The organism is Ruegeria sp. YTSA064, from assembly GCF_059610325.1.
The window spans coordinates 1-55,287 of sequence record NZ_JBXWNK010000019.1 but is presented as its reverse complement, the minus strand read 5'-3'; the positions used below and the strand labels follow the sequence as shown (position 1 = coordinate 55,287).

Below are 55,287 nucleotides of genomic sequence, written 5' to 3'. Positions count from 1 at the left end.
CCAAGAGCACACTCATCAGGGCAAAATGTGTTGCTGAAGAATACCCTTCCAGACCATGATCGAGAGCAAAGAGATCAGGAAGCAAAAAATCCGGAACCAAACTTAATCTGGCATACACCACAGGAAAAACGGCCAACTGTCAGATCACATCGGAACCACTACATGTCAGTACATCAGCGACGCCGAGCAAACCCAGGGCTTTCCGATACGCCATTTCGCCACACGTTCAACCCCTTGCAGCGTCGACAAATCCGCTCTCCGAACCCTTCGCTCCAGAATGGAGTTCTGCAACGAAGACACGGGCGTTCTTGCGGCACGTCATTGTGGGCGCGAGCCATGATCATATCTGCTTCGTTGTCGGAGTCTTCCATCAGTTCTTAGCCTCGATTTCTGTTTTGGTTCATACAGCGACTGGAAAAGAAAGTTCCGAGCCCTAAGCCTTGAGATTGAAGGAGCTGCCTGGTTCAGACTGTCCGATGGGACGGCCTGTAATCCGAGGGGTTTTATTAGGACGAACCGGCATTCCTTCGTTCTCAGCAGCTTGGACAGCGAAAGTATACCGAGAACCGTTTCCGCATGCTCGCCGTAGAGCACGTTGATCTGATGATGTGACCTCTGCCTCAGAGATGAGCGACTCGGAGTAGAGGTGCCGAAGTTGAGTCTCTGAAACGCCATCCGCTTCCATTATCAATTGCACCATGGGATCCGCCAAAAGCTGGTCGAGCAAGAACTGCGACAACTGCTTTGAAGACAATTTATCCTTTGCGCGGGCTCTCTCCAAATCAGTAAGAGAAACGGTCAAGGTACGCGCCAGACCGGGGTGAGATTTCCGTGGATGCAGACAGATTAGCACTGATGCTTTCCAGGCTTCTTGATCCGAATAATCTGGTGGTGCGGAAAGCTCAGTTTCTATGTCGTATTCGCCCGCCGGGAGTAATTCGTCGAAGCCAGGGAAAGTAAACGGCCTGGAAAAGACTGCGATTGTCTTGCTGATTATTTGGTTCATTTGGTCAATTCTCCTTTGCTGATACCGCTCGCTCGGAGATGCAGACAAGAACAAGCCACCCACTCCCGGCAGGGTATTATCAGTTTTGGGGTTTAGGCTTTGGTTTTTCGGGGACGGTGTCCTGCCCTTTCGACGTCACTTCTTTTTTTGACGCGTCCGCATCGTTTTCCTTCAGTGCGGCAGCCGCTCTGGTCGTCAGGTCTTTGAAAGACATCATTTTGATCCTTTGATTGTCCGCACCACCCACGAGCCCAGATAGGGTGTGAAAAGTGAATGCGGCTACATCCAATATAGGGATTGGGTGCCTCATTTACTACGTAAAGCCGTAGAATAAGACGGGTGGCTGAAGCAGAACCGAGGCGGCGGCAACCCTGGCGCGCTACTTTCGCTTCGAATATCGGCGATCAGTGTTCGCTGCGGTGCAGTCAACCAATGCGCCATCACCATGGAAGACTTTTGCTACATCGGGTGCAGCCATGCCGCGCGAGAGCGCACTATAGTTCAATTTCAGCTTCACCTCGCCACCAGGGCGAAGCAGACAATCGGTGTTTTCAACAACGATATGATCACTGGTGGCTCCGACGAACGTGACGCCAGCAGGGAATATTAGACCCGCCGCATCAGTGTCCTGGAGTCCAATCGCAAGGATCGACCGAGTATTCGAAGGACTGTCTAAAGTCACACACTGCATTGAAGGTATAGGATAAATCATTTGCAAGGGATTTGGATTTGATTTGGTCTTCGTTTCGATCACTTCCGCCCAAAGCGTAAAAACATCTGTGTAAAGCCCGTCGATCGCGTACCCCGAAACGGGATCGGTACCCAGCAGGATGGCCTCACCCAGACGCAGGTTGTTGATCTTTCCGGTCGCCCCCTTGCCAAGCGCCCATGGCAAACTGGCAGAGCCGCCGCCTGACACTGTTTCCAGAGCGGGTCCACTTGCAAGTTCGGTGTCGGCGGCAAGCGACGAAAGCAATTCCATTGCTCCTGCAGAGGGTGCCACATGACCCAGACAGGCAAAATTTGCGCCAATCCACTTCAGAGAAATCTCTTCCATTCTAAGAATTTGAGACACAGTGCTTTCAAGGTGTTCAGGCAAGATGCCATCCCGCATATCCCCCATTTCCACCATCAAGATAATATTGTGAGTAATGTTCTTCCCCAGCGCCTCGATGGCCAGGCTGGCGATAATGTCCATCTCAGTGTTGAAGCTGACATCGCAGTTATCAAGGACTTGCGCGACCTGGCTCAGCATGGGCGTTCGGATCAAGGATATAGAGCACGAGATTCCAGCATCGCGCATACGCATGATATTGCTGATCCGCGCGTCCGCCAGCCCTGTCGCGCCACCATCAAGCATAGCATTCGCAATCTCAGGATGACCGCAAACGGCTTTTGTCACACCTGTCACCGTAATTCCGCGGGGTCTAAGGTGGTCGACCAGGAACCGTGTGTTGTACCGAATTTTGTCCAGATCAACGTCGATACGCAGCTTGCTCATTCAATGGTCGTAGCACGTACGGGTTGCAAGCGCGGAAAGGCAGATAGAACCATATTCACCAAGTTTTTTGGAGGACGGTTCAATGCGTCAGTGACCGGGAGATACAATTTGCAGTTGTAGTCTGTGATGGCCTTTGAAATCTCAACATCATTCATTCCTTCATGGTTGATCGTCATGCCAATTACCTCTGTGTTCGCAAAAGCCTCGATCAGGGTGATTTCATCGCAAGGGTCGGGCATAGTCATGCTGGGGAAGTCGCATCGACGTTTTCGTTTAGGCGCGTGTTGAAGAATAACTGCATGTGGCTGACTGCCTCGCAGAATGAAGGCTGATGTGCAAAAAGCCGGATGGCTTAGCGCGCCCTGGCCCTCGATCACTATTACATCCGGGTGCTCACCCTCTGATGCCGCAACGACAGCGCGCTCAAGTTCGCCACAACAAAATTGCGGCGGCACCGAATCCATCGCGACACCATACTTGGTGCCCTGCATCAAACAAGTTTGGCCGGTGCCGACCAAAACTGTTTTGATCCCATGCGCGTTAAGTGCGCCTGTCAGGATTGTCGCGGTTGTACGCTTTCCAATTGCACAATCGGTGCCGAACACCGCGATGCGGATCGCCTGGACGTCTCCAATACTGCCATCTAACAGGCGCAGGTCGGGATTTGGCCGCGGCTTGCGAATGTCGCGTATCGTGACATCGTGAATTTTGGCAAATCCTGCGAGCTCCTTGTCATCGCTAAGAAATTCATGCAGCCCACTGACGATGTTCATTCCGAGCGTTATCGCATCCACAACAACTTCGCGATCCTCAAGGGACATTCTGCCGCTGGCCGGCGCCATTCCGTAAATAAAAGTGTCGGGGATCGTAGCTTCATTAGCGACGGCAGCATCAAGATCATCGAAGATGGGAACCTGATTTGCGATATTATCAAGCACTTTGCCACTGTCACAACCGCCATACGTGCTGTCGATCACCGAAAGAACGCGATAGGCCTGTGAATGTCGAACGAGACCATTAGCCGTCTTGCCATCGATCTTTGCGAAGTTTCCTTCGCAATACACAATTGCAGTCGGTGTATCTGTCACGAGTGTCTTGCGGTGAAGCTCTGGAAAAACTGCTTGTTCAGGCGCCAGCTTTTGCGCATCGCTGGCAATGAACTGCTTGGCATCCGACGCAATGGGTTCGGGTTTCATATTTGTTCCTTTTTAGAGTGTGAAACGCGCGTCCTTGGTAAGGACGGGCAAAAACTGTGAAGTTTGGGAAAGTGGGCTTTCTGTCTGAATTCTCACTGGTTCAGAACACACAGCCCTTCTGATCGATGATAGTTTTTGTGGCATTGCCACCCATTGCCGGATCGGTCGATATGGGCATTTGCCGGTAGCTCGATTGCATTGCAGCGATCACCGGACGCCTCGTAGCCACGTTCGCATTTCCATCCAACTCCATGGATCGCGTCATCGTAGAAAGCATTTTCAGGCACAAACACGGCATCGCACCGTCCGTCGCGCTCAAAATACCCACGCTCGCACGTCCAGGGACGCCCGCTGGTTGATGCGTTCAGAAAAGCGTTTTCCGGCACCGCTACTGCCACGCATGCTTCTCCGTCTTTTTCGTAGCCACGGTTGCAACGCCATGCAGATCCATAAGTGCTATTCGTCAGGTAAGCATTATCCGGCACCACGATTTTCTGGCAGCTATCGTCTACTCTTGTGTATCCACGCAGGCACCGCCACCTCTCACCTGATGGATCGAGATATCCACCCTCAGGCACAATCACTTCAGTGCATGAGGTGCCGCCAACTTCAACAAAGCCATGCATACATGCCCACCCTGAGCCATAGGTTCTGTTTGTGGGGTAGGCATTTCCCGGCACGACAATGGCCACGCATTCTTCGCCTTTCAACTGATAGGACAAATCGCATTCCCAACCGTCGCCATACTTTTTGGGATGCGCGTTATCCGGGATCGAATTTGTTTCGGCCGATGCGGGACTTGATGAGATAAAGGAGCCCGCCAAACTGCTGAAGACGACAACAAACAACGCAGCCATTAAGTGAGCGCAAAACCGGTACTGATTTTTTCGATTTGCCCTGATGCAAACGGCGTTGTCCGAATGTTGAGTGATTGAGTTACGATCCATCCAGGTTCAGCCCCTCGATACAGGCCTGCGCCAGGTCTTTGTTAGGAGTTTGGGATCCCGGCACCGTTGCCCAGCCAGCCGCCATGACGGCATCCTTCTGCTTGAAAGAAGAAGCCTCTTTGATCGTCGTTATTTTTTCGGCGCGTTGGGCGTCAGTTCTCGCCATGTCGACGCAGACCGGAACCAACGCAGCGATTACATTGTCGCGGGACATGGCGTTGGCCATCTTGTCCGCGCTACCGCCGGTCATCCATCCACCCCATGAAAATCCAACGACGCCTACGAAAACCCCGCCGATCAGAGCACCGTAGATTCCGGGTTTAAGCCATTCGGGCGTGTTCATAATCTATTCCTCCTGCGGGGAAAGCGCCGCATCGCTGTCATTGTTAGATGTGGCCAAGGTCTGGTCGTGCTTAAGCGCCAGTTCAAAATCTTCTGGGTCAATTGGGCGCATTTCCGTGCGGCCTGGCTTGCTGCCTTTGCCCCGAACTGTCAGGTAGGTTCCGGTTCTGCGATATGCTTCGAAACTCAGGCCCTGCAGTAGCTCTTCTTCGACAACTACTTCATACTCGCCTGCAGGAAGTACATCCGGGTAGCCGGACAAAGAGAACGGATTTGAAAACGTCACCAAAGAACTGGACGATCTTGTGCTCACCTTTGTCCTCCATTTAGTTTGTTGGATCTTCCCCGCGCAGTCTGCCGCGGTACACGCTCGTAAGCGCCGCGGTAGTACTGGCGTTGTAATTTAGAATAATGTGCAAATGGCAGGCGCGCGCTGATCGATGTTAGTCGGCGGCCAATGACCTGAGATTTTATTGGAATCTCAAATGCATTTGGTGCCCGAGGATCAGGCACACTGCCAAAAATTGACTAACCTGCGTCAGTGCAACGATGTTTGGATTCCGGCAACGTGATGTGTGTTGGCGGGATATTTGCTGGCGTGTTCTTAACGAGTAATTGAGAAGCGCAGGAAATCCAGTACCGCAATCGGACTGTATTTATCTTGCGCTTCTTTTTCAGTGAAATCCCAAATCTGCCGAAGCGAATTCCGTCTCTAACAGGCAACGATCATCAAAATCCCGGCATCGCTGTAGGGGTGAACTTATTGCTTCAACAGTGGCCCGGCCTGATCCAGATAAGTGGGGTCAAAACCGGCCAACGTCACCAGTCCTTCATAATCATCAAATACCACTTGCCCGGATTGAAAAGTAACCAGCCCCTTCTCCCGCAGTTGCCGTAGGACACGATTAACATGTACGGCACTCAGTCCCAGTGCATCGGCAAGGTGGTATTGTGTCAGTGGGCAGGCGTATCCCGTCTTGCTTGCCATCCCGACCTGAGTCAGCCTCACACCAAGTTCCAATAGAAAATGCGCCATGCGCTCACCCGCATCTCGCCGTCCTACGTTGACCAGGTGCTCAACCACCATCGCTTCATCTCGAGAGACCGCCCAAAGAATTGCTGTCGCCAGCCGGGGCGTTTGCGCAAATGCTTCCAGGAGATCATCCACTACTACTTCAATGGCTTGGATTTCCATGATTGGTTCTATGCTGTGATCCGAGGTGTGCAGCAGAACGCTTCGCAAGCCCAGAAAGTCACCCGGTATTTGGAAATCGACGATCTGACGCGACCCGTCAGTCTGGGTTTTGTAGGAACAAACCCAGCCCGAGGCCAGAATGTAGGCAGCCTGCTCTGATTGCCCTTGATGCACAAGGTCACGTCCGGCTTCAAAGGTTCTGCGACGCTTGTGCAGGCGTGCCAATGCCGCAAGTTCAACCTCAGTCAGAGCGACGAAGTTTGAAAGCTTTCGGGTGAGTGGACTGTTTTTGATAGTGCGCAAGTGTTCTTCCTTCATCGATGAGCAGCCCGCGAAACTATCCGACGCCAAGACTGCTTTCGATCAGTTAAGTATACAGCAATCTATGCCAGTATGATGCAATTCATTGTGGCGCTTCCTTGCTTGGACGCCTGTTAAAAAAGGACGTCTACCATGGCTGACCGGCAAGACTACTCAGGAATGGCCGCACTCTCAATTTGTGAAGCGCTTTTGCTTGCAATCAAAGATCGTGAGCTCCTGCCCGAACATGAAATTGTGGGAGTTCTGCGTGACGCAGCTGCTGCCCACGAAACAGCGGTCGGCAATAACGATGAAAAGGATATGCACCAGGCCGTCGCCTTTCTCATTAGCCGGATCATTGCTTCCGGCTATCGGGTTCGGCAGTAGCGTAAAGTCCCGTATCGGAAAAACAAGATTATGCTCGTCAAAAAAGCTTAACAGCAAGAAGACACAAAATTGGCGTCTCGTTTCTAATCAGTTCAAACACGAAGCAAAAACCAATGTTTCAATACTTGCCATAGCCACCGGTCAGCGGCGTACCACCAAGCGCAACTGCGGCAATTGCGTCGAGCTCAATCATCAGACCCGCCTGTGGCGTCGCCGCCCCTGCCCTTGCCAGGTTGACGCAAGCCGCCAAGCCGGGAGCACGATTTGGAGTTTATGACATTCTACAGCGCGAAGGTGGTGACGTCGTTTATCCGACACCTTGGGCTATGGACCCTTCGATCAGTTATCTCGCGACTCCGAAAGAAATGGCCAGTTTGTTGCAAAATGCAGGTTTTGCGATATTGGACGAAGAAGACTCGACGACTGAAAGCCATGAGTGGCTTAAGGCGAGAATTTCGATGCCCAAGTCTGATCGTACCATGCCGGTTACGACACAGATTCTCTTTGGGAACGTCGCCAGTGACATGGTTCAGAACCAACTTCTGGCTTTGGACGAACGCCGTTTGTTAACGTACCGCTTCATTTGCGTGGCCTGACGATGGGGTTGCGCCGGCGCTCGACCCGATCTTTCTGCTGGACCTATAAGCTCGGGCATGACCGAGGCTAACTTGCCTGAATAGCGTCGGCAGGCATCAGGCCCACGAAACGAAATTGCCGCGTTTCCCTGTTGAACAACCACCATTGTTCAATTCAGGGCGTTCATTTTCTCCGAGTTCTCAGCCACCTTGGCAAAACTCTTTTTGACGACGCGGCCAACTCATTATTCGTTGGCCGGTCGAAGTATATATCGAGTACTTCCGCTGCTTTGATGAAAAGGTCTTCACTGCTTTTTTTGTGCAAAAGAGTTTGTCCGCGTGTCAAAAAGCAAAGTCTCAGTCTATTTTCACTTGATCACGACTTGTAGATCGCAGCGTAACGCGGTGCGAAGAACTTAACGAAGGCTCTAACCTCTGGCCGACGATAGGCTTCCGGCGAAATGAGCATTAGGTGCGGCACCGCAAGTTCGGGGATTTCGTCGAAACATCGGATAAAAGACATATCTGTTTCCACCAGCTTGACGTTGCTGATTCCAAGGCCTTGCCCTGACCTGATCGCCGCATGCATTAGCTCGAGTTCAGTGAAAGACATGACGATCTGGTCCGGCTCCACGTGATTGGTCAACCATTCGTGGAATACATTTGGTACATCGTCCCGCTGAAAGGTAACAAACTGATGCCCGGCCAGATCATTCGTTGACCCCGGTAAGCCAAATTTGTCCGCGTAATTTCTGCTGCCGAACAAAGACCAGCGGGCCGTGCTGATCTTCCGGCAAATCAGGTCAGGATCGGGATCGGTTCTTGCAAGGCGCAAAGCAATGTCGGCCTCGCCCGCCATCAGGTCCAGCGCCCGAACGCTGGATAAAAACTCGAATGCGACATCCTGATTGTCGGCGGAAAACTCGTTTACGATTTCGATCATGCGTGAGGAGAAGTTTGCCGAATAAGCGGTGATACGGATGGGTTGTGTCGACGTCAATTCTTTCGCGCAATCGGTAAATTCAAGTACTGAAGCCTCGATTGCTTCGGCGAGGGGAACGAGGCGAAGGGCTTCTGGGGTCGGTTTGAACCCGTGCGTACCGCGCTCAAACAGCGTCAACCCTGTTTCTCTTTCGAGAACTTCAATGCGTCGGGCGACCGTTGGTTGGGAGACCTTTAACTTTCTAGAGGCCGCAAGCGTCGACCCTTCTCTGAAGACAGAGAGGAACACACGAATATCCGACCAGTTTCGGAACCCGTTCTGCATTTTTGTAGAACAGCACAATTTTGCGCCGGATACCAGACGAACGGGTGAACAGTTACTGTTGTTGCGACAGCGCAAGTAACTCGGAAAGGACCATGAGATGGCTTCCCATACAATGTCACCCAGCATCTGGACCGTATTTGGTGGACTGTTCGGTTGGACCAAAAGAGCCTTCCCCGAAGCCCGGAAGCCGCGGCCTACAGCTGACGATCTTCACGCTGAACGCGACTATATTAATGACGTGATCTGGAGTAATCCCGCTGCGTTTTCGAGTGAACTGGACGTGCAGAACATGATGAGTCTGTATCCAGGAAGGTTCTGACGACACTTGGTGACAATCGGCCGAATAAGGCAATGAGATCACATCCAAGGCAGTTGCGAGCTGTAAGTGACAGCTAAGTAACCGCGTAGTGGCCTTCTCAGCTATGCGTCGTCGGCAATGATTGCATCGACTTCGATCTCGACCAACCATTCAGGGTTCACAAACCGATTGATCGCCATAATTGTATCGACGGGCCGTGCATCGACGCAATACTTCTTCCTTGCCTCGATGGCTTCTTTCCCATTGTCGATATCTGTCAGTATGACTCGCGTCCGAACAATGTTTTGAATTCCAGAACCTGCCTGTTCAAGAGCCGCCTTTATGATTTCAAAGCACTGGGTTGTTTGGGCAAATACATCTCCCACCCCGACGGTCTTGCCTTCAGCATCGACAGGTGCGGTGCCGCCAACAGATATGTAGGGACCAACCCGAACTGCTCGGCTGAACCCAACGATTTTTTCCATCGGATTTCCATTTGAAACGAGCTGACGCATGGCATGAATCTCCTGTTTGTCCCAAGTATACTCATTTTGGCACGGCTTGTTCTTGGTTCAGGTGATGCTAGGGTTTTTGGTAGAAAATACTGAGCGTTAATGGAGGGTGGTTGGGATGGCTGATCCGTTTCAAGATGTAGATGCTGCGGGTGCGGAGTTCATTTCCGCATTTGCCGACTCGATGGACGCGCGTCAGGCCGACCCCACAATGGAAAAGATCGTTTCAAACTATCTGGCCAAACTTGAGTTTGCCAAAGATAGCCTGACGGTTGAAGTCGGGTGCGGTGCGGGAGCTGTCACGCGCCGCATTGCGGAGAAGGCCAAACCCGCGCGTGTCATTGGTTTCGAGCCGTCTAAAGGCTTTGTGACCGAAGCAAGAGCGCGGGTTGGGGGCCACGACAATGTGGCGTTTGAGGTCGCCGATGGAGCGTCGCTGCCCCTGGATGATGGCTCGGTTGATAACTTGTTAATGCACACGGTGCTTACCCATGTGGAAGATCCGGCACCTCTTCTGACCGAGGCAAGGCGCGTTCTAACGTCGGGAGGGCGTCTCGTGGTGTGTGACGCTGACTTTTCGAAAGCGTCACTGGGAAACCTGCCAAACGATCCTCTGGACGCCTGCGCCAAGATATTTGTGAACGAGTTTGTCACCGACCCATTTGTTGTCGCCAAGCTGCGCGGACTGGCCTCAAATGCCGGATTCACAGTCGAAGACTTCAGTCTTCAAAGCAGAAGTGTTCTGGACAATGACCAAATGCTCCCCTGGGTCGAAGAGACTGGCAAAGTGCTGATGAAACGCGGTGACATTGGCGAGGATCTGCACAATGGATTGGTCGCCGAGTATCGCCGTCGAGCAAGAGAGCGCACACTTTTTGGCTATCAGGTCTTTGCGACGCTGATTGCCAGGCGGCCATAAACTCTTGGCATTCGAGTCGCGACAGTAAACAGTTGCCAGCCAGAAGCTTTGCTCCATAACGATGGTTTAGAGAGCGCGGCCGAGATCAAGTGGCGCATTGTAGAACGATCAACCCTTTTTGCGCGCCACGACAATAAATTGGGTCATCGAAAAGAAGAAGCGTCCAACTTTTGCAAGGCTATGCTGTTCGTCAAACCATGCTTGGGCAACAGCGGGATCAACATGGTCATTTGCGACAGCGTATTGCTTCATGAGGTGCATCATCATGATTGCGAGGCCATCAGGCTTTAGCTGGTGATCTGTCATTGTGAACGACAAGACACCTTCCACATGGTCGCCACGCGCTTTGATCAGTGCGGGCAGTCTTTCCGGGAGGGAACCACTCACAAAGTGCTGGTTCCAGGATGTCAGCATCTTTTGCATTCTGTCGGGCTCTTCGCTGAACCAAATCAAGCTGCCAAAGTGTAGATCGCTGATGACAAGGCGCCCGCCAGGTTTGATGCACCGCAGCGTGTCAGCCAATGCACCGTCTACGTCTTCGATGTACTCAAAGACCTGCACCGAGACGGCCTTGTCAGCACTCTGATCCTCAATGGGCAAGCTATTTGCGGCACCAGCACGAAACTCCACGTTTGCGTAGTCGCTGCATCGTTCTTTAGCGGCTGCTGTCATGTCAGTGCTTGGGTCGATCCCGATGACACAGCCATCCGAGCCAACTGCGCGAGCCAACTCCGCTGTTAACATCCCGTTGCCACAACCAACATCCAAAATAGTCTCACCGGGAGCCGGGCACAGCGCATCAAATGAAGCCTGTCTTCGCCGCGTCAGTTCAGCTCCCTGATAGGCGATTTCAAGTAATTTCGTTGTCTCCGCGTCAAACTTAAGCAAGTCATTACCCCCCCCAAATTACCAGCTTTCTATTCGCACGACCTTACCAGACATACAGAACTCCTCGAATGACCATTTTGTTGGCAAGGCGACAGACCTTGATGGTTTACAACAAGCGAAACTCGGTGCTTCAGTTCGGAAGGGCTGATCCATATGTCCAGCTTTACTGAAGAGAGTGAAAAGGCGCGTAAGCAGTGTCGTTTAAGGCCAGCAGAAGTTGATTATTTGCAATGCAAGAGGAACCCTTCAATGCGACCCACGCGGGCGACGGTTCTTTTAAGAGTTCACCGACTTCGACGAAGAAAACTCTTGGGACAACTTAACAAGCTGTGTTTTCGGCACCACTAAGCGTTCCGCTAGTTCGACGTCGTCATTCAACAAGGCGCGACAAATTTCGTTCTCCAATTGATTTGCCAAACTAAGTAACGCGCTCGCGGTTTTGACGGAAGTTGAGGTCTCTCTAACGAGCGCAGCGCGGTTCAGGTTATTCGATGAGATCTGCGGCATGGTCTGTCTTCCCCACTGGCTTCATACGCAAGCTTATCCGCATCAATTCGCCGAAACCGTTGACATATCGTTGCTGCATAGTTGAATTTTGTAGATAGCGTTGGAGGTATGCATGCGGCAGTGGGTTTTAGATCGGAGAGACGGCACATTGTCTTCCGGTCAAGATCATTCGACTTTGTCGCCAAAAGCTACCGAAGTATTGGAGTGCCTGATCGCTGCGAACGGGGAGGTCCTGTCGCGGGAAGACATACTTCAGTCCGCATGGCAGGGCTTGCACGTCAACCCCGATCTGGTGCGAGAGTACATTTTTGAAATTCGCAAGGCGTTGGGCGATGACGCGAAAGATCCAGACTACATAGAAACCGTTGGTCGGCGTGGGTTTCGCTTAATTGGGGCGATTTCAATTAACCCTGCGGCAAAAGTCGTCTCAAACTCTAACTCCCTGTGTGGTCAACCCAATCCTCTGCCGCCTGTAAAATTTTGCCACTCCAGGGACGGGACTTCTATTGCTCATACCGTATCCGGCACGGGTTACCCTTTGCTGATTTCCGGCAGTTGGATGACCCATCTGGAGCAAGACTGGCAGAACCCATCCTATGGCGATTACATCCGGCACCTGTCGGCAAAGTTCTCTGTCATTCGATACGATCAGCGCGGAAATGGGCTGTCCCAGTGGTCTGACGTCGACATCAGCTTTGAGGGCATGGTCGATGATATGGAAGTCGTGATCAATGCCTATGGTCATGACAAAGTGGCGATACTTGGTCTGTCACAAGGTGCATCCGTGTCTGTGGCCTACGCTCTGCGGCGGCCTGAACGAATTTCTCATTTATTGCTCAGCGGTGGATACTCGCGCGGGCGCAAGCAACGCGGCAATGTCGCGGAGTTTGAGGAAAGCAAAGCTCTGGTCAAGCTGATCCGCAACAGCTGGGGTAACGAAAACCCTGCTATCCGGCAGATTTTGACGACCATGTTCATGCCCGACGCAACCAAGGAAGAGATGGATTGGTTCAACGAGTTTCAAAAGCTTTGCGGACCAGCTGAGAACATCGCCCAGTTTCGCGCCTTGTTTGACGATATTGATGTGAGCGAACTGTTGGCAAAGGTCTCTGTTCCAACAATGGTCCTTCACAGCGATAGGGACGCTGTTGCGCCGCTCTCGGAGGGGAAACTGCTGGCGTCTGAAATTCCGAACGCATCGTTTGTTCAGTTGAACAGCCCGAACCACCTACTATTTGCGTCCGAACCGGATTTCCCAAGAATGATTGAGAGTATTGAGAGCTTTACTCGAACATAAGGACGCGGGCATGTCGGTCGTGCCGCCTGTTTTGGTCACCGAAATTGGGAGCTACCGATACACTGGGGCTGACTATACCAGCAATCGGCGGTAGAAATGCTGGAAGTCCTGTTTGTTTGCTTGGCAACCAAGCTTGGAACTTTAAGAACTTTGGGAGCCTGAAAACCAAGCAGCCGCCCTTACCGCGCTGGCAAAGTACATCAAGATTGAAATGCCTGGAACGTCTTCAATTCAAGGTATATCGAGGCCATTCTCCCGTCCAAAATCGGTGTAGAAGCTGTCACTGCGGCATCGGTTCAAAGTGGCTTCGTCTGCTTGTCTTGGATCGTTGCCAGGGCTTTGGACACCTGTTCCTTCTATGAAGCGGTTCACGAGATTAAAGACACCGCACACTTGGATAGCATCGAACAACGCGCTCTCTGACCAGCCTGCCGCGTAGACCCCTTTTGCGTCGGCTTCCGTCATTCTTGATGGCGAGACGGTGAGCTTTTCAATGTATGCCAGTAACGGTTTGAGATGGTCCTCGACTGGTGCCGTATCGCGGTCTTCCATCAGTGCCTCGATTGTCTCGACCTCAATGCCGTAGGCTTTGGCGAAAACGATGTGTGCGCCATGGCAATACGCACAAGCATTCAAGCCAGAGACATAGGCTGCAATCAATTCTCGTTCAGCAACCGAGAGGTCGCTCTCGCCCCTCATCACAAGGCTTTCATACGCACACAATGGAGTAAGCTTGTCTGGAAAGGCTTGATAGACACTTCCAAGCGTTGCGTTCTCAGGCAGAGATGGAAATAGGCGTTTCATTCAGTTCTCTTTCAGTCTTGTTTTGGATAACTTCGTCTCACATGAGGAACCAACGGTGTTTACACAACCTTAAAGCAAATCCGGATTCCGCACAGAGATTCTGTTGGAAACCTGCAAACGGCAGGTTTGCCTGACGACACCCCCAACATGTTGGTTGTTTGGTTAAAGGTAATTTCATTTGAGCCGTTCTCGTAAGTCTACAATGTCCGGGTTAGCCCCCAAACCGGAGCTTCAAATCCAAGCGTGGTGACTTCCGTGTTGCGGACTCATCAGACCTTTGCAGGACGACCCTCAATCCATTGCCCAAGCCTATCGACGAGGTGGCTCAAGACACCCAGTATCTTGGTGCGCTCAGCTCGTTTGAACTCTCGTTTCACTGCAATGGCCATGCGCTCATGGTCGGTGACAGGCCGATGCGTTTCGGGAATGTGCTTCAGAAGGTCGATGTTTGTATCGGGCATCATTTTGGATCTCCTCATCAAGTGTTCCCAACGTGCCCTACTCAAGGGCAGCTCGCTTGACGAAATCCCTGCGATATCCTTGCAATTCCCCTTAGATTTCCTTGTGAAAAGAAGGGAAGATATGGGTTAATCTGTAGATCATGGAGTATCGCTTCGACGACTGCGCGCTAGATGATGCGCGACGTACCCTCACACGTTCCGGCGAACCAGTTGCCGTCGAACCGCAGGTTTTTGATCTAATCCTGCTGTTAGCCGATAATGCCGAACGCGTGGTCACGCGCGACGAGATTATTGAGGTAGTTTGGGGCGGCCGGATCGTATCGGAAAGCGCTATCAGTGCGAGGATCGCGGCGGCGCGGAAGGCGGTTGGGGACGACGGCAAGCGCCAGGCCGTCATCCGTACGGTGGCGCGGCGCGGGTTGCAGATGGTGGCGACGGTTCAGGTCAATGGGTCGTCAAATGAGAATGCCGTTAGTTCCCGACAATCCGATGTTCAGCGTATTCGATTCACCCGCAATCCAGACGGACATTCCATCGCCTATGCCAGTTATGGCAGCGGCCCTGCCCTCATTGAGGTCGAAAGCGGGATTTCACATCTCGAATTGAGTTGGGCCATCCCATGTGAGCGCAACTTCTTCGACCCGCTCATCGCGCAAAACAACTTCGTTCGCTACGATCCGGCAGGCCAAGGGCTTTCTTCAAAGGATGGTGTTGATGGCGCTCGCGATTTCATTAAGGCCGGCGAGGATGTGATCGCCGTGGCGGACGCCGCAGGGCTCAAGAAATTCGCACTGATGTCGCGTTCCGGAGCCTGCCTTCGTGCCATCCAGATTGCAGCCCAATATCCAGATCGGGTCACAAAACTCGCAATTGTCGGCGGATATGTGACAGGGCGCACCGCCCGAGCACCTGGACCTGACCCGATGCGGCAGTTGATCGCGTCGGGCTGGGATGCCAATGCCATCGGTTTCGCTGCTGGCCTAATGACAAGTTACTTTCCGGACGGTCCGGCCGAGCATGTGATGGATTATGCACGCTACTTCACCCGGGCATCTGGACAGTCCAGGGCTTTAGCTGAACGCGACCAGATCAACGCTGCGAATGTAGAGGAGCTGTTGCCGTTAGTTTCTTGTCCAACTTTGGTCCTTCATGGTCGAATGGATGCAATTCATCCTCTATCTGAAGCTCAGAAACTCGTAGCTGGAATTCGCGGAGCCGAGTTGGTCGTACTTGAAACCGCTAACCATTTTCCACTACCTGGTGGGCCGGTATGGGAGACCTATATGGAGACACTTCTGGCGTTTCTCGCTGATTGAACCGAATTTGGGCAAGCGATGATCCACAAGGCTTTTTTATTCTGGCGCATTAATTTCACGCTCAAATAAAACTGCTAGAGGCTGAGAAGCGGTTTCATGGTCGTTGTGTATGATTTAGCGGGGCTTGTTTCCATGCCAGGTACCGATATGCCGTAAGAAGAGACGCGGAAGGTTCATTGTGGGTTCAAAGCACTCGTTCGATGCAACTCTCACCAACAACCGCTACGCGGACAAAACGGACGTTTGGATCTTCGCACGCAATGGCAGCAACACCCCTCAAACCGGACATCGATCAGGAACGCGAATTGGCGAGCGCGTCCGGCCTTTGGTTGCATTCTAGTAGAGCTAGCGGCCAGACACTGCCGAAACCAAGGTTGTCTTATAGACCTCCAACCGAGCATTGGCGTTGCTGTCGATCAGCATGATGAGGCCTAGAAAGACGATTGACGTGACAAAGGCCCCCCGCAAGCCGGGGCAGTGCACAAAAACGAATAACATAGCGGCAGCAGCGATCATTAGTGGCATAACCTTGAAAACCGCAGTGCCATATTGCGCCATTGTCCTGTCAACGCGTTCGATCTAGGAAGCAACAAAACCCGCCCCGTCCTCAGCGATGGCAGGCGCGAAGCCTGTTAAGCTTTTCCACGTTCCGTAGAACAGCCCGCCGCCGAGGATCAGCATCAGCACTCCGGCCACGAACATCGGGAGCACGAACGCCTTTGCCATGTCGGTCTCTCCCCTCGACCAGAAAAGAAGGCTGGCCACGAGAAACACCACCCCAAACAGAGCGAAAAAGCCGTTTGACCACAGTTCCGCCTTAGCCCAGTCGGTCGATGCCTTGAGGATATCCATTGTAAAGCTTCCTTGCGCGGCGCTCCTTGCTGAAGCGCTGTATCTTTAGTGCGGAGGTGTGCCTAGTTCAGTCGTTCTGATACCTGCGTTGTGTTGCTCCATTGCCGGGGCGACTGGCCGTACATCCGCCTAAACTCGCGACTGAATTGAGAGGAGCTTTGATAGCCGACGTCCCACGCCGCCTCCGATACGGTCTTTCCTTCGGCAATCTTCATCGCGGCGTTGTTCAGCCGCATCGATTTCACGAACTGGATCGGGGACAGTGTCGTGGCTTCCTTGAACCGCCGATGGAATACCGCGCGACTCATACCGACGTGTTCAGCCATATCGTCGATGGTGACCTGCTCGTTAAGGTGGGTTGAGAGGTACTCGATGGTGCGCGCAATTTCGTTGCCGACGCCAAAAGCTCGTCTTGCAGCGGCCCCGGCCTCGCCCGTGAGCACCGAGTAACTTAACTCGCGTAGTCGCCCCTGTCCGAGCACTTCCAGATCAACCGGATGATCGAGCAGCTCAAGAAGACGCAGCAATGCTTGCGTGAAACCATCATCCCAAGCCGCCAATGCCAAAGCCGATTGCGCGCCAGCCCGCGCTTGTCTGATGACACCAGCCGCGGTCTCAATTTCCAATGTGAGCTCGCGCATCATTCGTGGATTCAAGGTGATCACGACGCCGAGCAGTGGGTCCGCTTTAGACGCCCGTGGAGTACCTGCCTCTACCGGCAAGGTCATTGGGCAGAGCAGGTATTTGTCGCTGTCATACATGTGGTGCTCACCGTCCAGAACAGCTTCCTTGGTGCCACTGAGAATAGCCACCACCGTGGGCTCGTAGACAGCTGGGACGCAAGGTACGGCATCGGTCACCCGGAAAAGCTGGACGCCTTTCAACGCGGTGTCGACAAGGCCTGCCTCTGGCAGATGGCGCTCGATAAGGTCTTTGATCTGTTCTTTGCTCATGCACTCTAGCTGGCAGAGGGCTTTCATCTTTGCAATGGGGTTGAGACGATTGGGCAAGTAATCGAGAGAATACCGCCTGTTTCTGGGCCCGGCCAAGTTCTATTTGTGCCTTCAAGCAATAACACCTCAAACCGCCAGTTTGGGCTGGCAGGAGACACAAATGGTAGATACGACATTCGGACCCAAAGGCTGGACACCCGAGCGCCTCGGCGACCAGACAGGCAAGACCTACATCATTACTGGCGCCAACGCTGGCGCAGGCTTTCAAGCAGCGCGCATTCTTCTCAAGAAGAACGCTAAGGTGGTGATGCTGAACCGCTCAGCCGAGAAATCCGAGGCGGCCATCACGGGCTTGAAACAGGAATTCGGCGCGAAAGCCGACGTGAGCTTCATACGCATGGACCTGTCAATCCTGGACAGTGTGCGCGAGGCGGCAGAAGAAGTCTTGAAGACCGTGCCCCGCATCGACGCACTGATCAATAACGCGGCTATCGCGCAGGTGCCGACCCGCAAGCTGACCGTCGACGGGTTCGAAAGCCAGCTTGGCACCAATCACTACGGGCACTTTCTGCTCAATGGTCTGCTTTTTGATCGCATCGCCGAAAGCAAAGGCCGGATCGTGGTCGTCGCCAGCCTCGGCTACAACATGGGTCTCAAGACCATCAAGTTTGGCGACATGAACTGGGATGAGGGCTACGGCGCAAACATTGCATATTCGCAGAGCAAACTGGCGCAGATGATGTTTGCCTACGAATTTCAAGACCGACTGGCTGCTGCGGGGTGCGCGGATATCGAGGTTTTCGTCTGTCATCCGGGCTCGTCAGCCACATCGCTGATCACCACCAGCGGTAGCCGTACAATGCGTTTCATCTGGTGGCTGATGACCAAGACACCAATGGTCCAGACTGCGGAACAAGGCTCATATCCTGAGGTCATGTGCGCGACCGAAGAGGCGCTGACCGAACAACGCGCCCTCTATGGTCCGACGGGCCGTCTGGAAGCAGTGGGCCCGGTCGGCAAAGGGACACTGAATACCCACGCCCATGACAAGGCTGTAATGTCGCGTCTTTGGGAAGTGTCCGAAAATGCCGTTGGGTTCGAGTGGAAACTCTGACCAGTTGATAGAAGCCAGCTGATAACGCAACGTCCGGAGAGCGGACCTTGGTGCGCTGTTCAGCATCCGGGAGGTTTGGGCTCGCCCCGGTCATTCGGCCAAATTCAGTGAACGACTGCTATGCGGACTTTTGCGGACATCCGCATTTTTACTCCAAAGGACCGCAGTCAGCCCGAAGCAGACATTCACAGTTAAGCTTTTCAGTTTTGCGCCAAACCATTCACTAGGAAATGCGGGACGTTCAGGAGATCATGTTGTCTTTTCCAAGCAACGTAATTTGCGTTACCAATAGACATGAATGGAGACCGCAGACTTTCCGCAGTACTCTCGGCCGATGTAGTAAACTACTCAGGCCAGATTAAGGCAGATGAAAATAGGACTCTCAGCGAACTTCGTGTTCTACGTCGAGAGTTATTTGATCCTTTGGTTAGCGATCATCGCGGTAATGTCGTTAAGAGGATGGGCGATGGATGGATAGTCGAGTTCAACTCGGTATCTGATGCAGTACGATGCGCCCTTGATCTTCAAAGCCAGGTGTCAACTCGGTCCTCACTGAAACTACGAGTGGGCGTGCATCTTGGAGATGTCGTATTCGACGAAGATGACATTTTCGGCGATGGCATCAATCTATCCGCACGTCTACAAGAGGCTTCCAACGAAGGGGCTGTGTTAATTTCAGATGTCGTCCATCGCAGCCTTGACGAGCGCCTCGCTGAGCAATTTTATCGCGCAGGAGAGCGACAGTTCAAGAACGCGCCGTCACCAATGGAAGTTTTCCAATGGTCGCCGCCAGGTTCTGCCCCACCGCGAGTAACTCCGGCTAGCCATACAAAGTCTCTGCTAATCGGTGTCCTACCTTTTGATAATCTTTCTTCTGACCCCGATCAGGAGTTTTTTGCTGATGGCATTACCGAAGAGATCATCACCACTTTATCAAAACTCCCGAATTTAATGGTCGTCGCGCGTAATTCTACATTCGTCTACAAAGGTCGCTCCGTTGACGTGAAACAGGTCGGCCTGGAGCAGGGTGTCGATCTTGTTCTTGAGGGAAGTGTCCGTCAAAGCGGGAACCGGGTGAGGATCACAGCACAGCTAATCGATGCAAAGTCCGGTATGCACATTTGGGCTGACCGCTATGATCGCCTCATTGAAGATGTATTCGAAGTTCAGGATGAACTCGCACTTAGGATTGCAACCGAGCTACAAGTCGAACTGTTGGCGGGAGAAATGGCTCGTTTCAGAGGATCCGGCACGAAAAACCTCAGCGCGTGGACCGCTCAACTAAAGGCCGTGGAGGCTTCGCGCAGAATTACTAGGGAAGCTCAGGCCAACGCTCGCCGATTTGCACAACAGGCAATTGCACTCGACCCGGGTTACTCGGCTCCGTATTGTACTTTGGGATTCATTTGCACTGTCGAAGCACGACATGGATTTGTTGCTGACCGGCGTGCCGCGCTAGCGGAGGCTCGTGACTGCGCACAGAGGGCTCTGGAAATAGACAGCTACAACCCAGAGGCTCACGCCATTGCGGGTTTTGCGGATGCAATCGATGGCAAGCTGGTTTCGGCTATCGAGAAGTTCAACAAGGCACTAGCGCTAAATCCAAACCACGCTGACGTGGCTGCCAGACTGTCAATCACCCTAGCTTTCAATGGCCAGGCTAATGAAGCGATCCAAGTCGCACAGCAAGCCATCACCCTGAACCCTCACTATCCAGGTTGGTATGCAGGCGTTCTGGGTTTAGCCCTTCGACTTGACGGTCAATACGAGGAAGCTACGAAAGCATTCATCGAATATGGTCAAAGGGTTGAAGGCTTTGGGCACCTCGACCTCGTAATCATCTATGTAGAGACGGAGAACCTTGAGGCCGCTCGCGATGAAGCACGGAATGTGATTAGATACCGCCCTCGGTTTTCCATATCGGATTGGGCGAAAACCCAACTTTTCTCTGACAGAGAGAGGCTGGAAAAAGACTGTGCATCCTTACGTTTGGCCGGTTTACCTGAATGAGCACAACGTTTCGTGGCGACAGCTTAGGATGTGGTGGAAATCGACTTCAGGTGTGTTCGACTTGGGCCCACGAGGGCCTTTCGCGTCTTCTTCACTCTAGCGGCGGGTCGTAACGTGAGGTGAACATTGATTTATTTGGTCAGTCGCCAAACACCGCGTTCAACCTTGTCCAGGCGTCTTCGGGCCAAACCTCTTTGAATTTGTAGAAGTTCTCAAAGCTCAGGATATCAGGGTTAAGTGGAACCCAAGACTGTTTGCTAGAAGTGAATATCTGAGCGTCCGGTGGACAAAGGTCAGGGTTATCCAGTGTGCCAACACGAATGTACCTAAGTTTACCCAGCCTTACTAAGTATTCGCTGAATACAGCCGTACCACATATCGCGCATCTTGTGATTTTCTGGCCCTTACCACTCGGAGTTGCCAACGTGTGGCTAGTAGTCTTTCCACTCCATGTAACGCGCTCCGTTTCAATGATGGCATTTAGTACGTAGGCGGACCCAGTTTGCTTCTGACACTCCTTGCAATGACAACAATGAACAAACATTGGTGGTGAAGACATTTGATAGGTCAATTGTCCGCACCCGCAAGAACCGGTGAATTCGGTTGCTTTTTCCGAAACCATGGATCAATCCACCAGCTCGTAGTGTTTGATCAATCTGCTCTCGACCAACTCAGCTTCAGCAGGGTCGATATGGGGAGAATTATAGTCCTCGCCAACGAACGCTTTGAGTGACGCCAAGTCTTTCCAGACCATTACAAAACTAAAATCTCTTCGGTTGTCACTGTGTGGTGCACCAGGCAAAACCTGAACGATCCATTCGATTCCTTTCATCATTGGAATCGCGGTTTTGTAGAAGAATTCTGCAAATTCTTCTTCCTTGCCGTCTCTGACTCGCACCTGAAATATACGCATAATCATGCAGTGTCCTCCCAAGAAAAATAGGCGCCTGCAAAATTGCCTCTCATCAGATCATATCATCACATCGAATATTTGTCCTGACTGGGCTCAAACCAGACATTTGCGTTTTGACTGCTTACTGCACAATAACAAAAGACAAACTGAACCAACGCATTTTTCTGCTGGTCAGAGAATATGGAACAAGGCCCCAACATCGGCCCGGACGGGCCAAACTTCATTGCGCGAAGCGTCGCCGGGATCGCCCTTTCGGTGCGAGTCAAATTGCTTGTCGCGTTTTTAGGTATTACCTGCCTGCTTGTCGGATTGACGCTTTTTGGACTGTATTCTCTGCATCACGCTAATGTCAGGACCGAAGCCATGATTCGCGATCAGGAGCGCATCGCGTTTCTGACCGACACCTACGCAACCATTTCCAACTTGCAAGCTTACCGGTGCTGTCAGACAAATTCGAACAAGTCTCAGCTAGGCCAGTATAGCTGCCATTTATGCCGCACCAAGTTCGCGCCACTCAGCGAGAGCGGCGGTGCGTGCCAGCTTGAAGGTATCTCTGCTGGTTAGCGATCTTTCCTGGTTGAAGTGGTTGTAGATGGAGAAATGGATGGAGGCGAATTTCTGTAAACTTCGCATGCGCCTGAAACGTTGCATGGCGCGTTCGCGTCGTCGGAAAGGAAGGTGTGAATTCTCGACGCGGTTGTTGAGCCACCTGCCCGTCTGCTGTTTTTCGGTTGCACCAAGCTCTCTGAGAGCGGCCCTGTATGACGCGAAGCGATCCGTTACAACTCTATCCGCTGTACCGTGTCGTTTCATCAATTTCTTGAGGAATTTCAATGCTGCCTGCTTGTTTCGACGTTTGGTGACAACGGCTTCCAGCACCTCGCCTTCGTGATCAACAGCCCGCCAAAGATAATGCCGCTTGCCATTCACCTTCACGAAAACCTCGTCCACGTGCCACTTCCATTTGGAGAACGCGCGCAGCTGCTGAACTCGCCTCCGTCTGATCTCAGCAGCAAACATCGGACCGAACCTGTTCCACCAATATCGGACGGCTTCGTGGCTCACTTCAATTCCCCGTTCATTCAATAGATCTTCCACGTTTCGAAGCGACAATGGGAACCGAACGTACAGCATTACAGCCAAACGAATGACGTCTGGACTGGTCTTGAAGTACTTGAATGGTGACTGTTTAATCATGCACGAAGGCTACGAGAGCACCCTACCCGCCTCAACCCAAGCTCTTCTGACAAAACCGTATTGATTTCGCCTCGACCAGACACAGTCCAAGGTCTTCCTCGGACGCATCAACCGACCGGCGTTCCAGGGTGCAAATCTCGTGTGATCGCTTCTCGCCCCAACCAAACTCAGTCTCTAAACTGATCTTGAATTTCATCGCTATGCTTCCTGCAAAAACAACGAGACATTAGATCAGAATCTGCAGGTATCCCCACATTCTTTCCACTCCCGCCGCGGACCGGGCCGGGATCTGTTGCGAAGTTTTGACTGGCGACAGCGATAGTGTTGTACCGGCGGGCTAAGCGGCCAGCTCTGCAAACTGCCGAAACGGACAGACTCCGGGCGTGATTTGACCTTTGCGGATCATGTGTGCCACTTCGATTCCGTCGAGGGTTGCCGCCGCTGAAGCGAACGCCTTGAACCCTAGCATTGGCCGGATGCGTCTTTTGATGAAACGATGGTCCTGTTCCACGATGTTGTTCAAGTATTTCCGTCTCACCATCTCAATCGGGATCGGGCAGCCAAAGCCTTTCAGCATTTTGTTGATCGCCTTGATACCAGCTGTGTTGGCGCCACTTTTGTCGATGACAATCTTGCGTGGAAGGCCGTTGACCTCCAGCATTCGAGCAAAGAATTTAGTGGCGGCAGGCTTGTTCCGACGGTGTGAAAGCATGAAATCGAGAGTTTTGCCGTGTTTGTCGACCGCTCGGTAGAGGTAAGCCCATGATCCCTTTACTTTAATATACGTTTCGTCCATTCGCCAGGAGCGGTCGCATGGGCCTTTGCGGCGGCGTGCTGTTTCAGCGATTGCGCAAGAGTACCGTGTCACCCAGCGGTTCAGCGTGGTGTGATCGACCGAAACACCGCGCTCTGCCATGATCTCTTCCAGATCGCGGTAGGAAACGCCGTATCGAACGTAGAAGAATACTGCGAATAAGATCACATCTTTCGGATACTGTGCACCTTTGAAGGAAATCATGAGCTGGCTTTCGACTTGATACGACCGACGAGTCATTCACTCGTTAATTCCGAAAGCGTCAATGGCCGAAAGTTTGCAACGGAACCCGCTGACGGTTCCCATCAGGTTGACGTTGATCACCCTCGCGAAAGCTTCCATATCAACTGGACCGTCCCGTCCGACAAGTCGCATACCGCCGGGGATGCCCGCACAGTTGACAACTATGCGAATTGGTCCGCTCCGGTCTTCGGCCAGATCCAAAGCGGCCTCGACCGCAGAACTGTTGATAACATCACAACCTATGCCAAGCGCGCCGATTTCCGCTGCCGCGTTTTTTACCCGAACTTCATCGAGGTCCAGCAAGGTAACTCGTGCTCCGGCTTTGCTGAGCGCCTGTGCAGTAGCAAGCCCCAGTCCTGATCCTGCCCCGGTCACGATCGCAGATAGTCCTTCAATATCCATGCGTGATAATCTCCGTTTGTTCAAAACTTCTTAACCCAGAACCAGAAGTTAAACATCGAAGTTCTATTTACCCTTTGGCCAACCAAAAATCATTTTGCCTCCGCGTGCAGTGCAATATGTCGGGACGGACGGGTCACAAACCTGCGCTGTTGTTTGGAACAATTGCTCCGCGATAAGCGACTTCAGGCGGGTTGAGTCACACCCGCGACATGCCTTGTTGACAACTTCGGCAGGATATCCCGACAGACGTAAATGCCGCGCTGAGAAGAAGTTCAGTTTAGGTGATCGAAACTGGATGATCGAAGAGTGGGTCGGATCACTCTAAAAGATTCGGCCCAGGTCAAGGACTGCAAAGCGGCCAATCCGTGCCTTCCCCGCTGACACCTAGCTCGGCAACTGCAAACCCGTCAAATGACAGAAAGGCAGACGTCTCGAAGCGTTGTGGCCAGCTCTCCCATATAGGTGTCATCGTAACCCGAGTCATTCTCCAGCACACTTAAGAATGCACAGCTGGTGCCGGTGACCATATCCACCATGAGGAACTGCCCTCCATAGCCAGCATGACCGATTAATCGACCGTCGGTCATGGTCTGGTTTGAGTACTTGAGCCAATTCTTGGGTGGTGTCATCGCTGGCGCGCGGCGGATCAGAGTTTTTTGCAGGAAACCGGTGTTGGCCATAGGTCGACCGTGCAGGTCGCGGCCTTCCCGCGCCAGTAGCAACCCGAACCGCGCGAGGTCGCGCACGCTTAGGCAACCGCCACCGGAAAACGCTGGGTGCCCGTCCTTGCTGAGGCTGATGTGAAACGCGCCCTCGTATCCTGCGGCATCAGCAATCTCTTCGATTTGCTCAGCCATTGGAATGGGCGAAACCTTGGCCGCTATCAGGGTCAGGACATCCGTGTTCGCGGATTTATAATCGGCTTGTCGCACCCCCGAGTTTGCCCTGAAACCAGTAATCGAGGCCGCAAATTCCGCAAGCGTGATTTCCTTTTCACCCACGCCGGGCAAGCGCCAACCCAAGGCGACCTCTTCAGTATAGCAGTCGGCATCGGGGTCAGCATAATCCTCGGTGAAGTCGTTATCGACGTTCATATCGAGCAGAGATTGAATGCTGGCCTCGGCATACCCGCTGCCGATACCCGGCAGATAGTCGCGGACCTGCGCGTCCAATGACAACAGCCCCTGTGCAAGCAGACGACCTATGATTAAGTGGATGTGTAGCTTTGTCACTGACTGGATGGAATGCGGCGCTGAGGTCGAAAAATCATCTGCGGCTTTTTCCAGAATGATCTGGTCATTCTTTAAACAGCAGAACGCAGAGAAAGCCGGATGGGCAAGCATTTGTGCCAGTTCAGGCACTCGGGCGCACAGATTCTGCTCGGCGGCTTCCAGCTGCAAAACCTCTCTGGAACGCACCATGAGACATCGGCGGAACAGCCGATATGCATTGTGGAACCCATGCCGGCGAAATTCCGGCTGGTTCCACCGCTGCTTGTTGTCGTCTCCAACAGCCAGATCGGGATTGGGTATGATCCTATTCCTGCTCATGACCGGGGCACCTGGATCAGGGCATCAACGGCGACGATGTGATCTGGGTAGACAAACATAGGGTTGATCTCGATTTCTGCGACCTCGCCGCGCGCCTTTAGGAATTCAGTGCACAACCGGTGTAGCGCATCCGCAATTCGTGGAATGTCCGCCTGTCGACTGCCCCGGTACCCCTCTAACAAGCGAGCTACACGGAGCGAACACAATGCGCGCTCGATCTCGTCTTTTGAGGCAGGCAACAACACAGTGCGCGCATCTCGGACCAATTCGGTCAAAACACCGCCGCTACCGATGACCAAACTGGGACCAAATTGCGGATCAGCACGCAGCGTGACGATCAGCTCTGCAAGCGGCTTGGGCGACATGGCTTCGATCAGGAAGCGATCCGTCACCGCCGCGCGGTCATACGCCGCAACCGATGCCGTCATTGCCTTGATCGCCGAAGACAGCCCCTCTGCATCCTTGATCCCCAAAGCGACCGCGCCCGCTTCGGTCTTGTGAGGCAAGCTTGGTGACATCATTTTCAGTGCGACCGGATAGCCGATATCCTGCGCAACGCCAGCTGCCTCGGCCGCATTGCAGACATGTCCGTTTGGCACAGCAACAGCCATTTGCCTGAGCCAGGATTTACCTTTGTCTTCGGTCAATACCATTGGGTTCTGTATAGTTGCACCGGGTCGCAAGGCAGCAGGCCGGTCAATCCTTGTCCGCGCCCTTGCTTCGGACCACCAAATAGCATCACGCATGGCATTCAACGTCTCGTGAATACCCTGCATAGGCGCAACCCCCAGTTCAATGAGATGTCTGCGGGTCCCACGATCAAGATTTTCAGGTAGGGTCGCGCAGATCGCTGCCGGGACGGAGTGTTCCTGAGCGGCCTGCGCAAAAGCTGCAGCATCGTTCTGGTAGTAGATCTTGGACGCGTCCAACCCTTCTGCCGGGTAGTCCTGCACCAGAACAGCCAGATCCGCGTTGAGGGCCGATAGCGCCGTGGCAAAAACCGGGTAAGTCTTATCGCCCTGTCCCCAGATCGGGGTCGTATAATCCAGCGGGTTGGAAACCGTCGCGATCTCAGGCAGCAAACTGGTCAGGCTTTCCTGCCCTGCAGAGCCCACTTTGGGAAAGCACACACCAATCCTTTCCGAGTGATCTGCGAGCATCGTCGCCCCGCCCCCAGAACAGGTAAAGCCAGCGACACGCCTGCCTTGCGGCGCGCCTGCTACGCAGAGGTACTTCAGCGTTTCCAGAAACTGCGAAGGGCTGGTGACGTCGATCACCCCGGTGCGATCAAACAGTGCCTGATAAAGCTCGCTCGAACCGGACAGAGAGCCGGTGTGACTGACCGTCAGAGTCGCCCCAATGGCGGAATTGCCGGTCTTCAGTGCGACAACCGGAACCCCCCGATCCAGGGCTTTCAGCGCGGCGCGTTCAAAAGCAGCAATGTCACGCAACCCTTCGATGTGCAATCCAATGGCGCGCACAGCCGGGTCTTCAGCAAAGGCATCCAGGAATTCCTCAATCCCCAAGACCGCCTGATTGCCTGCAGAAACCATGTAGGCCATTGGCAATGAACGCGCGCTCATGGTGATGTCGGATGAGAACATACCGGACTGGGTAATGATCGCCGCACCGTATCCCGGCGACCAGCCGCCATGTTCAAATGACCAAAGAGCGGCATTGTCGATATAGTTGATCATGCCATAGCAGTTTGGGCCGATCAGAGCCATATCTCCGGCGACTTCGATCAGATCTCGTTCCGATTGTATGTCGCCAGTTTCCTTGAAGCCCGCGGAAAAACAAACGACGCCACCTGCACCCATCTGCTCCAATTCTCTCAGGGCATCAGTCACCCCGGCCGCAGGGATAGCGAGATAGACGGCATCAGGTGGCTCCGGCAGGTCCGAGATGCTGGGAACACAGCCCACGCCATCCAGATCGGCGCGTTTGGGATTAACGGCCCACATTTGCCCTTGAAATCCACGCCGGCGGGCTTCGCGCACGGCAATGGTCGCATCACGTCCACCAATAAACGCGATGTGGCGCGGCTTTAAGAGACGCTCAAGATTTTCGCGCCGCGCCGGCGTCATGCGCCAAGTGGCCTCAGGATGGACCTGGTGATGATGTGGCGTTGGATTTCGCTGGTGCCGTCCCATATCCGCTCCAATCGGCTATCGCGCCAGAACCGTTGGATCGGCATTTCCTCCATCAATCCCATGCCACCAAAAATCTGAACGGCATCATCGGCGATCTTGTTTAGCATCTCTGAGCAATAAACCTTGACCATTGCTGCATCTGCATCACCCATGACACCCGCTTCGGCACGTGCAACGGCGTCTTGCACCATCAAATCGGCCGCGCGCAACGTCATCGCACCGTCCGCCAAACGGAAGCCGGTGGCCTGAAACGTACCGATCGGTTTACCGAATTGCTTGCGCGTTGCGGCCCACTCGGTCGCCAGGTCAAGGATGCGTTCGGCCTTACCGCAGCAGGTCGCGCCGACCCAGATACGCCCCATGCCGAGCCACTTTCCCGACAGCTCAAGCCCGTGACCCTCTTCGCCCAGGATCTGGTCCGGACCAAGACGCACATTTTCGAAACTCAATTCAAAAGTCTTATAACCGCGATAGCTCACGCAATGCGTCCCTTCGCGGCAGTCGAACCCCGGAAGGCCCACATCGACCAGAAAAGCCGTCACCCGTTTGCGTGGGCCGCGTGGTGTTTCATCTGTACCAGTTGCAGCAAATACAATCGCGAAATCCGGCATGCAGGGACCGGAGATAAAGTGCTTGGATCCATTCAGGATCCAGTCATCCCCGTCGCGTATCGCATTGGTCTTCATCCCCATTACATCCGAACCTGCGTCAGGCTCTGTCAAGGCAAAGAGCTCACGCTTTTCACCGCGCACGGCAGGAAGCAAATATCGCTCACGCTGGTCTCCTTCGCAGGCCATCAGCAATTCCGTCGGGCGCGCCGCCCAGCTTTGCAGCGCATGGCTTGTACGGCCGTATTCCCTCTCGATCAGGGACATGGGCCCATATCCCAGCCCTCCGCCACCGACCTCTTCGGGCAGGTTGCAGGCGAAGAGGCCCAATTCATGCGACCTCGCCTCAATCTGGCGGCCGATCTCCTCGGGCACATAGCCTAAGCGGTCCACCTCTTCTTCATGCGGATACATCTCTGTTTCGACAAATCGGCGAACAGTGCTAACCAGAAGCTCTGTTTCGTGACTGGTTTCCAGATTCATGGCAACCTCATTCATTCTGCCTGAGCCCGCGCGTTTCGCCGCGACAGAACGGCAGAAACGGCAAAGGCAATCAGGGTGATGGCAATCAGGATCACGGCAGCGGCAGCCACTGTCGGATCGGTGTTTTCACGGATGCCGTTCCACATGCGGCGCGGCAGCGTGTAGACGCTGTATTTCGAGATGAACAAGGTCACCACGATTTCATCCCAGCTGAGGATAAAGGCAAAGAGCGCCCCGGCAAAAACCCCCGGCCTGATCGAAGGCAGGATCACCCGGCGCATGGTGGTCCAGTTGGAGGCCCCGAGATTCTTGGAGGCTTGTTCAAGCTTGGGATCAAACGTTGCCAAAGACGCGCTGACCGTGATCAGCACCATTGGGGCTGCCAGGATTGTATGCGCAAGGATCAAACCGGCGTAGCTGTCCAATAGACCCAGAGGGATCCACAACCGATAGAACGCCATGGCGGAAATAATCTGCGGTATGATCAAAGGCAGCAGCAGAAAGGCGCGAACCAATTCGCTGTACCGCGATGACACCCGCCATAGACCGATCGCACAAAGCGTGCCTAAAAGCGTCGCTAATGCGGAGCAGGACAGGGCAATCACGCCACTTTGGAAAAAACTCGACAGCCATTCCTCACTGGTGAACAGCTTTTGGAAATGACGCAAAGAATACTCGCGCTGCGGCATGGACAAAAAGCGTTTCGGCGTCAGTGAGACAGGGATGGCAATCAGGGCCGGGGTCACCAGAAACAACAGCAGCACCCAGGCCCCCACGCGGTTGAAAAATGAGAACAGGCCCGGCTTCATCGCGCTGCCCCCCCGAACACCGTGCTCAGCTTCATGAACCGCGACATGATCCAAAGCATCGCCAGAACGCCAAACAGCATGATGGCCGCCAGCATCGCCGCCGTGCCCCACTTCAAGGTTACCAGTAACTGAACCGAGATGTATTCCGCCACCATCAGCACCTTGCCGCCGCCCAATACGGCCGGTGTGACATAAAACCCGAGGCTGAGGATGAAGACCAACAGGGTCGAAGCCACAAGCCCCGGCATGGTCATCGGCAGGTAGACCCGCCAGAAGGTCTGGCTTCCGCTGGCCCCCAGGTTGCGCGAGGCGTCCATCACCCTCTGATCAATGGATTGCATTGAGACCAGCAATGGCAACACCGCATAGGGGATCATGTAGTGCACCATTCCAATCAGAACGCCCAACTCGTTGCGCATGAAGGCGATGGGTTCAGCAACCAGGCCGATGTCTTCCAATGTGACATTGACCAGCCCCTTGCGTCCCAGCAACATGAGCCAGGCGAAAGTGCGTACGAGAATGGAGATCCAGAACGACACCAATAGCAGGGTCAGCATGTAAGTCTTCTGGCGTTGATGGCAGTGTACCATCGCATAGGCGATGGAGTAGCCGAAAATGACGCTGAAGACCGTCGTGATGATGCAGATGCGTACCGTGGTCCAGACAATGCGGATCAGGGCGTCACCTTCCGTCAGCTTGGCATAGTTGCCGAACCCGGGCTCGGGGTCTGTCACGCTTAGCCAAAGGATATTCAGGATCGGCCCCAGATAGAGCGCGACCACCATCAGCAGCAAAGGCGCGATAATCAGCCATCCTGGGTGGATATGACGGTTTAAGGCTTGCATTCAGAGCTTTCGGAAAGGGTTTGGCAACCCGACCCTTAGGATCGGGTGACCATAAGCTAAAGCGATCAGCTGATCGCTTCGAGGAAGGCATTCACCGCGTCGCCGCCGTTGTTGCCCCACCATTCCGGATCGTTGTAGACGATCTTGTCGATGTTCATGGCCGAGGTTATCGCATAAGGCTGTTGGTCCTCGGGAATCTGGTCAAAGGCCTCGGGATTTGACGGGGTCATGCCAAGGCAATCCAATAGCGCCAACTGCGCTGGTATGTCCTGCGCCGTGGCGATGAAATCCATGACTGCGGCACCAGCCGGGTTGCCCTTGGGCACAATATAGGCCCCCGGCATCGCCATCGCCTGATTGTTCACCAACTTGTACTGGCCATCAGTGTCGTTTTCGATGTTGCGACCTCGGTTCTGCCAGATGATCGCCATCGAGACCTCGTTGTTGACCACCATCGAGTGAACTTCCGATCCCGAGCCCCAGTAAAGGCTGTCATCTTTGATCGACTGGATTTTGTTCAAAGCGCGGTCCATATCAAGCGGGTAGAGATCGCTGCCAGCGACGCCATCGGCCATCAATGCGGCCTCGAGCGACCCATTTGCCCATTTGTAAAGCGCACGGGTCCCGGGGAATTTCTCGGTATCAAAGAAATCGGCCCAGTTTTGCGGTGGATTATCGCCATAGGCTTCAGTGTCATACACAAAGGCATACCCGTAGAGGATGATCGACACCCCATATTCCAGCGCATAGCCGGGCAGCGTTTTATCCTTGGACACCACGGAATAGTCAATCGGCTCCAGATGCCCGGTTGGTCCAAGTGACACGGCGTTGAATAAGTCCGCATCCGCCACATCGGCAGTCACATTGCCACTGTCGACCATTTCCTTGATCTTGCCTTCCAGCGGACCAGAGGTATCAAACTTCAAACCTTTGCCGGTTTTAGCGGTAAAGGCCTCACCGATGGCCGAGCCATGGCATTCTTCGGATTGGCCGCCCCAGTTCCACATCACGACATGGTCTGCCGCCGCTTCGGCGTCGCCCGCCAGTACCGCATTCATTGCAACACCCGAGGCACCGCAAAGCGCAAGAAACGTGCGCCGGTCCATACGGCCAGCCCTAAACGCCTGGGCACTTTCGGCAAGCATTTCCTTTTTGAATTGTTTATCGTGCATTTTCTTCCTCCCATTTGATCCGAGATTTGACCCGGCTTTCGGTCATGACGCCTCTGGGCGTTCTGTGTTGGGGTGCCTAGCCCGTTTGTAGCTCCACTGCTGCTGAGTCCTTCCAAAGCAAATCCACCCGCACCCCCTCTGTCAGATCAGAGGCGTTGCGCCAGACGTCGATATCTACCTCAATCTCGGCCCCTTCGTCGGTGTCCACGATGATCCGCTGCATCGAGCCGAAATAGGTGATGCTGCGAATGGCGCCCCTCATCCGGGCCTCGGTGTTTTCGTTGCCAGGCATCAGATCAATTTTTTCCGGGCGCAGGGCAAAGACCTTTCCGTTTTGATGAATAAAGTTCGATTTCCCGAGGAAACTGGCGGTGAACTGATTGATCGGGCGCTCGTACAGCTCTTTTGGCGTTCCGACCTGCTCGATCGCGCCGTCGCGCATGATCACGATGCGGTCAGACATCGACAGTGCCTCTTCCTGATCATGGGTGACATAGATGAAGGTGGTGCCAACGCGGCGATGAATGTCCTTGAGCTGCTCCTGCACTTCGACACGCAGCTTTTTGTCCAGCGCTCCCAGCGGTTCGTCCAGCAACAGCACAGGCGGCGCAAAACACAAGGCACGTGCAAGGGCCACACGTTGTTGCTGACCACCAGACAACTGCCCCGGTTTGCGATCTGCAAACTCCTGAAGCTGAACCAGCTCCAGCATCTCGTCGACACGGTTCCGAATTTCGTCGGCGGGGCGTTTACGCACGCTTAGCGCATAACCTACGTTGTCGCGAACAGTCATATGGGGGAACAAAGCATATCCTTGAAACACCATGCCGAAGTTGCGCTTTTCGGCGGGCACATTCGAGATGGACGCACCGTCCAGCGCAATCTCTCCTTTCGATATGTCGAGAAACCCGGCGATCATCATCAACAAGGTGGTTTTGCCCGATCCCGACGGGCCTAACAGCGTCAGGAACTCTCCATTTCGGATATCCAGGCAGATGTCGTTGACAGCACGGAACTGACCAAAAAACTTGGAGACATTGCGAATTTGCAAGCTACCGGTTTGGGTTGGATCAGCCATCCGCCCCCCTCAGGTTCAGCTTGTTGCGCGACTCTTGCGGTGTCAGGATCCGCCCACCCATCCGTTCGATAATCTCTCGGGCGCGGGTGACAAGCTGGCCGTTTGTCGCCAGAACCCCGCGATCAAGGTAGATGTTGTCCTCAAGACCGACACGCACATTCCCGCCAAGCGCGACAGCTGCGGCTGCCATCGGCATCTGCCCCCGCCCAATCCCAAAACTGGCCCAGCTGGCGCCTACGGGCAGTTGCGCCTTCATGGCCGCCATGGTTTCCACCGTTTGATCGGCCCCCCATGGAATTCCAAGGCACAACTGGAACATCGGCGGAGCATCAATCAGCCCCTCCTCCACCATCGCCTTGGCAAATCGGATATGGCCGAGATCAAAGACCTCAAGCTCGGGCTTCACACCCCATTCCTGAACCAGTGCCGCCATCCGACGCAGTGTCGGTGGCGTGGAAATATAGATCATGTCCGTGTCGGAAAAATTCAGCGTGCCACAATCGAGAGAGCAGATTTCAGGCAGGCATTCCTTGATATGGGCCAGCCGTTCTTCTGGTCCGATCATGTCGGTGCCCGGACCGGGCATGGCGGGATTGGACGGGTCTGAAATCCAATCGCCCCCCATACCTGCCGTAACATTGATGACCACATCCGTATCGCTTTCGCGTATTCGATCCACGATTTCCTTGAAGAGCGCCGGATCGCGCGAGCCCTGCCCCGTTTCAGGATCACGCGCATGCACATGCGCGGCAGAGGCCCCTGCCCTGGCGGCTTCGATTGCCGCATCAGCAATTTCTTTCGGGGTCACCGGCACGTGAGAGCTCTTGCCGGTCGTATCTCCCGCACCGGTAACTGCGCAGGTCAGCACAACTTCGTAGGTCATATCCGAGCCCCCCTTTTTACCTAGATTGCCGCGCGATTGACGGATAAAGATGTCGATTATCCGCCACAGATTAGGTTAGAATGGCGAAAAATCTGACCTAAAGCTTCTTGGTAAAACCAATGCATGTCGACATCACAACGCATATGGCTCGGGCTAAACGGCATGCCGTATTTGTCGTTGTCCCGCGTTTCAACCTGACCACGCTGATCACCATGATCGAAACCATGCGGATCGCAAATTACCTGGCGCCAGAACCGATGTTTTCCTGGGACATCGTCTCGTTCGACGGTCCTGAGATTGTTGCCAGCAATGGCATGACGACCGCAGTGGACACCGACTACGGGAGCCTCACTCCGGCAGGTTTTGTGTTTGTGTTGGGCAGTTGGGGTACTGAACACTACGAAAACACCGCTTTACTCACCTGGTTGCGAAAACGCGCACGCGCAGGCGAAACTGTTTGCGGCGTTGAATTGGGCAGCTACATCGTCGCACGTGCAGGCCTGTTGGACGGCAAACCTGCGACTATTCACTGGTCGTGGTTGAGCGGGTTCCGGGAATCCTTTGATCGGGTCGATGTCCATGAGTGTCTGTTCACTATTGACGGCAAGGTAATGACGTGCGCGGGCGGGTTGGCTGGGGTCGATCTGATGCTAAGGCTGATTGAATCCATCAGCGACAGCGGCTTTTCGGGGGAGATTGCAGACCAGATGCTGCATCACCCCATTCGCGACGCCGCCTCACCCCAGCGCAGCACCATGGGCCGGAGCACGGAAACCATGCTTCCGTTGATCCGAGAAGCGATGACCCTGATCGAAGAAAACATAGAAGAGCCGCTCAAAGTGCCCCAAATCGCTGATGTTCTAGGTGTTTCTCAGCGTCAACTGGAACGCCAATTCAAGAAACACGTGGGCTGTACCGTGGTGCAATTCGGCTTATTGCGCCGATTGCAGAATGCTCGCCTACTGTTGATTTCGACCGACCTCAGTGTACGCGAGATTGCCACCGCATCAGGATTCAATACACTGTCACATTTTGCCTATTCATTCGGTAAATTCTTCGGCCGGCGCCCATCCGAATACCGTGAGGCATGGCCGAAAAGCGAGCCGGCACCCAGCTGGCCCGGCTCTCTCTCGGATTTCTTGTCCATTCTGAACAACGTGCCCGCTCAAGGTTATCCCCCGCGGGAGTGACGCAGAGCATTCAGCACTGCAACTATTTCGCGATCTCGTTGGGCTGCCATGTCCTCGAAATCTCGGTCGCCGGCGACAGCGTTGCAGCCATCGACCATGCGATCGCGCAATTCCTTCGTCAGCTCAGGTGCCTCCAAACGGGTCCAGGGCAGTTTAAGCGCCGGGCCGAACTGATCCAGGTTGGTGGCCATGCCTCCGGCACCACAGGCCACGTGAAAAGCCATACACTGACCCTGCGAGACCATACGAGGCGCCGGGCCGTTCATGAGTGCGATGTCGATGTCTTCCGGCGTTGCCTCTCCATTGGCGACCATATGCAGGGCCTCTCGCCAAAGCGCCTCTTGCAGTCGGGTCGCGACAAAGCCGGGGATCTCTTTTTTCATCATCAAGGGGGCCTTGCCCGCGATTTCGTAGAATTTCCCGGCCCAAGCCACCGCCTCTGGTGATGTCTGTTCGCCGCCCACGATTTCGACCAGTGGTAGCAAATAGGGTGGATTGAAGGGATGGCCGATCACACAGCGTTCCGGTGTCGCGCAAGTCGCTTGGATGTCGGTCATCATCAAGCCGGACGTGGAAGAGCCAATCACGACTTCTGTTGGCAAAATGAGCCCGAGTCGTTGATAAAGTGCCTGCTTGATCTCAAGACGCTCGGGCGCGCTTTCCTGCACAAATTCGGCGCCGTCCAGTGCAGCCTCCAAATCTGTAACGATGCGCAAGCGGTCAAGCGACGCACCGGCGGCAAGCCCCAAATCCGTCAAGCTCTTCCAAGCAGTTCGTAAGATTGCGTGAAAGGCATCGGATTCGCTCGCGTCATGCAAATAGGCGGTCACATCATAACCACGCGCAAGAAAATGCGCTGCCCAGCCGCCGCCGATGGGGCCGGCTCCAATGCTGGTGATGCGGGTGATCGATGAGGGGTCAGGATACATCACTCACCCTTGAATTTGGGTTCACGCTTTTCGACAAAAGCCGCGACACCTTCTGCCGCGTCGTCAGATTTCAGCATCTTGCGGTAGATCGGCATCGGATCGGTTCGCATCTTGTGAAAGGCCTGTTCCAGCGGCACGCACTCGATCTCACGCTGCACTTCTTTGACAGATTGCATCGCAAGAGGCGCTGACCAGGCAATCGAGGCCGCCCATTCCCGGGCCGCAGTCATCAAGTGATCCTTTGGGACCACCTTGTTGACCAACCCGTAATGCGCCGCCTCGGTCGCGGTCATGCGACGGCCTAACAGAAACATCTCCATGGCGATATTGTGCGGTATTCTCCGAGGCAGGCGTTGCAGTGCCCCCGCATCTGGAACGATGCCCAAAGGCATTTCAGGCAAGCCAAATTCCACATGTTCCGCCGCAATCAGCAGATCACAGGCCATGGCCATTTCAAACCCGCCGCCGATGGCCAGACCGTTGATGGCCGCGATAACCGGCTTGTTGAGCGCCCAATTCTCGGTCAGACCCGTGAACCCGCCGAACCCGTAGTCATCACTCTCCCACCAGTTGTCGAGCTGCATCTCACCCTCATTCAGGGCCTTCAAATCCCAACCGGCCGAGAAAATCCGATCTCCTCCCCCGGTCAGGATCGCGCAACGCAAGTCTTTGTTCTCGTGCAACTCCTGAAACGCCGCGGCCAAGGCCTGACTGGTGGGAACGTCGATGGCGTTTACTTTGCCCCGCTCTAGTGTGATTTCCAGAACGTGGCCGTCGCGGTGTGTTTTGACCCCTTCTGCCATTGCTTCAGTCCTCCTTGAATTCCGGCATGACCTCGTTGCAGAACATGCGCAAGGATCGCTGCTGCGCCGCGTGATCCAGCCCCATCGAGGCATAGTAGATGAACTCGTTTACACCGAGCCCCTGATATTTCTTGAGCTTTCCAATCACACGCTCAGGTGAACCGAACATTAGGTTTTCTTCCAGCATCAAGGGATCATACTGTTCCCGGCCCTCCAACTGATCCAGCGGAATGGAAGCAGGAAAACCATCTTTGACATCGCCCAAATTGCGATAGAGGTTTTCGAACTGGCTCAGCAATCGTCGCACCGCCTTCATCGCGTTTTCGCCATCGGCCGCATTGTCGTAAACGCAGGAATGGCGCATCAGCGCAAAACGTGGCACCCAGCCATTATCCGCTTTTTCAATCGCCTCATCGAGTTGCTTTTTGTACAGCTCGGCCTCAGCGAACGGGCGGGTGAAAGGCCAGCAATTCACGTGGCAGCGTTCACGCATGGCGTAGTCATAGGTGATCGGCGAGCGCGCCGCGACCCAAACCGGAACCTCGGCTTGCAATGGTCTGGGTACCGAGGTTGATGTCGGGAATTGCCAATATTCGCCTTCATGCGCATAATCGCCCTTCCACAACTCGCGCACCGTGGGCAGCATCTCTTGCATATAGCGCCACGCATCAGATTGCTTGAGGCCCGGCTTCATGCGATCGAACTCGCGCTGATAGGCACCTGACCCGATACCAAACTCCAACCGACCGCCGCTTAAAAGATCCAGCATCGCGACTTCACCAGCCAGGTTAATCGGGTGCCAGTACGCAGCGGTCGCCACCGCCGTACCAAGCCGGATCCGGCTGGTCTCGGATGACCACCAAGTCAGCAGTTGGAACGGGTTGGGCGCAATCGTCATTTCCAGCGCGTGATGCTCAGCAGCCCAAACGATATCGAAACCGCCATCCTCGGCGATTTGCACCATCTCCAATGTGTGGCGCGCGACGTCTTTCATATCCAGACTGTTGTCGATCCGCTCCATGTTTACGGCAAGTTGGAATTTCATGCTCACCTCCCTCAGCGCATTACAAACGGGTTCGCCAACGGCTCATCCGATGTGTTCATCCAGACCGTCTTGGGCCGGGTGTAGTCGTAGATCGCCTGGAACCCGCTTTCGCGGCCATAGCCGGATCCTTTGACGCCACCAAACTCGGCTATCGGGGATACAACGCGGTAGGTGTTGACCCAGACGATCCCTGCACGCACCGCGTTCGCCATGCGCAAGGATCGGGCACCGTCGGCGGTAAAAATACCCGCCGCGAGCCCGTGTTCGGTATCATTGGCCAGTTCCAGCACCTCAGCCTCGGTCTTGAAGCGCTGAACGCACAGAACAGGGCCAAAAAGCTCTGTATCGACGATCCGCAGGTCCTGCCGTGGGCAGTCGATGATGGTTGGCTCGAAATAGAGCCCTGATTTGTCTTCCGGCTGCTTGCCCCCCACCAAAACCTTGCCGCCCTCTTCCTGAGCGAAGGCGACCTCGCGTTGGATGTGGTCCAACTGTCCGGCGGTGCAAAGCGGCCCCATCTGAGTTTCTTCGGCCAGTGGATCGCCAATGAGGATCTGCTGCGCCTGCGCCACCATCCTGTCGAGAAACTCATCCGCGATGTCCTCGTGCAAATAGAGGCGCGATCCGGCAACACAGCTTTGCCCTGTCGCACCAAAGATACCGGCAATTGAGGCATTGACTGCACTTTCGATATTGGCGTCATCAAAAACAATAAAGGGCGACTTGCCGCCCAGTTCCAATGAGACCTCGGCAAAGTTGCGTTTGACGTTTTCCAATACATGGCGCGCAGCGTTTGGACCTCCGGTAAATGAGACGCGCGCCACCAGTGGATGCCCGGTCAAAGCCCGTCCACAAGGTTCTCCATGACCCGTCACGATGTTGACAACACCAGGCGGGATACCGGCCATCTCGACAAGTCGCCCAAATTCCAACATCGCCGCGCTGGCATGTTCAGATGCTTTCAGAACAACCGTATTCCCGGCAGCCAATGCCGGACCGATCTTGACCGCCACAAGGAACAATTGCGAATTCCATGGCACCACAGCGGCAACCACACCGAGGGGTTCGCGCTTGGTGAAGACAAACATGTCAGGTTTGTCGATGGGCAGGGTCTCGCCGCTTACCTTGTCCGCACACCCAGCAAAAAAGTGGAAAAACTCGGCAATATATTTGGCTTGCCACCGCGTCTCCTTGAGCATCTTGCCAGTGTCGATGGATTCAGTTCGTCCCAGCTCTTCGGAATGATCCGCCAGAAGATCGCCCAGCTTGCGCAGGCATTTGCCGCGCTCGGTCGGTGTCATCCGCGCCCAGGGGCCGCCGACAAAAGCAGTGTGTGCTGCCGTGACCGCTCGGTTGATATCATCCTCGGTCGCCTCTGGAACACGGCTCCAGACCTCACCATTGGCGGGGTTGATACTGTCGAAAGTACCGCCATCCGCGGCGTCGACCCAGTCACCGTCAATCAGCATCTGATAGTTTTTGACATCAGCCATGGCGTGCCTCCCCCCTGATTGCTGTCTTCCTATTCATGTCTGCTTTCGCGTCTCAGGGTTATGAAAATACGACGCAGCCTGTCGAAAAATCCGAGTCTTGCGCCCGATCATGGGTGCAGGCTGTTCCAAAGGGAGGCTTGGAAATGGGTAACAAAAAGCAGGTTATCGGAGGTCCACTGGAAATTGGCGGGCGGGTTCTGTCGCTTTCCCGCGCCATCCGGGCAGGCGATTTCGTTTTTCTGACAGGGCAAATTCCGATGCGAGACGGCATTCCCATGACCGATGGCACCGTCGAAGAGCAGACCCGCGCAGTTTTGGACGACATCACCAAGACACTGGCCGAGGCAGGCTGCACCCGCGAAGATGTCATCAAGGCCATGGTCTGGCTGCGGGAGCGCGACGATTTCCCTGGATTTAACGCCGTCTACGCCGACTATTTTCCAGTTGAGCCTCCAACCCGGTCGGCTGTGGTCAGCGATCTTCTGGTGGATGCCCGCGTTGAGGTCGAAGTTGTGGCCTATCGTCCGCTTGAGGACCAATCCTGATGGGCATAACACCAGACGGAACCCATTTCAAAATGACAGGACCAGAAGATGCGCCTGTTGTGGTGATGATCCATGGGCTGGGCCTGAACCAGGATTGCTGGCAATGGACGATCCCTGCACTGCCTGATCGCTTTCGCGTTCTCACCTATGATTTATTTGGACATGGGCAAAGTGCCCCACCGCCCGAATGCCCCAGCCTTTCAATGTTTTCACGCCAGCTAGAGAGCTTGCTGGACCACTGCGCCATCCAAAACGCGGTTATCGCAGGGTTCTCATTGGGGGGCATGATCGCGCGTCGGTTTGCCCAGGATGTGCCGCAACGGGTTTCAGCTCTGGTGATCCTGCATTCCCCTCACAAACGAACCGACGCCGCACAAAAGGCAATCTTGAAACGGGTGGAACAGGCACGGCTGGACGGACCAAAGGCAACAGTCGAAGCCGCGCTGGACCGATGGTTCACCGATGCGTTCCGCCAATCCAACCCTCGTATGATGAACACGGTTCGTGACTGGGTCATGGCCAATGACAAAGCAATTTACCACACCATCTATCGCGTGCTGGTCGATGGTATCGACGAAATTGTTGCGCCAAGCCCGCCGATTTCTTGCCCTGCGCTGGTGATTACGGGTGATGAGGATTTCGGCAACGGGCCAGAGATGGCGAATGCCATCGCAAGCGAGATTGCGGGGGGCAGTGCACTTATCCTCCCGGGACTGCGGCATATGGCACTTGCCGAAGACCCGGACGCTGTGAACAAGCCACTCCGCAGCTTTCTCAACAATCTGGATCTGAAGCCATGAGCACCCAAATCCTCAAAGGCCTGCGTGTGTTGGATTTGAGCCGGATGCTTTCAGGTCCCTATTGTACAATGCATCTGGCGGATCACGGTGCCGAGGTGATCAAGATCGAAGGCAAACATGGCGACACCAGCCGCGGCAACGGACCGTTCCGTCAAGACGACCCGGATCATGCCTGGGCCGGCTACTTTGTAAGCCTGAACCGCGGCAAGAAAAGCGTGCAGCTTGATCTGAAATCGCCCGAGGGCTGTAGGGCTTTTCGAGATCTTGCGGCAACGGCGGATGTCATGGTCGAGAATTTCCGCCCGGGCGTGATGGATCGCCTTGGCCTGTCTTATGAAAGCCTTGCTGCCGACAACCCCCGGCTCGTCTATGCCGCGATCCGAGGCTTTGGCGACCCGCGCTCAGGCCAAAGCCCCTATGCCAACTGGCCTTCGTACGATGTGGTTGCGCAGGCCATGGGCGGTCTGATGTCCGTCACCGGTCCGAATTCTGACACACCCACCAAGACCGGACCCGGGGTAGGTGACATATTCACCGGCATGATGATGGCTTTCGGCATCATGGCTGCCCTGCGCGAGGCCGAAGCGACTGGCAAAGGGCAGTTTGTGGATGTGGCCATGTATGATGCCATGATCTCGCTTTGCGAACGAATGGTGTATTTGCATGACGTGACAGGAAAGGTGCCCGGACCTGAAGGCAACGGGCATCCCTTCCTTTCCCCGTTTGGCCTCTACCCGGCAGCCGATGGCCACATCGCGCTTGGAATTGTCGACGATGCGTTTTGGCAGCTTTTGACACGGCTGATGGGGCAACCGTCGCTTGGACAAGATGACCGCTTCTCCACAAGGGCGGCCCGGGCCAACCATGCGTCCGAAGTCAACAAAATCGTAAGCGATTGGACCCGACAACGGACTAAGGAGCAATTGACGGCAACACTGGGTGGCCAGGTCCCGTTCGGCCCGATGAACACTATCTCGGACATCACGGCCGACCCTCATGTAGCCAGCCGCGGCATGCTGGCGAAGGTTCCGCATCCGGATGCGGGACATGAACCTTGGACCGTGGCAGCAAACCCGTTGCGGTTCGGTCGGCACCGCCAAGGTGCACTGACGACCCCTCCTGCGCTAGGTGAGCACAATAGCATTCTGGAAGGATTGACCCCACCGGAGTCGACGGAACCCTTAATCGGGAAGGCGCTGCGCGACGCCTTCGGGCGCTTTGCCACCGGTGTGACAGTGGTCACTACCCGGCAGCCGGACGGGACCCCGCGCGGGTTCACGGCGAACTCATTTACCTCCGTTTCTCTCGACCCACCTCTACTCCTGGTTTGTGTCGGTAAGCAGGCCTTGTCCTTTGAAACCTTCCTGCAGGCGGATCATTTCACGGTCAACGTCCTGTCGGACGACCAAAAAGAAATCTCGGGCCTTTTCGCGTCTCAATCAGCCAAAAAATTCGACATTGCAGCCTGGCAACCTGACGCGCGGAACATGCCCACGATAGACGGTGCGCTCGCCCGGTTCAGCTGTGCCCGACACCGTTTGGTCGATGCTGGTGACCATCTGATCCTGATCGGCCGCGTGGAGGATTTCGAAACGCGCGAGGGACATCCGCTGGGCTACTTTCGCGGTGCCTATTTCGATTTGGGGCTCAACAGTGCCCTGACAGAGGCCGCCACTGCAGGTGGTGTGACCGTCGGAGCAGTACTGGCCAACGAAGATCGGGTCCTACTCTCCGTTGACAAAAGCGGGCACATTTCAGTGCCGGTTGCTCCTGCAAATAACAATTCTACAGATGGGCTGATCACTGATCTGTCAAACCGAGATTTGATTGTAGAGCTGGCGCATCCTTATGCGGTTTATCGAATATCCAAAAGCGGGACGCAGCGGATCATCTACCACGGAAGCGTTCATGGGCAGCCCCCTGACGGCATGCAATACTTTGATCTCGGCGACTTGCCGCTGGAACGCGTACGCGACGGGGCTGAAAATTCGATGTTGCGCCGTTACGCAAAGGAAAACAGCCACGGTACATTTGGTTTCTACCACGGAACTGAAGTCGAAGGCGTCGTACACACACCGACCGGGCACCACAGCTATCACGTTTGACAGGAGAAGCAATATGATCCCCGAATTGCGCAAGGTAGTCACCTTTGATGAGGATATTCACACAGAAGGAGGCCGACCTTCGGAACCCGTGTTGCGCATGATCGGCGTGGCAGCGGTGGTCAGAAACCCTTGGGCAGGACGTGGCTTTGTCGATGATCTTTCACCAGAGATTCAGCGCATGGCGCCAGTTCTGGGAGAGATGCTCACCAACAGACTGATCGCTCTGGCGGGATCAGGCGATGCGATAGAAGCCTACGGAAAAGCCTGTATCGCCGGGACAAGTTGTGAGATTGAACATGCCTCCGCGCTTATTCACACCCTGCAGTACGGAAATTATTATCGTGAGGCAGTGGGTGCAAAAAGCTATCTCGGTTTCACAAACACGCGAGGGCCCGCGAACACCCAAATTCAGATCCCGCTGATGGACAAACATGATACCGGGCGGCGGTCGCACTACCTGACCGTCCAGTTTTCAATCTACGACGCGCCGGATGTGGATGAACTTGTTGTGGCTCTGGGGGCATCAACCCGTGGTCGCCCGCACCACCGGATCGGCGACCGATACTCAGACCTCGCTGCCTTGGGAAGGGATGTGGAGAACCCGGCTGGGGTCTAGTTTGTTACGATGATGATGCGTATCAGGTAATTGGCTTGAGGCAAGTTGTTGTCTTCGATGCAGACCAACTCAGCACGAGAGCTGACAATCAACAAATAAGGATTGGGCGCAAAATAGCCAACGACCGCCGCCTCCTTGATGGGGTATTCTGGGTCGGCTAAACCGGAGTCACTTCGCGTTCAGCCGGAAGCGTTTAGAAATGCTCAGACACTCATCATCAGGCAGCGAGCGCCAAACATGGAGTTCGCTCAGGGACACCAACCTCATAAAAAGCGGCTTTACAACTACTACCCACCTCCCTTTTTCTAGTGCGTCTAGCTCATTTGGACAGAAACAACAGCAAGGAAGTTTGTTCCATGCAACTGTGTCAGCCACAGACAAAGCTCTCATTCGCAGCGGCTACATGAAAGCCTTAATCAAAACCTGTTGCGGACATCCTGTGTTTAGTCTGATAGGTCGTCTGTTGATGTGTGATCGCCGGAGCCGGAAAGACTGAAATGCTTGTTACAGTTGCTGTCGCCGGTTATCGATCTCTCCGAAATCTGGTTCTGCCACTTGCTCCCCTGACGGTAATTACCGGTGGCAATGGGGTCGGAAAGTCGTCGCTGTATCGCGCGCTTCGAATGTTGAGCGAGGTGTCACAAGGTAGTGTCATCTCTACACTCGCGTCTGAAGGAGGGTTGGGCTCCACAATGTGGGCGGGGCCTGAAGTGCTGTCTCGAGGGATGAAAACGGGTGAAGTACCCATCACCGGAACGACTCGGAGCAAACCAGTCGGCCTAAAGCTTGGCTTTGCGTCCGAAGACTACGGGTACGCAGTCGAGCTTGGATTGCCAGCAGAAACCTCAGCCTTTTCTAATGATCCTGAGATCAAGTCCGAAGCATTGTGGATCGGCGAGACATTGAGCCGACACAACGCGCTTGCAGAGCGCCGTGGCCCGTGTGTACGGGTACGGTCGGAGTACGGTTCTTGGAACCAGGCGGCCACTACCCTTCCACCGTTTGACAGTATGATGACCCACGCAGCCGATCCGAATAACGCATTAGAGCTGCTGCATTTACGAGACCGTATGCGGAATTGGCGGTTCTATGATCAACTTCGGACTGATCGTGAGGCCCCGGCCAGAAGGCAACAGGTCGGCACCCGAACTCCAATTCTTGCAAGTGACGGCTCGGACCTGGCGGCAGCTATTGAGACAATTCGGGAAATCGGCGATGTGGCAACACTTGAAAAGACCGTCATGGACGCATTTCCGGGAAGTTCAATTGAGGTTCATGCGAAAGATGGGTTATTCAGCCTCACAATGAAACAGCACGGGTTGCTGCGCCCGCTCAGCACTGCGGAATTGTCGGATGGGACCCTGCGATACCTGCTCCTCGTGGCGGCCTTACTGACGCCACGACCTCCTAGCCTGATGGTCCTAAATGAGCCCGAAACAAGCCTGCATCCTGACTTAATCCCACCTCTAGCTCGGTTGATCAAAGAAGCCTCCGCGCGAAGTCAGATCATCGTCGTTTCTCACAACCGAGCGTTAGCCAAAGCTTTGAGCAAGGGTAATGCGCTCACGCATCACCTCGGCAAAGCCACTGGGGAAACCTTTGTCGAAGCGGCGGAACCCATACCTTGGTCGTGGCCCAAACGATAGCCTTTAGGGAAGTGCTAACAACGCGCGCGATTGAGTTGTGCGTTACACGGAATCGCCTTGACCCACACTGACCTCGCGCGCGATATAACCGCATGGTTTCCAAATCTACGGTACAACTTGCCACTATCTTTTATGGCTTGAGTTCATCGATTGTAGTGGCCGAAAAGGTTCATTTTTCTGGACTCTATGTCCCGGAAGGTCTTTCGTGCGCGGAAGGCGCGCGGATTTCGGAGGAATATGGGGACCTTCGTGCCGGATACGTCATCTATGACGACGAGGGGCGCAAATCGGACGACGGGTCTTGTGCTTACGCTCAAGTTCAGGCTCTTCGCGGAACCGCGGTGCAAATCGTTGATCTGGCCTGCTCATTTGACGGTGCAACCTATTCTTACCGCCAGCTCTTAACCCCGCTTGAGAAAAATAGGCTGCTGGTTGTAAACTCACCAGACGAAGAAACCTCCACTTACCAGATCTACACTTTATGCGGATGGGTTCCTGAGAGCTGAATGCGGTAGCGCTCTCCCGGCGACTTCGTGAACTAGTCTTAAAGGAAACTCATCAGGCGGTTGGCCACACTAGATTTAGCAAAAGAATAACGACTGCAAAGGCGACCGCAAGTGTCAGCCGCTGTCTTCCCTTGCTCTTTCCGTCAAGGACACCGGTAAGCTGCATTTACCAATAGGTGGCGTAAAGTAAGGCACCAGAAGCAAGCGCGTGCGCGACATCATAGTTCATAGGTTTTCCGTCATTTGATGATTCCATAAATCTCAATGATGAGTGCAGATTCCCGTTATTTCCATGGCTAAGATGATCTCCGGGCCGTATTCTGCATAACCTAAATCGGTGCAAGGTTAGTTACATCTGGGTCGCCCGTTGAAAAGCCCCTCTATGGCCCACTTATATCCCTGCGGCGTCGCAATCAAAGAATAAGGGCAACGATACTAATAGGGCTCGAACGTAGTAGATGACGTATTCGCTAGGGTAGAACATAAAATGTCGTTTTCTACATTCGTCGTTGCGTTGGTTACAATCGGTTGCGTGCCTGTGAATTCGACAATCCACTAGTATGCTCGCCGACCATCGTTGAGCCGCTCGATATTGCTGGGCGGACCCTGATCCAAAACCACCGACAGGGTGTCCTGTCACGCGCCGCCTTCCCGGACGGAATCTGCACATCCCGCCAGAAGCAGAAAGCTGAAGATCAAGGCTGCGGCAGAGAGTGCTATCTAAGTTTTTCGACAATAGATTTTCCTCTAGCAGACCCGCACAATTGTTCTATTTCGATGCAGGAAGCTGCGCTAGCTGAGTCATTGGTATTCACGCACCGCGAGATCGGCGGCCTCCTTGGGAAGGATGAGGTTCCATCGCCTGTTCGCGATCTCCTCTCTGACCGTCACGGCGCTAACCATCCTGTTCCCAACTCGCAGCTCAAGGTCCTTTCCGATCTTCGCTCTTGTCAGGCCCGCCACGGCGAAAGCAGCGTCTTTGTTTAGCTCGAGCCGAAGGATCACTTGCTCATTGCCGGTCTCTTCGGTGCTCATTTCGCGGACAGCAGCAGGCATTAGAGCAATCGGGCCGATGGAAATCCAGTCAGGAAATCGCTCTACCACGCATACCGGGTAGTCCCCTGGATGTCTTCCACCGCCGAGGTCCAGGCAGTTGTCCTCCTGTACGGCCAGCTGTACACGCGCGCCCGCCCAGAACGCGGCAGTCACCAGCACTACCATCGCCGCGACTAAGGCGAAGAGCCGCATTAACGGTTCCAAAAATAGAGAAACAGCGACGTCAGAAGCATCGCCACTCCACCTAAGGTGAATATCCATCCAAGGCCGAGAAGGAAAAACGCTTCGCGCAGCACTCCGTCCTCGTCAATCTGCACACCTTGCACCCAATAGAGGACCCATAAAGCCGCACCAATGGTCAAAGAGAACAGCGCCGAGATCAGGGTCACTTTCGCGGCGCCCCTAGTTGCACTGATCATATCGATAGTCTCCGAATTCGATCCAACGCTCTGAACCATCTTCAAAAACGAGAAACTCGGAACGGTCCTGGCCCAAGAGAGCGACGATAAAGCCACGCGGCGGCTCTGCATTGCCGAAGTAGCTGTAGGACGTCATTGCGTCCATCGTTTCACCGTTGACTGTAACACGCGCGTCCCAGTCGCTGCCGGTGTCGACAATGGCATATTCGATCTGTCGCTGAGTGCCGCCCCCGCCGCAATAGACTACGCCTTCAGGTGCTTCCGGACGGGAACCTGAACCCGACGAGGCGAGGTTACTACAACTGCGTTTCAACGAACGGATGGCCGCCGAAGACCCCTTCAATTCGAGGATCGCATACGAAATGTCCTGATCGGTCATAGAGAGATTGAGCGTCGCGTTAGCGGCAATCTGATCCAGAACAAACACGTAGTCATTGGCGTCATTGAACTCAATTTCGACGGGGTAATTGTCCACAACCCGGAAGGAACTGTTGGCCCGCTCGGCCTGAAACGCACCGACTTCAGCTGTGCCGTTGCTCATGAAACGAAACGAAAGCCCCTGCTTGTTCACGATGTCTTGGCTGTCTTCATAGCCTGCTGGAGCAAACCGTATGCGGTCGCATTGCAGTTCTAAAGTGATATTGTTCGCCTGAATGAATGCATTAGGGCTTGGACCTGAACTAAACTGCCAATCTGCCATTGCCGACAATGGAGCAGCGAGCAAAAAGGACGTAAATAATGTGGAAAGCCAGTTCATTTGTGACCTCATTATTGTAGAGAGCGAAACCGGCGGCTGCCGGTGTTCAAATTCGTGAGAGCCGGTTGACTCATCAACCTAGTGCCCAAAGCCACACCCGCTTCACATCTTTTTTCCTCTTGGAATAGGCGGCTCTTTAGACCGCCCGCTTCAAAGAGCTTATCCCTCACCCATGAAGAACACGGACGTGACAGCGCCGGACGGAGTCGTCTCGCAGACCCAGAAATTTTGCGCGCCGGGTACGTTCATGAGCAGGCTAAAGCCATCTTCAAGGCGAGTAACGTCGTTCACTGACGAACCGGTGACACCGACGGTAGAGTTGACATCTGCGACGCAATTGGCGCGCGCGACGGCCTCACCGTCACCAGAGCCGGGTTGCGTCGTCTCGACACAGCCTGCGACAGCCGTTGCAACGAAGACTGCAAGGCCAATTTTTGAATAGTTAGACACTTATTCCCCCCCAAATTTGATTCTGTTGGTTGTTGACAGTCGGAATAGCGAGACCCGTGCAGGCAAACCGTAGATTCTTCCTTAGTATTCTCCCAAACAACTTTACTACGTCCCCGCAAAACCTCTGACCAAGTCTGCGTCATAGCGTCAAACTGGAGCGGGACCGTATGCATTATCGCCTTCTTGTGACGGTCGACTCAGCCACCAGATCATGAGTACTGAGAGTATGAGTTGCAGAATACCGACAACCATCAACCCGGTGACACCGAGGAAAGCCGCTGGACCCCTCAGAGTTTCAGGATCATTCGCGCCTTGCTCGAGCGCAGAGAACACTGCGATGCCACTGAACAGCATGAGCACAGTCGCGATGCTTAGTGCTGCAGGCAAAAGCAAATACCAGCCCGGTCGTCCTGTGTCGTGCAGTCGACGCCATCCAGCAGCCAGCATGGGTATTAGAACGGCAAGCTGAAAAATTGGGGTCAGGACTTGGATGCCTTGTCCGGTTTCGGGATCCGTCCCAAAGATTGATGCGTCGACGATTGCAAAGACGAGGCTTACGAGAACAACAAACAGCACAAACCACCAGTACTCAGACCTCACTGCACGCCCGGAAAAAACAAAGTACTTTCCAAAGCACGTTTTGGTTGCTTGAACAAATCCCATATTTCCGAACTCCTTAGAGCGGCGGCCCGATCTCTCTGAAATCATGGACCCTACTCCACGGCTTAGTCAATCGCCTTGGCACTGCTCCCTCAAAACCGGTGAGTGTCCAAATTCGCCACCTTAGAATCTTCTCTGAAGCAGCGCTCGGTTTCCCTGCTGCGGTAGTACAAAATGCACCTGGTAATCCCGACCCATATCGTGGCCTCCGTGTCACCTCATCATGCTTTTTGAGTGAAGCACGCTTCTGGGGTAAACCAGACGCGAAGACGCACGCACTCTTTCTCGGGCGTCGATACTAAACTGTCAGGTGGGGTCGGCCGGTCAAAATGTGGGCGCGCGCCGCCATTCGGGATCGAGAGCCCGCAACTCTTGCAGGGTCCCCGCGCCATGCGCTGCGCCATAGAGGACAACGACGTTACCCGGAGCGGCATCGATCACGGCTGCCAAGTGCCTGTTACGTGCGTCAATTGTGATCTGCGTGACCCGCGCGGGGTCCGCAGTCGGCAGAACGAAGTCTCTCATGGGCGTCGACAGGTTCTCTTCGCTGATTTCGAGTGGTCCAATCAGCATTTCATAGGCGTCTGCGATTTGTGCTGGTGTCAGATCCACGTTCACATCCTGACCACCGGGGAAGCCAAGGAAAGCCTCGTTGTCCTGTGCAACAAGACCGTCCGACACGTTCTCGGCATAGAAGGCCGGCGAGGGAAGCATGCCCAGCATTGCGCGTATCCTTAGTTTGTCGGCGACGCTGGCCGTGTCGAAGTCGATAAACTCGTAATAGAGGTCCGCTCCATTTAGCTTGAGGCGTTCGACCTCAGCGGCAATACGATCATAGAAAGGCTGCTCGGCGATATGGATCATGGGGATGAAATACAGGCTTCGCTCGCCATTGGTGAAGGTAAAGCGTTTTGCGCCACCTGCAGATCCATCGACAATGAAGTCTTCCTCGGTCAAGGTGCCAATGTCGCCAGGTGGACCCTCGGGTATAGGATCCCCCGCAGCGTTGTTCCCGATCACAGCTGCAGCCAATAGTGAGATGGCAAACGATGTTGACAACTTTTCTCTGAAAGATTTCGTTGCACTCCTCGCAGTGGCCGTGATTCTTGTAATGGTTGCCATTGTTGTGGGGACGCAAGAAAAAATGAATTGGGACGCGGACATGGATGTTTCTTACCTTCGCGGTACGCTGAAAAATGTGTAGCTGTTCGTCTGGGTCAGGATTGGCACACCAGTCTGTGCCATGAGTTCATCCATATCCGTCGAACCGGTTGAACACGCTACAAGATCGGCAGCGTCGTCTAGGAAATCGAGGGTAAAAGCGCTTTCGCCAACGAGGCGGCAATCATCAGCAGCGCTTCTGTAGCCGCGGACGAAGATCAATTCCGGATCAGGTTCGCTTATGGCAACCTCAGGAGTAGTTTCAATGCACCCCGAAACAGCCAGCACCGATGCGATAGTGCCGATATTGAGCATAATCATTTCGAGGTGTCGTTTCAAATACGCTACTCCCACTCTGCGCGCGTGCTGCGCCACACCTTTTCTTCTGCATCCCATACGCTGGCTACGATGCAGGGCGTTGGGTTGATACCTTCACACTGCGAGCCATGCACATCCGCCAGAAGCACCCGGAACGGGCCGATGTTCGCCATCTCCCAACCCTGATTGAGAAGCGAAAACGCACGATCCTCGATCAGGAAATGGGACATGCAACCGCCTGTACCACAATAGAGTGATGCAGCGGTCGAACACGAGAATCCACTTTCGTCCAGCCCCCAGTCCCGCTGGAGGTCTCCGTCCAGATCCACGCGGCGAACCGCACCGAACTCCAGGGCGAACTGTCCGTTCTCGAATTCAGAACAAGCCCTTTGGGCGGCTTCGACCTTTTCGGCCAACCGCGCCGGCAGCGCAGACCAATCTTGTGCAATTGCTGGACCAGTGTTGAATGCCGTCAAGATTGCACAGAGAAAGAACGCCCATTTCCGGGCATCGTCGCGGTTGCTCTTTCTGGCTATCTTAGTCTCCATTTTCGATTCTCCATCATGTACCTAAGGTTCCGCTGCATGGTTCGCCGGTGTTGTCACCGAATTCGATTTAGTTTCGTCACCATCACTGAAGACAAGGAATTTCGACCGTTCTTCGCCAAACAGCCCGAACTGGAACCCTGTCGGCGGCTGTGATCGAAAAAGCTGTGCGACGTCATCGCGCGAATGGTATCGCCATCAAAAGCAACGCTTACACTCCAAGGGTCGTCTGGCTCTCTCACGAAAGCGTTGTCGATGACCTTCTCTGCGGCACCATTTCCGCAGCAGACTATGCCTTCAGACGCTTCCATGATCCGAGATTTCGACACGCCGGAGTTGCAGGCTAAGCGCTGGGAATTGACCGCCGTGGACGAGCCTTTGAGCGTGGCGAAACCGATATCCAGTCCAACTTTCCGCACTTCCACCTTGGGGCTCCTTTCCCTGCAGAAGAGTACATCTGCAGTTCGCCGCGACGCGTGACAGTTGGGAGCAAACATCATCCGCGCAATCCATAATTCGAACACTGGCATTCGACAACTCGCTGCACTTTGCTTGAACGGCCGCTTTAAGCGCTTCGTCGCAGCAGACGGACGTAACTGGTGTGCTTTCTGCATGCGCGAATACTCCGGGCAGAGTTCTTGCAGTTTCGTGAGTAAATTCTATCGCGAGGCGAATAATCTTCAAGCGGCACTGTTGCACCGCGGCCCCCCATCAAAAACCATTTGCCATAGCGGTCTTTCATTCGAATATTTTTTTGTGCTCAAATATTCTCCGGATGATCGCAAAAGGTTGTGGCCGCGTTTGTGAAGTTAGTGGGGAGAGCTTATGGAAACAAAGGATCGAGTTCAGGCAAGCGTAGCGCCGTACGTTGATCGCGCACTTTTCACTAAGCTCACACTCGGAGCCTTGGCGTACTTCTTACTGCCCGGCATTGCCCAGGCCCAAAGTTCGCAATCTTGCGCTGAAGTTGGTGCTCCGCGTCAAGAATACACTGCTGGAACAGAGACCATTCTTAGCGGGCAGACGATATCTTCTACTGTTAAAACCTGCCTGCCAATTCCAAACGGGCCCATCACGGCGCTTCTGATTGGTAATTCCACCATAACGCCTTCTGGGGAAATTGAGCTGTATGTCCCGGGGCAGAGTCAAAATCCAGACAGAGCATCGGTACTGACTTTGTTGAACGTCGATGTCGCGGCAGGGAGCGGCGACTTTGTTTCACGGGAGGCCCTGACGACGCAAATCAACGGCAGACTACGAGTCAATATTGTAGGGACTTCGATAGGATCAGGACGGTCCATGACATTTGCGCCCGCAAATGGGAGTGATGTTGACCCAACCGAGGTATTTTTCCAATCAGACACGCCGTTAACTTACGATAATTTGACAGTAACAAACGCGACGGAAATCGCGTTTGGTGTGATCAACATTCAGACAAGAAGCGCTCAAGCGTCTGATTTTACACTGACCAACAGTTCAATGTCGGCCACCAGCAATATGGTGATCGGTGCTGGTTCAACACTTCGGCTTGACGCGTCCAGCAGCTTAACCACGGTCGATTTTGATAACTTTGGTACTCTGGCCGGCAACGGCACCGTGAACGCATTCAATTTCAACGTGAGAAATGGCGCTGTTCTTTCACCGGGCTCCTCGATTGGGACGTTGAATATTAATAGTGCAATTTCCTTCGCTGCGGGGTCGACGATTTTGTCGGAAGTCGACCCCGCAGCGGCACAAAAAGCGGATCTGGTTTCGTCAACAGACGCAGTCACTGGTATCAACAACGCCACCATACAAGTCGAAGCCGCTCGTCCAGGCTTGACTGCGCAGGACTATGCTGCTGGCAACGACTACACGGTTTTTCAAGCCTCGAGTTTTGATGGAAACTCCCCAACTCTTGTTGCCGGAGGTTCTCTACCCGCTCTTTCTAGTCTGAGTATCTCAAATACGCCAACTGTGGACGGGAGAATTGATATTGCGTTTTCTACCCTCCCTGTCTCGAGCTTACCGCAGCATCCAGCAGTTGTAGGATCACCCAATGCAAGCAATCTCGCTGGTGCGGTGGCCAACACCACAAACACGTCGCCCGGAACCATTCTGACCAACGGCACAACCTTGGGCAATGCCGTTAACACGCTTACCAATTCAGGTTTGGCTGGGTTTAATCGTGTGCACGCAGAACCATATTCCTCCAATTTGACCGTTGGTCTGGAGCAACTTGACCTGATAACCAACACCGTGCTGAGCCACGCTGATTGCCGCAAGTATCAAGCGGTCGGCTTCAGCAATGAGGATCAACCTATTGCATCGGGAGACATCGACTCGGCCCAGAGCCCTAGTGGCGCAATAGACTGCTCTGATCGGCGCTGGTGGATCGACACGGCCTATGTGAGCGGGGACGTTGATGGAAGCAATGGCCTTGGGACATTCGACTATTCGCTGGGCACGATTTTGGTCGGAGCGGATGTCGCAAGCACCGATAGAGGTGTGGTCGGCGTGTACGCAGGTTTTGGGACATCCTCCATGGATGAACACGATCAAGTCGATCAGGACTTTTCGACCGACAGCTATCATGTGGGCGTCTATGGGCGCACAACAACCGGAACTTGGGAGTTCTCCGGGCTGGTCGGTTACATGTTCGGTGAAACCGACGCCAAGCGAAATAACCCTTCTGTTGATGGCTTTACGGGAGGCGAGGCAAAGTCTGATTTGGACCAAGAGGGCATCCATGCCGGTATCCAGGCACTGAAGCTGTTTAACCTGGACAGCGGTGCAAGGGTTTCTACGGTTTTTGGATTGAACTACGGGCGTATTCAACAAGGTTCAGGCACAGAGACGGGCGGTGGTGATTTCAACTACTCGATTGAGAAAGCGAACGCAGAGTCTCTGGTTGCTTCCATTGGAGTTGATTACCAACGCGACTTCTTGACAGAGAATGGATTGCTAACCCCAATCGCCTTTGCTCGTTACGAGTATGACTTCTTTGCCAACAAGGATAGTGAGCACGAAATCACTGTGACGAGCCCGATATTTGGCACGTTCACACAAGTCGGACAAAACCGAGGTGCAAATGGCTTCGTACTTGGTCTGGGGCTAGGGTATCAGATCTCTGATCTGGCCAGACTAACGGCAGGATATGGCTATTCTGTTCGCTCCAATGGCCAAGAACATGGCCTAGGTGCGAATTTAAGTGTTCGGTTCTGATTAGGGTGGACCAACGACGAGGAATGGTAAGCTAGCTGCAACAACTTGCGTCAGCTATTGTGGCGATGTGAACTTCATTCTCTAACGATCAAAATTTGGGGATATTAAAAACGTAAAGCCGTGATTTCTTGGCGTCGTCTGTCAGGATGTAGAGAAGCCCTTTGGTCTCATCGAGAGCGATTCCTTCGGGATGTTTAACTTCCTTTTGTTCGCCATCTTCTGTGAACGTCAAACTGATAGACTTTACTGACTTGGATTTTGGATTGTAGACGAAGATCTGACGGCTTTTGTCACTCACAATCCAAAGAGAACGCGAGGACCGGGACCAGGCCAGGCCACTCAAATCCAGTTCATCATCATCTACACGCTCGGAGATAAAACCTGCATCGCGGGCTAAAGGAATGATCTCAATAATTTCGTCCAGCTCTGGCGATAACACCATTAACAACCTTGGTTGTCCCTCAATGCCAACGAACACCCGCCCAGATTCCGGGTCAACGGCGATGCCTTCGGGTCCCTTGTTCAAAGGGTTGCCGACGAGTAATGCAGCGGCGGTCGGGTAACCTTTAAGAGATGCGAGAGGTATTGTCGTCAGTTGAATGGGGTCGGTTGGGTGAACGACTAGGATTGATCGGTCAGTTTCTTGAAGCACCAAAACAGACCCATCCTTTCGAGGTGCAACACCCTCCAAATCTGATCCTGCCAATGCTGGCAACTTGAAAGAGTTTCCCAATACCCCGTCGACTCCGAGTAGGTGCAGTTTAGGTTCGGCATCACTTACAGACCACAAGAAGCCTTCAGCGTTAGACATTGCCAAGCCGGAAGGCTCTGAAAATCCCTCTGATTTGTCTGCCACCTTGAATTTATCGACCAGAACCAAACCAGCACTTTCGGCGCAGGCAAAATCGGTCCAAGACAAGAAGGCTGCCGCAACCAAACTGGCCGCAAAAGCGAGTCGTCTAAGTTTGCAGAAACACCGTGAAATTTCAGCTTTTGACGAAAACACTCTGTTTTCTGTCATTGGATTCTCTCGCGCTTGGACCACATCCCTGTATCAGCGTTCGTATCACAGTCCGGATACGTTGTCCGAAGAATGCACTGTGATCTCTTTACCTGATCCCGCCTGTTGCGATTGAATTGAATAGGGCATGATGTGCCTTTGGTTAAGCGTAAGCCTTTGGCGTGAGCAGGAAGGAAGACAAGTTGAATACGACCCTCACATTTGTGACCGTGTTGTTGATG

General features: G+C 54.1%; 58 protein-coding genes and 2 pseudogenes (1 of these 60 only partly in view). 17 read left to right on the top strand and 43 right to left on the bottom strand.

The window, feature by feature from the left end; genetic code table 11:
- A pseudogene (locus tag AC2FI7_RS21975) lies at window positions 1-106 on the top strand (IS481 family transposase); its annotated part reaches 41 nt to the left of the window's first position; the annotation flags it as partial.
- Between the two features lie 327 nt (window positions 107-433).
- Here AC2FI7_RS21975 and AC2FI7_RS21970 read toward each other — a convergent pair.
- The 7 genes from AC2FI7_RS21970 to AC2FI7_RS21940 form a co-directional block, all read right to left on the bottom strand.
- Window positions 434-1,006 carry a hypothetical protein gene (locus tag AC2FI7_RS21970; protein WP_010442288.1) on the bottom strand — a complete coding sequence of 191 codons (573 nt, stop codon included), beginning with the start codon at window positions 1,004-1,006 and terminating at the stop codon, window positions 434-436.
- A 379-nt stretch (window positions 1,007-1,385) separates the two neighbouring features.
- Window positions 1,386-2,507: an alanine/ornithine racemase family PLP-dependent enzyme gene (locus tag AC2FI7_RS21965; protein WP_496816586.1), complete on the bottom strand. Its 1,122-nt coding sequence runs from the start codon at window positions 2,505-2,507 to the stop codon at window positions 1,386-1,388.
- Window positions 2,504-3,703, bottom strand: coding sequence for an N-acetyltransferase DgcN family protein (locus AC2FI7_RS21960; RefSeq protein ID WP_010442291.1), 1,200 nt, complete (start codon window positions 3,701-3,703; stop codon window positions 2,504-2,506). The genes AC2FI7_RS21965 and AC2FI7_RS21960 overlap by 4 nt, the downstream gene beginning before the upstream one ends.
- A 92-nt stretch (window positions 3,704-3,795) precedes the next feature.
- Window positions 3,796-4,560, bottom strand: a complete 765-nt coding sequence (locus tag AC2FI7_RS21955) for a hypothetical protein (RefSeq protein WP_260027323.1) — start codon at window positions 4,558-4,560, stop codon at window positions 3,796-3,798.
- A gap of 79 nt (window positions 4,561-4,639) precedes the next feature.
- Window positions 4,640-4,993 carry a hypothetical protein gene (locus AC2FI7_RS21950; protein ID WP_170329075.1) on the bottom strand — a complete coding sequence of 118 codons (354 nt, stop codon included), beginning with the start codon at window positions 4,991-4,993 and terminating at the stop codon, window positions 4,640-4,642.
- A gap of 3 nt (window positions 4,994-4,996) precedes the next feature.
- Window positions 4,997-5,305: a hypothetical protein gene (locus tag AC2FI7_RS21945; protein WP_170329073.1), complete on the bottom strand. Its 309-nt coding sequence runs from the start codon at window positions 5,303-5,305 to the stop codon at window positions 4,997-4,999.
- Window positions 5,306-5,752: 447 nt separating this feature from the next.
- Window positions 5,753-6,505, bottom strand: a complete 753-nt coding sequence (locus AC2FI7_RS21940) for a Crp/Fnr family transcriptional regulator (protein WP_260027322.1) — start codon at window positions 6,503-6,505, stop codon at window positions 5,753-5,755.
- Between the two features lie 135 nt (window positions 6,506-6,640).
- Between AC2FI7_RS21940 and AC2FI7_RS21935 the strand changes: the two genes are divergently transcribed.
- Together AC2FI7_RS21935 and AC2FI7_RS21930 are read left to right on the top strand one after the other, a co-directional pair.
- Complete coding sequence (locus AC2FI7_RS21935; protein WP_496816589.1) at window positions 6,641-6,874, top strand: hypothetical protein; 234 nt, start codon at window positions 6,641-6,643, stop codon at window positions 6,872-6,874.
- Window positions 6,875-7,107: 233 nt separating this feature from the next.
- Entirely contained in the window at window positions 7,108-7,470 is a 363-nt protein-coding gene (locus tag AC2FI7_RS21930) for a hypothetical protein (RefSeq protein ID WP_260027320.1), read from the top strand.
- Between the two features lie 355 nt (window positions 7,471-7,825).
- Here the strand turns inward: AC2FI7_RS21930 and AC2FI7_RS21925 are convergent, their stop codons facing one another.
- Window positions 7,826-8,842: a LysR family transcriptional regulator gene (locus AC2FI7_RS21925; protein WP_260027319.1), complete on the bottom strand. Its 1,017-nt coding sequence runs from the start codon at window positions 8,840-8,842 to the stop codon at window positions 7,826-7,828.
- On the opposite strand from AC2FI7_RS21925, the gene AC2FI7_RS21920 reads away from it, so the two are divergent.
- The gene (locus tag AC2FI7_RS21920) at window positions 8,829-9,035 is read left to right on the top strand and encodes a hypothetical protein (protein WP_496833632.1); all 207 of its coding nucleotides are present in this window, start codon (window positions 8,829-8,831) and stop codon (window positions 9,033-9,035) included. The genes AC2FI7_RS21925 and AC2FI7_RS21920 overlap by 14 nt on opposite strands.
- Window positions 9,036-9,136: 101 nt before the next feature.
- Here the strand turns inward: AC2FI7_RS21920 and AC2FI7_RS21915 are convergent, their stop codons facing one another.
- Window positions 9,137-9,529: a Rid family hydrolase gene (locus AC2FI7_RS21915; RefSeq protein WP_260027317.1), complete on the bottom strand. Its 393-nt coding sequence runs from the start codon at window positions 9,527-9,529 to the stop codon at window positions 9,137-9,139.
- A 115-nt stretch (window positions 9,530-9,644) separates the two neighbouring features.
- Between AC2FI7_RS21915 and AC2FI7_RS21910 the strand changes: the two genes are divergently transcribed.
- Window positions 9,645-10,445, top strand: coding sequence for a class I SAM-dependent methyltransferase (locus AC2FI7_RS21910; protein ID WP_260027316.1), 801 nt, complete (start codon window positions 9,645-9,647; stop codon window positions 10,443-10,445).
- A 108-nt stretch (window positions 10,446-10,553) separates the two neighbouring features.
- Here the strand turns inward: AC2FI7_RS21910 and AC2FI7_RS21905 are convergent, their stop codons facing one another.
- Entirely contained in the window at window positions 10,554-11,333 is a 780-nt protein-coding gene (locus AC2FI7_RS21905; protein ID WP_260027315.1) for a methyltransferase domain-containing protein, read from the bottom strand.
- A 619-nt stretch (window positions 11,334-11,952) separates the two neighbouring features.
- Here AC2FI7_RS21905 and AC2FI7_RS21900 point away from each other — a divergent pair.
- The gene (locus AC2FI7_RS21900; RefSeq protein WP_260027314.1) at window positions 11,953-13,137 is read left to right on the top strand and encodes an alpha/beta hydrolase; all 1,185 of its coding nucleotides are present in this window, start codon (window positions 11,953-11,955) and stop codon (window positions 13,135-13,137) included.
- Window positions 13,138-13,368: 231 nt separating this feature from the next.
- On the opposite strand, the gene AC2FI7_RS21895 is transcribed toward AC2FI7_RS21900, so the two are convergent.
- Together AC2FI7_RS21895 and AC2FI7_RS21890 are read right to left on the bottom strand one after the other, a co-directional pair.
- Window positions 13,369-13,941, bottom strand: coding sequence for a carboxymuconolactone decarboxylase family protein (locus AC2FI7_RS21895; protein WP_496816590.1), 573 nt, complete (start codon window positions 13,939-13,941; stop codon window positions 13,369-13,371).
- Between the two features lie 269 nt (window positions 13,942-14,210).
- Complete coding sequence (locus tag AC2FI7_RS21890) at window positions 14,211-14,405, bottom strand: hypothetical protein (protein WP_010442300.1); 195 nt, start codon at window positions 14,403-14,405, stop codon at window positions 14,211-14,213.
- A 137-nt stretch (window positions 14,406-14,542) separates the two neighbouring features.
- Here AC2FI7_RS21890 and AC2FI7_RS21885 point away from each other — a divergent pair, with 137 nt between their 5' ends.
- On the top strand, window positions 14,543-15,718 hold the full coding sequence (locus AC2FI7_RS21885) for an alpha/beta hydrolase (protein WP_010442301.1): 1,176 nt from the start codon (window positions 14,543-14,545) through the stop codon (window positions 15,716-15,718).
- A 345-nt stretch (window positions 15,719-16,063) separates the two neighbouring features.
- Here AC2FI7_RS21885 and AC2FI7_RS21880 read toward each other — a convergent pair whose 3' ends face one another.
- From AC2FI7_RS21880 to AC2FI7_RS21870, 3 genes are all read right to left on the bottom strand, one after another.
- The gene (locus tag AC2FI7_RS21880) at window positions 16,064-16,276 is read right to left on the bottom strand and encodes a hypothetical protein (protein WP_010442303.1); all 213 of its coding nucleotides are present in this window, start codon (window positions 16,274-16,276) and stop codon (window positions 16,064-16,066) included.
- 21 nt (window positions 16,277-16,297) lie between these two features.
- Window positions 16,298-16,570, bottom strand: a complete 273-nt coding sequence (locus AC2FI7_RS21875; protein WP_010442304.1) for a hypothetical protein — start codon at window positions 16,568-16,570, stop codon at window positions 16,298-16,300.
- A gap of 62 nt (window positions 16,571-16,632) precedes the next feature.
- A complete protein-coding gene (locus AC2FI7_RS21870) occupies window positions 16,633-17,523 on the bottom strand; it encodes an AraC family transcriptional regulator (protein ID WP_496816594.1) in 891 nt (296 codons plus the stop codon).
- A gap of 160 nt (window positions 17,524-17,683) precedes the next feature.
- Here AC2FI7_RS21870 and AC2FI7_RS21865 point away from each other — a divergent pair, with 160 nt between their 5' ends.
- Both AC2FI7_RS21865 and AC2FI7_RS21860 read left to right on the top strand, forming a co-directional pair.
- The gene (locus AC2FI7_RS21865; RefSeq protein ID WP_010442306.1) at window positions 17,684-18,637 is read left to right on the top strand and encodes an SDR family oxidoreductase; all 954 of its coding nucleotides are present in this window, start codon (window positions 17,684-17,686) and stop codon (window positions 18,635-18,637) included.
- Between the two features lie 294 nt (window positions 18,638-18,931).
- Window positions 18,932-20,647, top strand: coding sequence for an adenylate/guanylate cyclase domain-containing protein (locus AC2FI7_RS21860; protein WP_496737907.1), 1,716 nt, complete (start codon window positions 18,932-18,934; stop codon window positions 20,645-20,647).
- 139 nt (window positions 20,648-20,786) lie between these two features.
- On the opposite strand, the gene AC2FI7_RS21855 is transcribed toward AC2FI7_RS21860, so the two are convergent.
- From AC2FI7_RS21855 to AC2FI7_RS21790, 14 genes and pseudogenes are all read right to left on the bottom strand, one after another.
- On the bottom strand, window positions 20,787-21,269 hold the full coding sequence (locus AC2FI7_RS21855; RefSeq protein ID WP_010442308.1) for a GFA family protein: 483 nt from the start codon (window positions 21,267-21,269) through the stop codon (window positions 20,787-20,789).
- A 3-nt stretch (window positions 21,270-21,272) separates the two neighbouring features.
- Window positions 21,273-21,566 carry a hypothetical protein gene (locus tag AC2FI7_RS21850; protein WP_010442309.1) on the bottom strand — a complete coding sequence of 98 codons (294 nt, stop codon included), beginning with the start codon at window positions 21,564-21,566 and terminating at the stop codon, window positions 21,273-21,275.
- 483 nt (window positions 21,567-22,049) lie between these two features.
- The gene (locus AC2FI7_RS21845) at window positions 22,050-22,757 is read right to left on the bottom strand and encodes an IS6 family transposase (protein WP_010442310.1); all 708 of its coding nucleotides are present in this window, start codon (window positions 22,755-22,757) and stop codon (window positions 22,050-22,052) included.
- Window positions 22,758-22,815: 58 nt separating this feature from the next.
- Window positions 22,816-22,953 (bottom strand): annotated as a pseudogene (locus tag AC2FI7_RS21840) (ISKra4 family transposase); the annotation flags it as partial.
- Between the two features lie 141 nt (window positions 22,954-23,094).
- Window positions 23,095-23,775, bottom strand: a complete 681-nt coding sequence (locus AC2FI7_RS21835; RefSeq protein ID WP_010443830.1) for an IS6 family transposase — start codon at window positions 23,773-23,775, stop codon at window positions 23,095-23,097.
- Window positions 23,776-23,811: 36 nt separating this feature from the next.
- On the bottom strand, window positions 23,812-24,216 hold the full coding sequence (locus tag AC2FI7_RS21830) for an SDR family NAD(P)-dependent oxidoreductase (protein ID WP_010443829.1): 405 nt from the start codon (window positions 24,214-24,216) through the stop codon (window positions 23,812-23,814).
- 407 nt (window positions 24,217-24,623) lie between these two features.
- Window positions 24,624-25,766 carry a serine hydrolase domain-containing protein gene (locus AC2FI7_RS21825; RefSeq protein WP_010443828.1) on the bottom strand — a complete coding sequence of 381 codons (1,143 nt, stop codon included), beginning with the start codon at window positions 25,764-25,766 and terminating at the stop codon, window positions 24,624-24,626.
- Window positions 25,763-27,853 carry an acetate--CoA ligase family protein gene (locus AC2FI7_RS21820; RefSeq protein WP_010443827.1) on the bottom strand — a complete coding sequence of 697 codons (2,091 nt, stop codon included), beginning with the start codon at window positions 27,851-27,853 and terminating at the stop codon, window positions 25,763-25,765. Before AC2FI7_RS21820 ends, AC2FI7_RS21825 begins: the two co-directional genes overlap by 4 nt.
- The gene (locus tag AC2FI7_RS21815) at window positions 27,850-29,010 is read right to left on the bottom strand and encodes an acyl-CoA dehydrogenase family protein (RefSeq protein WP_029622287.1); all 1,161 of its coding nucleotides are present in this window, start codon (window positions 29,008-29,010) and stop codon (window positions 27,850-27,852) included. Before AC2FI7_RS21815 ends, AC2FI7_RS21820 begins: the two co-directional genes overlap by 4 nt.
- 11 nt (window positions 29,011-29,021) lie before the next feature.
- Window positions 29,022-29,819, bottom strand: coding sequence for an ABC transporter permease (locus AC2FI7_RS21810; RefSeq protein WP_010443825.1), 798 nt, complete (start codon window positions 29,817-29,819; stop codon window positions 29,022-29,024).
- Window positions 29,816-30,664 (bottom strand): ABC transporter permease, encoded by an 849-nt coding sequence (locus tag AC2FI7_RS21805; protein WP_010443824.1) that lies wholly within the window; start codon window positions 30,662-30,664, stop codon window positions 29,816-29,818. Before AC2FI7_RS21805 ends, AC2FI7_RS21810 begins: the two co-directional genes overlap by 4 nt.
- 65 nt (window positions 30,665-30,729) lie before the next feature.
- On the bottom strand, window positions 30,730-31,836 hold the full coding sequence (locus tag AC2FI7_RS21800; protein ID WP_010443823.1) for an extracellular solute-binding protein: 1,107 nt from the start codon (window positions 31,834-31,836) through the stop codon (window positions 30,730-30,732).
- 76 nt (window positions 31,837-31,912) lie between these two features.
- Window positions 31,913-32,914: an ABC transporter ATP-binding protein gene (locus AC2FI7_RS21795; protein WP_029622289.1), complete on the bottom strand. Its 1,002-nt coding sequence runs from the start codon at window positions 32,912-32,914 to the stop codon at window positions 31,913-31,915.
- A complete protein-coding gene (locus AC2FI7_RS21790) occupies window positions 32,907-33,797 on the bottom strand; it encodes a beta-keto acid cleavage family enzyme (protein WP_120981302.1) in 891 nt (296 codons plus the stop codon). The genes AC2FI7_RS21795 and AC2FI7_RS21790 overlap by 8 nt, the downstream gene beginning before the upstream one ends.
- Window positions 33,798-33,916: 119 nt before the next feature.
- Here AC2FI7_RS21790 and AC2FI7_RS21785 point away from each other — a divergent pair, with 119 nt between their 5' ends.
- Complete coding sequence (locus AC2FI7_RS21785) at window positions 33,917-34,987, top strand: GlxA family transcriptional regulator (RefSeq protein WP_010443820.1); 1,071 nt, start codon at window positions 33,917-33,919, stop codon at window positions 34,985-34,987.
- Here AC2FI7_RS21785 and AC2FI7_RS21780 read toward each other — a convergent pair.
- From AC2FI7_RS21780 to AC2FI7_RS21765, 4 genes are read right to left on the bottom strand one after another with little or no spacing between them, the layout of a single operon-like run.
- On the bottom strand, window positions 34,969-35,916 hold the full coding sequence (locus tag AC2FI7_RS21780) for a 3-hydroxyacyl-CoA dehydrogenase NAD-binding domain-containing protein (protein WP_010443818.1): 948 nt from the start codon (window positions 35,914-35,916) through the stop codon (window positions 34,969-34,971). The two genes, AC2FI7_RS21785 and AC2FI7_RS21780, sit on opposite strands and share 19 nt — an antisense overlap.
- A complete protein-coding gene (locus AC2FI7_RS21775; RefSeq protein WP_010443816.1) occupies window positions 35,916-36,719 on the bottom strand; it encodes a carnitinyl-CoA dehydratase in 804 nt (267 codons plus the stop codon). The genes AC2FI7_RS21780 and AC2FI7_RS21775 overlap by 1 nt, the downstream gene beginning before the upstream one ends.
- 4 nt (window positions 36,720-36,723) lie before the next feature.
- Window positions 36,724-37,764: an LLM class flavin-dependent oxidoreductase gene (locus tag AC2FI7_RS21770; protein WP_496833629.1), complete on the bottom strand. Its 1,041-nt coding sequence runs from the start codon at window positions 37,762-37,764 to the stop codon at window positions 36,724-36,726.
- 11 nt (window positions 37,765-37,775) lie between these two features.
- The gene (locus AC2FI7_RS21765) at window positions 37,776-39,257 is read right to left on the bottom strand and encodes an aldehyde dehydrogenase (RefSeq protein ID WP_010443812.1); all 1,482 of its coding nucleotides are present in this window, start codon (window positions 39,255-39,257) and stop codon (window positions 37,776-37,778) included.
- A 143-nt stretch (window positions 39,258-39,400) separates the two neighbouring features.
- On the opposite strand from AC2FI7_RS21765, the gene AC2FI7_RS21760 reads away from it, so the two are divergent.
- The 6 genes from AC2FI7_RS21760 to AC2FI7_RS21735 all read left to right on the top strand — a co-directional run bounded on the left by AC2FI7_RS21760 (window position 39,401) and on the right by AC2FI7_RS21735 (window position 45,475).
- A complete protein-coding gene (locus AC2FI7_RS21760; protein ID WP_010443810.1) occupies window positions 39,401-39,802 on the top strand; it encodes a RidA family protein in 402 nt (133 codons plus the stop codon).
- Complete coding sequence (locus tag AC2FI7_RS21755) at window positions 39,802-40,602, top strand: alpha/beta fold hydrolase (RefSeq protein ID WP_010443808.1); 801 nt, start codon at window positions 39,802-39,804, stop codon at window positions 40,600-40,602. The genes AC2FI7_RS21760 and AC2FI7_RS21755 overlap by 1 nt, the downstream gene beginning before the upstream one ends.
- Window positions 40,599-42,707, top strand: coding sequence for a CoA transferase (locus tag AC2FI7_RS21750; protein WP_010443806.1), 2,109 nt, complete (start codon window positions 40,599-40,601; stop codon window positions 42,705-42,707). Before AC2FI7_RS21755 ends, AC2FI7_RS21750 begins: the two co-directional genes overlap by 4 nt.
- Before the next feature lie 13 nt (window positions 42,708-42,720).
- Window positions 42,721-43,323: an amino acid synthesis family protein gene (locus AC2FI7_RS21745; RefSeq protein ID WP_010443804.1), complete on the top strand. Its 603-nt coding sequence runs from the start codon at window positions 42,721-42,723 to the stop codon at window positions 43,321-43,323.
- Between the two features lie 497 nt (window positions 43,324-43,820).
- Window positions 43,821-44,969: an AAA family ATPase gene (locus AC2FI7_RS21740; protein WP_029622285.1), complete on the top strand. Its 1,149-nt coding sequence runs from the start codon at window positions 43,821-43,823 to the stop codon at window positions 44,967-44,969.
- Between the two features lie 92 nt (window positions 44,970-45,061).
- Window positions 45,062-45,475, top strand: coding sequence for a hypothetical protein (locus AC2FI7_RS21735; protein WP_010443801.1), 414 nt, complete (start codon window positions 45,062-45,064; stop codon window positions 45,473-45,475).
- Window positions 45,476-46,276: 801 nt separating this feature from the next.
- Here the strand turns inward: AC2FI7_RS21735 and AC2FI7_RS21730 are convergent.
- From AC2FI7_RS21730 to AC2FI7_RS21690, 9 genes are all read right to left on the bottom strand, one after another.
- Complete coding sequence (locus AC2FI7_RS21730; protein WP_010443799.1) at window positions 46,277-46,723, bottom strand: hypothetical protein; 447 nt, start codon at window positions 46,721-46,723, stop codon at window positions 46,277-46,279.
- On the bottom strand, window positions 46,723-46,950 hold the full coding sequence (locus AC2FI7_RS21725; protein WP_010443797.1) for a DUF3955 domain-containing protein: 228 nt from the start codon (window positions 46,948-46,950) through the stop codon (window positions 46,723-46,725). Before AC2FI7_RS21725 ends, AC2FI7_RS21730 begins: the two co-directional genes overlap by 1 nt.
- Complete coding sequence (locus AC2FI7_RS21720) at window positions 46,934-47,707, bottom strand: hypothetical protein (protein WP_496714331.1); 774 nt, start codon at window positions 47,705-47,707, stop codon at window positions 46,934-46,936. The genes AC2FI7_RS21725 and AC2FI7_RS21720 overlap by 17 nt, the downstream gene beginning before the upstream one ends.
- Before the next feature lie 159 nt (window positions 47,708-47,866).
- The gene (locus AC2FI7_RS21715) at window positions 47,867-48,157 is read right to left on the bottom strand and encodes a hypothetical protein (RefSeq protein ID WP_010443792.1); all 291 of its coding nucleotides are present in this window, start codon (window positions 48,155-48,157) and stop codon (window positions 47,867-47,869) included.
- A gap of 147 nt (window positions 48,158-48,304) precedes the next feature.
- A complete protein-coding gene (locus AC2FI7_RS21710; RefSeq protein ID WP_029622284.1) occupies window positions 48,305-48,820 on the bottom strand; it encodes a DUF805 domain-containing protein in 516 nt (171 codons plus the stop codon).
- 321 nt (window positions 48,821-49,141) lie between these two features.
- Entirely contained in the window at window positions 49,142-49,876 is a 735-nt protein-coding gene (locus AC2FI7_RS21705; RefSeq protein ID WP_010443788.1) for a hypothetical protein, read from the bottom strand.
- 114 nt (window positions 49,877-49,990) lie between these two features.
- The gene (locus tag AC2FI7_RS21700; protein WP_010443785.1) at window positions 49,991-50,299 is read right to left on the bottom strand and encodes a hypothetical protein; all 309 of its coding nucleotides are present in this window, start codon (window positions 50,297-50,299) and stop codon (window positions 49,991-49,993) included.
- A 23-nt stretch (window positions 50,300-50,322) separates the two neighbouring features.
- Entirely contained in the window at window positions 50,323-50,844 is a 522-nt protein-coding gene (locus AC2FI7_RS21695) for a hypothetical protein (protein WP_010443783.1), read from the bottom strand.
- A gap of 53 nt (window positions 50,845-50,897) precedes the next feature.
- Window positions 50,898-51,455: a hypothetical protein gene (locus tag AC2FI7_RS21690; RefSeq protein ID WP_010443781.1), complete on the bottom strand. Its 558-nt coding sequence runs from the start codon at window positions 51,453-51,455 to the stop codon at window positions 50,898-50,900.
- 211 nt (window positions 51,456-51,666) lie between these two features.
- Here AC2FI7_RS21690 and AC2FI7_RS21685 point away from each other — a divergent pair, with 211 nt between their 5' ends.
- Window positions 51,667-54,045 carry an autotransporter family protein gene (locus AC2FI7_RS21685; RefSeq protein ID WP_238528860.1) on the top strand — a complete coding sequence of 793 codons (2,379 nt, stop codon included), beginning with the start codon at window positions 51,667-51,669 and terminating at the stop codon, window positions 54,043-54,045.
- A gap of 88 nt (window positions 54,046-54,133) precedes the next feature.
- Here the strand turns inward: AC2FI7_RS21685 and AC2FI7_RS21680 are convergent, their stop codons facing one another.
- Window positions 54,134-55,066 carry an SdiA-regulated domain-containing protein gene (locus tag AC2FI7_RS21680; RefSeq protein ID WP_010443776.1) on the bottom strand — a complete coding sequence of 311 codons (933 nt, stop codon included), beginning with the start codon at window positions 55,064-55,066 and terminating at the stop codon, window positions 54,134-54,136.
- Window positions 55,067-55,287 lie beyond the last annotated feature (221 nt).

What these genes read in the sequence shown, in the direction of transcription:
- AC2FI7_RS21855 (WP_010442308.1), bottom strand. Translation starts at nt 21,269, where the DNA reads ATGGTTTCGGAAAAAGCAACCGAATTCACCGGTTCTTGCGGGTGCGGA.
- AC2FI7_RS21915 (WP_260027317.1), bottom strand. Translation starts at nt 9,529, where the DNA reads ATGCGTCAGCTCGTTTCAAATGGAAATCCGATGGAAAAAATCGTTGGG.
- AC2FI7_RS21700 (WP_010443785.1), bottom strand. Translation starts at nt 50,299, where the DNA reads ATGATTATGCTCAATATCGGCACTATCGCATCGGTGCTGGCTGTTTCG.
- AC2FI7_RS21685 (WP_238528860.1), top strand. Translation starts at nt 51,667, where the DNA reads ATGGAAACAAAGGATCGAGTTCAGGCAAGCGTAGCGCCGTACGTTGAT.
- AC2FI7_RS21880 (WP_010442303.1), bottom strand. Translation starts at nt 16,276, where the DNA reads ATGGCGCAATATGGCACTGCGGTTTTCAAGGTTATGCCACTAATGATC.
- AC2FI7_RS21680 (WP_010443776.1), bottom strand. Translation starts at nt 55,066, where the DNA reads ATGACAGAAAACAGAGTGTTTTCGTCAAAAGCTGAAATTTCACGGTGT.
- AC2FI7_RS21735 (WP_010443801.1), top strand. Translation starts at nt 45,062, where the DNA reads ATGGTTTCCAAATCTACGGTACAACTTGCCACTATCTTTTATGGCTTG.
- AC2FI7_RS21900 (WP_260027314.1), top strand. Translation starts at nt 11,953, where the DNA reads ATGCGGCAGTGGGTTTTAGATCGGAGAGACGGCACATTGTCTTCCGGT.
- AC2FI7_RS21755 (WP_010443808.1), top strand. Translation starts at nt 39,802, where the DNA reads ATGGGCATAACACCAGACGGAACCCATTTCAAAATGACAGGACCAGAA.
- AC2FI7_RS21870 (WP_496816594.1), bottom strand. Translation starts at nt 17,523, where the DNA reads ATGAGCAAAGAACAGATCAAAGACCTTATCGAGCGCCATCTGCCAGAG.
- AC2FI7_RS21745 (WP_010443804.1), top strand. Translation starts at nt 42,721, where the DNA reads ATGATCCCCGAATTGCGCAAGGTAGTCACCTTTGATGAGGATATTCAC.
- AC2FI7_RS21940 (WP_260027322.1), bottom strand. Translation starts at nt 6,505, where the DNA reads ATGAAGGAAGAACACTTGCGCACTATCAAAAACAGTCCACTCACCCGA.
- AC2FI7_RS21815 (WP_029622287.1), bottom strand. Translation starts at nt 29,010, where the DNA reads ATGAATCTGGAAACCAGTCACGAAACAGAGCTTCTGGTTAGCACTGTT.
- AC2FI7_RS21910 (WP_260027316.1), top strand. Translation starts at nt 9,645, where the DNA reads ATGGCTGATCCGTTTCAAGATGTAGATGCTGCGGGTGCGGAGTTCATT.
- AC2FI7_RS21795 (WP_029622289.1), bottom strand. Translation starts at nt 32,914, where the DNA reads ATGGCTGATCCAACCCAAACCGGTAGCTTGCAAATTCGCAATGTCTCC.
- AC2FI7_RS21825 (WP_010443828.1), bottom strand. Translation starts at nt 25,766, where the DNA reads ATGAGCAGGAATAGGATCATACCCAATCCCGATCTGGCTGTTGGAGAC.
- AC2FI7_RS21920 (WP_496833632.1), top strand. Translation starts at nt 8,829, where the DNA reads ATGTCACCCAGCATCTGGACCGTATTTGGTGGACTGTTCGGTTGGACC.
- AC2FI7_RS21970 (WP_010442288.1), bottom strand. Translation starts at nt 1,006, where the DNA reads ATGAACCAAATAATCAGCAAGACAATCGCAGTCTTTTCCAGGCCGTTT.
- AC2FI7_RS21875 (WP_010442304.1), bottom strand. Translation starts at nt 16,570, where the DNA reads ATGGATATCCTCAAGGCATCGACCGACTGGGCTAAGGCGGAACTGTGG.
- AC2FI7_RS21710 (WP_029622284.1), bottom strand. Translation starts at nt 48,820, where the DNA reads ATGGGATTTGTTCAAGCAACCAAAACGTGCTTTGGAAAGTACTTTGTT.
- AC2FI7_RS21775 (WP_010443816.1), bottom strand. Translation starts at nt 36,719, where the DNA reads ATGGCAGAAGGGGTCAAAACACACCGCGACGGCCACGTTCTGGAAATC.
- AC2FI7_RS21955 (WP_260027323.1), bottom strand. Translation starts at nt 4,560, where the DNA reads ATGGCTGCGTTGTTTGTTGTCGTCTTCAGCAGTTTGGCGGGCTCCTTT.
- AC2FI7_RS21965 (WP_496816586.1), bottom strand. Translation starts at nt 2,507, where the DNA reads ATGAGCAAGCTGCGTATCGACGTTGATCTGGACAAAATTCGGTACAAC.
- AC2FI7_RS21740 (WP_029622285.1), top strand. Translation starts at nt 43,821, where the DNA reads ATGCTTGTTACAGTTGCTGTCGCCGGTTATCGATCTCTCCGAAATCTG.
- AC2FI7_RS21830 (WP_010443829.1), bottom strand. Translation starts at nt 24,216, where the DNA reads ATGGATATTGAAGGACTATCTGCGATCGTGACCGGGGCAGGATCAGGA.
- AC2FI7_RS21850 (WP_010442309.1), bottom strand. Translation starts at nt 21,566, where the DNA reads ATGATTATGCGTATATTTCAGGTGCGAGTCAGAGACGGCAAGGAAGAA.
- AC2FI7_RS21690 (WP_010443781.1), bottom strand. Translation starts at nt 51,455, where the DNA reads ATGCAGAAAGCACACCAGTTACGTCCGTCTGCTGCGACGAAGCGCTTA.
- AC2FI7_RS21860 (WP_496737907.1), top strand. Translation starts at nt 18,932, where the DNA reads ATGAATGGAGACCGCAGACTTTCCGCAGTACTCTCGGCCGATGTAGTA.
- AC2FI7_RS21845 (WP_010442310.1), bottom strand. Translation starts at nt 22,757, where the DNA reads ATGATTAAACAGTCACCATTCAAGTACTTCAAGACCAGTCCAGACGTC.
- AC2FI7_RS21695 (WP_010443783.1), bottom strand. Translation starts at nt 50,844, where the DNA reads ATGGAGACTAAGATAGCCAGAAAGAGCAACCGCGACGATGCCCGGAAA.
- AC2FI7_RS21720 (WP_496714331.1), bottom strand. Translation starts at nt 47,707, where the DNA reads ATGAACTGGCTTTCCACATTATTTACGTCCTTTTTGCTCGCTGCTCCA.
- AC2FI7_RS21890 (WP_010442300.1), bottom strand. Translation starts at nt 14,405, where the DNA reads ATGATGCCCGATACAAACATCGACCTTCTGAAGCACATTCCCGAAACG.
- AC2FI7_RS21765 (WP_010443812.1), bottom strand. Translation starts at nt 39,257, where the DNA reads ATGGCTGATGTCAAAAACTATCAGATGCTGATTGACGGTGACTGGGTC.
- AC2FI7_RS21820 (WP_010443827.1), bottom strand. Translation starts at nt 27,853, where the DNA reads ATGACGCCGGCGCGGCGCGAAAATCTTGAGCGTCTCTTAAAGCCGCGC.
- AC2FI7_RS21885 (WP_010442301.1), top strand. Translation starts at nt 14,543, where the DNA reads ATGGAGTATCGCTTCGACGACTGCGCGCTAGATGATGCGCGACGTACC.
- AC2FI7_RS21780 (WP_010443818.1), bottom strand. Translation starts at nt 35,916, where the DNA reads ATGTATCCTGACCCCTCATCGATCACCCGCATCACCAGCATTGGAGCC.
- AC2FI7_RS21960 (WP_010442291.1), bottom strand. Translation starts at nt 3,703, where the DNA reads ATGAAACCCGAACCCATTGCGTCGGATGCCAAGCAGTTCATTGCCAGC.
- AC2FI7_RS21810 (WP_010443825.1), bottom strand. Translation starts at nt 29,819, where the DNA reads ATGAAGCCGGGCCTGTTCTCATTTTTCAACCGCGTGGGGGCCTGGGTG.
- AC2FI7_RS21800 (WP_010443823.1), bottom strand. Translation starts at nt 31,836, where the DNA reads ATGCACGATAAACAATTCAAAAAGGAAATGCTTGCCGAAAGTGCCCAG.
- AC2FI7_RS21935 (WP_496816589.1), top strand. Translation starts at nt 6,641, where the DNA reads ATGGCTGACCGGCAAGACTACTCAGGAATGGCCGCACTCTCAATTTGT.
- AC2FI7_RS21895 (WP_496816590.1), bottom strand. Translation starts at nt 13,941, where the DNA reads ATGAAACGCCTATTTCCATCTCTGCCTGAGAACGCAACGCTTGGAAGT.
- AC2FI7_RS21785 (WP_010443820.1), top strand. Translation starts at nt 33,917, where the DNA reads ATGCATGTCGACATCACAACGCATATGGCTCGGGCTAAACGGCATGCC.
- AC2FI7_RS21805 (WP_010443824.1), bottom strand. Translation starts at nt 30,664, where the DNA reads ATGCAAGCCTTAAACCGTCATATCCACCCAGGATGGCTGATTATCGCG.
- AC2FI7_RS21950 (WP_170329075.1), bottom strand. Translation starts at nt 4,993, where the DNA reads ATGAACACGCCCGAATGGCTTAAACCCGGAATCTACGGTGCTCTGATC.
- AC2FI7_RS21925 (WP_260027319.1), bottom strand. Translation starts at nt 8,842, where the DNA reads ATGCTGGGTGACATTGTATGGGAAGCCATCTCATGGTCCTTTCCGAGT.
- AC2FI7_RS21730 (WP_010443799.1), bottom strand. Translation starts at nt 46,723, where the DNA reads ATGCGGCTCTTCGCCTTAGTCGCGGCGATGGTAGTGCTGGTGACTGCC.
- AC2FI7_RS21725 (WP_010443797.1), bottom strand. Translation starts at nt 46,950, where the DNA reads ATGATCAGTGCAACTAGGGGCGCCGCGAAAGTGACCCTGATCTCGGCG.
- AC2FI7_RS21770 (WP_496833629.1), bottom strand. Translation starts at nt 37,764, where the DNA reads ATGAAATTCCAACTTGCCGTAAACATGGAGCGGATCGACAACAGTCTG.
- AC2FI7_RS21865 (WP_010442306.1), top strand. Translation starts at nt 17,684, where the DNA reads ATGGTAGATACGACATTCGGACCCAAAGGCTGGACACCCGAGCGCCTC.
- AC2FI7_RS21760 (WP_010443810.1), top strand. Translation starts at nt 39,401, where the DNA reads ATGGGTAACAAAAAGCAGGTTATCGGAGGTCCACTGGAAATTGGCGGG.
- AC2FI7_RS21750 (WP_010443806.1), top strand. Translation starts at nt 40,599, where the DNA reads ATGAGCACCCAAATCCTCAAAGGCCTGCGTGTGTTGGATTTGAGCCGG.
- AC2FI7_RS21790 (WP_120981302.1), bottom strand. Translation starts at nt 33,797, where the DNA reads ATGACCTACGAAGTTGTGCTGACCTGCGCAGTTACCGGTGCGGGAGAT.
- AC2FI7_RS21835 (WP_010443830.1), bottom strand. Translation starts at nt 23,775, where the DNA reads ATGATTTCCTTCAAAGGTGCACAGTATCCGAAAGATGTGATCTTATTC.